The 57,671-nt window shown below is 45.9% G+C and carries 39 protein-coding genes and 1 pseudogene; 25 read left to right on the plus strand and 15 right to left on the minus strand.

The window, feature by feature from the left end:
* The first annotated feature begins 265 nt into the window (after nt 1-265).
* A complete protein-coding gene (locus NDI35_RS17000; RefSeq protein WP_445313854.1) occupies nt 266-1,573 on the plus strand; it encodes a SpoIIE family protein phosphatase in 1,308 nt (435 codons plus the stop codon).
* Nucleotides 1,574-1,660: 87 nt separating this feature from the next.
* Here NDI35_RS17000 and NDI35_RS17005 read toward each other — a convergent pair whose 3' ends face one another.
* Nucleotides 1,661-11,212: a CHAT domain-containing protein gene (locus tag NDI35_RS17005; RefSeq protein WP_445313768.1), complete on the minus strand. Its 9,552-nt coding sequence runs from the start codon at nt 11,210-11,212 to the stop codon at nt 1,661-1,663.
* A gap of 908 nt (nt 11,213-12,120) precedes the next feature.
* On the opposite strand from NDI35_RS17005, the gene NDI35_RS17010 reads away from it, so the two are divergent.
* The 3 genes from NDI35_RS17010 to atpC all read left to right on the plus strand — a co-directional run bounded on the left by NDI35_RS17010 (nt 12,121) and on the right by atpC (nt 15,192).
* Nucleotides 12,121-13,005, plus strand: a complete 885-nt coding sequence (locus tag NDI35_RS17010) for a PEP-CTERM sorting domain-containing protein (RefSeq protein WP_445313769.1) — start codon at nt 12,121-12,123, stop codon at nt 13,003-13,005.
* 138 nt (nt 13,006-13,143) lie between these two features.
* Nucleotides 13,144-14,601 (plus strand): F0F1 ATP synthase subunit beta, encoded by a 1,458-nt coding sequence (gene atpD / locus NDI35_RS17015; protein WP_006635884.1) that lies wholly within the window; start codon nt 13,144-13,146, stop codon nt 14,599-14,601.
* Nucleotides 14,602-14,784: 183 nt separating this feature from the next.
* Nucleotides 14,785-15,192 (plus strand): ATP synthase F1 subunit epsilon, encoded by a 408-nt coding sequence (gene atpC / locus NDI35_RS17020; RefSeq protein ID WP_190663502.1) that lies wholly within the window; start codon nt 14,785-14,787, stop codon nt 15,190-15,192.
* A 91-nt stretch (nt 15,193-15,283) separates the two neighbouring features.
* On the opposite strand, the gene NDI35_RS17025 is transcribed toward atpC, so the two are convergent.
* On the minus strand, nt 15,284-15,583 hold the full coding sequence (locus NDI35_RS17025; RefSeq protein ID WP_190743481.1) for a DUF7734 family protein: 300 nt from the start codon (nt 15,581-15,583) through the stop codon (nt 15,284-15,286).
* A 579-nt stretch (nt 15,584-16,162) separates the two neighbouring features.
* On the opposite strand from NDI35_RS17025, the pseudogene NDI35_RS17030 reads away from it, so the two are divergent.
* The 5 genes and pseudogenes from NDI35_RS17030 to NDI35_RS17050 all read left to right on the plus strand — a co-directional run bounded on the left by NDI35_RS17030 (nt 16,163) and on the right by NDI35_RS17050 (nt 20,615).
* Nucleotides 16,163-17,247 (plus strand): annotated as a pseudogene (locus NDI35_RS17030) (ISAs1 family transposase).
* A 286-nt stretch (nt 17,248-17,533) separates the two neighbouring features.
* The gene (locus NDI35_RS17035) at nt 17,534-17,680 is read left to right on the plus strand and encodes an HNH endonuclease (protein WP_445313770.1); all 147 of its coding nucleotides are present in this window, start codon (nt 17,534-17,536) and stop codon (nt 17,678-17,680) included.
* A gap of 7 nt (nt 17,681-17,687) precedes the next feature.
* The gene (locus tag NDI35_RS17040; RefSeq protein ID WP_445313771.1) at nt 17,688-18,167 is read left to right on the plus strand and encodes a hypothetical protein; all 480 of its coding nucleotides are present in this window, start codon (nt 17,688-17,690) and stop codon (nt 18,165-18,167) included.
* A 53-nt stretch (nt 18,168-18,220) separates the two neighbouring features.
* Nucleotides 18,221-18,367, plus strand: coding sequence for a hypothetical protein (locus tag NDI35_RS17045; protein ID WP_445313772.1), 147 nt, complete (start codon nt 18,221-18,223; stop codon nt 18,365-18,367).
* Nucleotides 18,368-18,494: 127 nt separating this feature from the next.
* Nucleotides 18,495-20,615 (plus strand): hypothetical protein, encoded by a 2,121-nt coding sequence (locus tag NDI35_RS17050; RefSeq protein WP_445313773.1) that lies wholly within the window; start codon nt 18,495-18,497, stop codon nt 20,613-20,615.
* A 58-nt stretch (nt 20,616-20,673) separates the two neighbouring features.
* Here the strand turns inward: NDI35_RS17050 and NDI35_RS17055 are convergent, their stop codons facing one another.
* A complete protein-coding gene (locus NDI35_RS17055) occupies nt 20,674-21,618 on the minus strand; it encodes a hypothetical protein (RefSeq protein ID WP_445313774.1) in 945 nt (314 codons plus the stop codon).
* 1,009 nt (nt 21,619-22,627) lie between these two features.
* Here NDI35_RS17055 and NDI35_RS17060 point away from each other — a divergent pair.
* A complete protein-coding gene (locus NDI35_RS17060) occupies nt 22,628-24,700 on the plus strand; it encodes an iron uptake porin (protein ID WP_445313775.1) in 2,073 nt (690 codons plus the stop codon).
* Between the two features lie 159 nt (nt 24,701-24,859).
* Here the strand turns inward: NDI35_RS17060 and NDI35_RS17065 are convergent, their stop codons facing one another.
* The gene (locus NDI35_RS17065) at nt 24,860-26,113 is read right to left on the minus strand and encodes an FIST signal transduction protein (protein ID WP_445313776.1); all 1,254 of its coding nucleotides are present in this window, start codon (nt 26,111-26,113) and stop codon (nt 24,860-24,862) included.
* A 744-nt stretch (nt 26,114-26,857) separates the two neighbouring features.
* Between NDI35_RS17065 and NDI35_RS17070 the strand changes: the two genes are divergently transcribed.
* The 5 genes from NDI35_RS17070 to NDI35_RS17090 all read left to right on the plus strand — a co-directional run bounded on the left by NDI35_RS17070 (nt 26,858) and on the right by NDI35_RS17090 (nt 31,008).
* Nucleotides 26,858-27,094 (plus strand): Calvin cycle protein CP12, encoded by a 237-nt coding sequence (locus NDI35_RS17070; RefSeq protein ID WP_445313777.1) that lies wholly within the window; start codon nt 26,858-26,860, stop codon nt 27,092-27,094.
* Between the two features lie 401 nt (nt 27,095-27,495).
* Nucleotides 27,496-28,116, plus strand: coding sequence for a DUF3177 family protein (locus NDI35_RS17075; RefSeq protein WP_445313778.1), 621 nt, complete (start codon nt 27,496-27,498; stop codon nt 28,114-28,116).
* A gap of 269 nt (nt 28,117-28,385) precedes the next feature.
* The gene (locus tag NDI35_RS17080; RefSeq protein WP_445313779.1) at nt 28,386-29,840 is read left to right on the plus strand and encodes a hypothetical protein; all 1,455 of its coding nucleotides are present in this window, start codon (nt 28,386-28,388) and stop codon (nt 29,838-29,840) included.
* Between the two features lie 393 nt (nt 29,841-30,233).
* Nucleotides 30,234-30,515, plus strand: coding sequence for a peptidoglycan-binding domain-containing protein (locus NDI35_RS17085; RefSeq protein WP_445313780.1), 282 nt, complete (start codon nt 30,234-30,236; stop codon nt 30,513-30,515).
* A gap of 220 nt (nt 30,516-30,735) precedes the next feature.
* Nucleotides 30,736-31,008, plus strand: coding sequence for a peptidoglycan-binding domain-containing protein (locus tag NDI35_RS17090; RefSeq protein WP_445313781.1), 273 nt, complete (start codon nt 30,736-30,738; stop codon nt 31,006-31,008).
* Nucleotides 31,009-31,056: 48 nt separating this feature from the next.
* Here NDI35_RS17090 and NDI35_RS17095 read toward each other — a convergent pair whose 3' ends face one another.
* The 3 genes from NDI35_RS17095 to NDI35_RS17105 form a co-directional block, all read right to left on the minus strand.
* A complete protein-coding gene (locus NDI35_RS17095; protein WP_445313782.1) occupies nt 31,057-34,452 on the minus strand; it encodes an ATP-binding protein in 3,396 nt (1,131 codons plus the stop codon).
* Between the two features lie 714 nt (nt 34,453-35,166).
* Complete coding sequence (locus tag NDI35_RS17100) at nt 35,167-35,322, minus strand: RRXRR domain-containing protein (protein WP_445313783.1); 156 nt, start codon at nt 35,320-35,322, stop codon at nt 35,167-35,169.
* Between the two features lie 244 nt (nt 35,323-35,566).
* On the minus strand, nt 35,567-37,138 hold the full coding sequence (locus NDI35_RS17105; RefSeq protein ID WP_445313784.1) for a CHAT domain-containing protein: 1,572 nt from the start codon (nt 37,136-37,138) through the stop codon (nt 35,567-35,569).
* 824 nt (nt 37,139-37,962) lie between these two features.
* On the opposite strand from NDI35_RS17105, the gene NDI35_RS17110 reads away from it, so the two are divergent.
* The 3 genes from NDI35_RS17110 to NDI35_RS17120 all read left to right on the plus strand — a co-directional run bounded on the left by NDI35_RS17110 (nt 37,963) and on the right by NDI35_RS17120 (nt 41,979).
* Nucleotides 37,963-39,915, plus strand: a complete 1,953-nt coding sequence (locus tag NDI35_RS17110; protein WP_445313785.1) for an FAD-dependent oxidoreductase — start codon at nt 37,963-37,965, stop codon at nt 39,913-39,915.
* A 307-nt stretch (nt 39,916-40,222) separates the two neighbouring features.
* Nucleotides 40,223-40,909, plus strand: coding sequence for a class I SAM-dependent methyltransferase (locus tag NDI35_RS17115; protein ID WP_445313786.1), 687 nt, complete (start codon nt 40,223-40,225; stop codon nt 40,907-40,909).
* Nucleotides 40,909-41,979: an aromatic ring-hydroxylating dioxygenase subunit alpha gene (locus tag NDI35_RS17120; protein ID WP_445313787.1), complete on the plus strand. Its 1,071-nt coding sequence runs from the start codon at nt 40,909-40,911 to the stop codon at nt 41,977-41,979. The genes NDI35_RS17115 and NDI35_RS17120 overlap by 1 nt, the downstream gene beginning before the upstream one ends.
* Before the next feature lie 240 nt (nt 41,980-42,219).
* Here the strand turns inward: NDI35_RS17120 and NDI35_RS17125 are convergent, their stop codons facing one another.
* The gene (locus tag NDI35_RS17125) at nt 42,220-42,693 is read right to left on the minus strand and encodes a hypothetical protein (protein WP_445313788.1); all 474 of its coding nucleotides are present in this window, start codon (nt 42,691-42,693) and stop codon (nt 42,220-42,222) included.
* 150 nt (nt 42,694-42,843) lie between these two features.
* Here NDI35_RS17125 and NDI35_RS17130 point away from each other — a divergent pair, with 150 nt between their 5' ends.
* Together NDI35_RS17130 and NDI35_RS17135 are read left to right on the plus strand one after the other, a co-directional pair.
* Nucleotides 42,844-43,188 (plus strand): type II toxin-antitoxin system RelE/ParE family toxin, encoded by a 345-nt coding sequence (locus NDI35_RS17130; RefSeq protein ID WP_445313789.1) that lies wholly within the window; start codon nt 42,844-42,846, stop codon nt 43,186-43,188.
* Complete coding sequence (locus tag NDI35_RS17135) at nt 43,160-43,555, plus strand: helix-turn-helix domain-containing transcriptional regulator (protein ID WP_445313790.1); 396 nt, start codon at nt 43,160-43,162, stop codon at nt 43,553-43,555. The genes NDI35_RS17130 and NDI35_RS17135 overlap by 29 nt, the downstream gene beginning before the upstream one ends.
* Before the next feature lie 16 nt (nt 43,556-43,571).
* Here the strand turns inward: NDI35_RS17135 and coaBC are convergent, their stop codons facing one another.
* The 5 genes from coaBC to NDI35_RS17160 all read right to left on the minus strand — a co-directional run bounded on the left by coaBC (nt 43,572) and on the right by NDI35_RS17160 (nt 50,722).
* A complete protein-coding gene (gene coaBC, locus NDI35_RS17140; RefSeq protein ID WP_445313791.1) occupies nt 43,572-44,771 on the minus strand; it encodes a bifunctional phosphopantothenoylcysteine decarboxylase/phosphopantothenate--cysteine ligase CoaBC in 1,200 nt (399 codons plus the stop codon).
* Nucleotides 44,772-45,069: 298 nt separating this feature from the next.
* Nucleotides 45,070-45,282: a protein IsiD gene (gene isiD, locus NDI35_RS17145; RefSeq protein ID WP_006632739.1), complete on the minus strand. Its 213-nt coding sequence runs from the start codon at nt 45,280-45,282 to the stop codon at nt 45,070-45,072.
* A gap of 45 nt (nt 45,283-45,327) precedes the next feature.
* The gene (locus tag NDI35_RS17150) at nt 45,328-45,951 is read right to left on the minus strand and encodes an alpha/beta hydrolase (RefSeq protein ID WP_445313792.1); all 624 of its coding nucleotides are present in this window, start codon (nt 45,949-45,951) and stop codon (nt 45,328-45,330) included.
* A gap of 396 nt (nt 45,952-46,347) precedes the next feature.
* Nucleotides 46,348-48,435, minus strand: coding sequence for a CHASE domain-containing protein (locus tag NDI35_RS17155; RefSeq protein ID WP_445313793.1), 2,088 nt, complete (start codon nt 48,433-48,435; stop codon nt 46,348-46,350).
* 376 nt (nt 48,436-48,811) lie between these two features.
* Nucleotides 48,812-50,722, minus strand: a complete 1,911-nt coding sequence (locus tag NDI35_RS17160) for an ATP-binding protein (RefSeq protein ID WP_445313794.1) — start codon at nt 50,720-50,722, stop codon at nt 48,812-48,814.
* A gap of 379 nt (nt 50,723-51,101) precedes the next feature.
* On the opposite strand from NDI35_RS17160, the gene NDI35_RS17165 reads away from it, so the two are divergent.
* Together NDI35_RS17165 and NDI35_RS17170 are read left to right on the plus strand one after the other, a co-directional pair.
* Complete coding sequence (locus tag NDI35_RS17165; protein WP_006632734.1) at nt 51,102-51,299, plus strand: hypothetical protein; 198 nt, start codon at nt 51,102-51,104, stop codon at nt 51,297-51,299.
* Nucleotides 51,300-51,839: 540 nt separating this feature from the next.
* The gene (locus tag NDI35_RS17170; RefSeq protein ID WP_445313795.1) at nt 51,840-52,685 is read left to right on the plus strand and encodes a cyanophycinase; all 846 of its coding nucleotides are present in this window, start codon (nt 51,840-51,842) and stop codon (nt 52,683-52,685) included.
* Between the two features lie 161 nt (nt 52,686-52,846).
* On the opposite strand, the gene NDI35_RS17175 is transcribed toward NDI35_RS17170, so the two are convergent.
* On the minus strand, nt 52,847-53,095 hold the full coding sequence (locus NDI35_RS17175; protein ID WP_333064000.1) for a hypothetical protein: 249 nt from the start codon (nt 53,093-53,095) through the stop codon (nt 52,847-52,849).
* An 841-nt stretch (nt 53,096-53,936) separates the two neighbouring features.
* Here NDI35_RS17175 and NDI35_RS17180 point away from each other — a divergent pair.
* The 3 genes from NDI35_RS17180 (at nt 53,937) to NDI35_RS17190 (ending at nt 56,753) form a co-directional block, all read left to right on the plus strand.
* The gene (locus tag NDI35_RS17180; RefSeq protein WP_445313796.1) at nt 53,937-55,592 is read left to right on the plus strand and encodes an alpha-amylase family glycosyl hydrolase; all 1,656 of its coding nucleotides are present in this window, start codon (nt 53,937-53,939) and stop codon (nt 55,590-55,592) included.
* 265 nt (nt 55,593-55,857) lie between these two features.
* Nucleotides 55,858-56,235 (plus strand): BON domain-containing protein, encoded by a 378-nt coding sequence (locus NDI35_RS17185; protein WP_445313797.1) that lies wholly within the window; start codon nt 55,858-55,860, stop codon nt 56,233-56,235.
* An 83-nt stretch (nt 56,236-56,318) separates the two neighbouring features.
* The gene (locus NDI35_RS17190) at nt 56,319-56,753 is read left to right on the plus strand and encodes a Na-translocating system protein MpsC family protein (RefSeq protein ID WP_445313798.1); all 435 of its coding nucleotides are present in this window, start codon (nt 56,319-56,321) and stop codon (nt 56,751-56,753) included.
* On the opposite strand, the gene NDI35_RS17195 is transcribed toward NDI35_RS17190, so the two are convergent.
* On the minus strand, nt 56,722-57,180 hold the full coding sequence (locus NDI35_RS17195; RefSeq protein ID WP_445313799.1) for a response regulator: 459 nt from the start codon (nt 57,178-57,180) through the stop codon (nt 56,722-56,724). The genes NDI35_RS17190 and NDI35_RS17195 overlap by 32 nt on opposite strands.
* Between the last annotated feature and the right edge of the window lie 491 nt (nt 57,181-57,671).

Here is a 57,671-nt window from a genome sequence, read left to right on the forward strand (position 1 = left end):
GATGTTCCCACCCCATATCCTGCTAACTATTAAATGTAGCTAAAGATTCCATCCTGTTTTGAATAATGTTTTTGGCTCTTGATCGCTACATCATACATCAATTCAGCAACGCCAAGATTTAGAAGCAAAATACCCGAAATTAATATCTAAAGTTGCAGCCGCTACTCGAATTATTGACACTAACACGACAACAACAAGCATTAATACTGGCACGACTTCGGGAGAAGTTTTAGATTTAGCAACAGTAATCAAAGCTTCTCAAGCTATTTCTGGGGTAACTTTCCTAGAGCAATTATTACCGAATTTGATTAAAATTCTGCTCGAAAATGCCGGGGCGCAAGTTGGATTCCTAATTTTAGAATCTCAAGGGCAATTGCTGATTGAAGCTGAAGGGGCTGTAGATTCAGAACAAGTCAAAGTTTTGCAGTCAATCAAGATTGAAAATAGCGAAAACCTGCCAGTCGGTGTAATTCAATATGTGGCGAGGACTCAGGAAGATGTGGTTTTATTGGATGCTACTAACGACGGAGTTTTTACTAGCGAGCCCTATATTGTCAAAAACCGGCCTAAGTCAATTTTATGCGCTCCTATTATTAATCAAGGCAAACTTATCGGCATTCTGTATCTGGAAAATAATCTGACTACCGGGGCGTTTACCCCAGATAGATTGGAAGTCTTAAAAATCTTATCCTCCCAAGCAGCTATTTCGATTGAAAATGCCCGACTCTATCAAAACTTAGAAGATAAAGTCGCAGAACGCACTGCTCAACTAGCTGAAGCGAATCAAGAAATTAGCACCCTGAATCAAAAACTAAAAGCGGAAAATGTCCGCATGAGTGCAGAACTAGATATTGTCAAGCAACTCCAACAAATGGTATTGCCAAAACAGTCAGAATTAGAGGCAATTGAAGGCTTAGAAATAGCTGGTTTTATGGAACCAGCAGATGAAGTTGGTGGCGATTACTACGACATATTACAACAGGATGGTCAAGTAAAAATTAGCATTGGCGATGTCACGGGACATGGTTTAGAAAGTGGCGTGTTGATGATGATGGCACAAACAGCCGTGAGGACGCTTCAGAAAATGAACGAAACAGATCCAGTGAAGTTTTTGGATGTCCTCAACCAGACTCTTTATGACAATCTCCAGCGCATGGACTCCTCTAGAAATATGTCTCTAGCTATCTTAGACTATGCCGGAGGCGTCCTGAAATTAAGCGGACAACATGAGGAAATGATTGTGGTGCGCGCGGATGGGAAACGGGAGTGCATAGACACGATGGATTTAGGCTTTCCCATTGGCTTAGTTGAAGAGATTGGCGACTTTATTTCTCAAGCAGAAGTGCAGTTAAATCCTGGGGATGTGGTAGTGCTTTATACTGATGGAATTCCTGAAGCTAAAGATATTAATAAAGCGCAGTACGGATTAGAAAGGTTGTGGCAAGTGGTGGTTAAAAATCGTCAGCGCTGTGTCCAAGAAATTCGGGAAGCTGTAATTGATGATGTGCGGCAGTATATTGGCGCTCAGAAGGTTTTTGATGATATTACTTTGGTGGTGATGAAACAGAAATAGAACTTCTCCCTCGCGAGTTCGGCGGTTGAAACCGCTACTACACAACAAAAGTCCGCCTTCGCGGACTCAAGAAATCAAGATGGCAGCTTACCAAGGGCTTCCGATCATGGTGAAACTACTCCAATAGTAAGGATGAGAAAAGTTTTGGTTGGTTTGTGGTAAATTAGCAGGTAAATTTAACTGGCCGCCTGTTGTTACTAGCTGTCCGTTTTCCAGTCGCACTTTACCGGACATTATTGCTTGTTGAGCCAGTTGCAAAGCTTCTGCCTTAGTTGTTGTTCCTCGCAACTGGTGGTATAATTCGCTCATTAGCCCCAAAGTGCCTCCGTCGTCAACATACCACAAACTCCCTAAAGCAGATTTGGCGCCGGATTTTACTGCTAATCCTCCAAAACCTAACTCTGCTTCCCGATCGCCCATAGCAGTTCTACAAGCACTTAATACTAACAAGTCTACTTGCGGATTGCGCCAATTCAAACTCTCCATGCGATCGAGCTGCAATTTGGAATTCCACAGTTGAATGTATGAATTGCTGGGTTTTCCCGGTTTGAATTCAGCGTGAGTTGCTAGGTGAACGATCCGAAATCCTCCCTTGACGTGTTCCGACTTGAGATTATCTAAAGTGAAAGCAGAATTGAGGAAAGATGGGCTTTGCCACTGAGCCGAAATCGCCTGCAATTCGATCGGCACATTGGGCAAGGGCTGTTGGTCAACAAATTCTGACCTTCCCATTGCTAGCACGGTGGCGTCTCTAACAGCTTTATAATCGGTATTAGTCGAACTAAAACTTGGAATTAGGCTGAAACTGTATTTTTCCATTAAGAACCCTTTACCGTCATGCAAAGCGGCAAAGGGCAGGCTTCGCAATCCCGCATCGACTGACAGTAACAAAGTCTGAATTCCTAAGTTTTGTAAGTCTTTTTCTAGGGGCGCGATCGCCCATTTATATAATTGCTGGGCGGCGGCTAGATAAGTCGTAGTATCGCGTTTTGCGGGATTCGTGATTTCAGCGCGAAACTCCTGGACGGTGGGGAAAAGAGCTGCTCTGTTGGCTTCGGGGACGCTGTAGTGAATCGGTCGCCCCACGGGAGGAACTAAAATTAGTTCTAATTGTTCGTCTCGCGAGACTATGTAGATAATACCAGACCGCTTGCCGGTTTGCTGTTCGATATTTTTTAAAGTTTCTTGGAATGTCGAAATCAAGACATTTTCCTCTGGGAGGTTAGCTTTTACCCCCAAGTATTCTCCAAATTCTTGATTCCTCATTTCTTCAATTCCCCACACTATATTCTGTATGTCGTTGACTTCAAAAAGTCGATCGGGAGACGGAACATCTCCCAGAACTACATTAGAAGTAGGGTTGACTGTAGGTGGTTGTTTTGATTCTTGTGGGGATGGTACGATGTCGGCGGATAATTGACTGGTGATACTTTGATCGATGGTTAAAATTCGATCGGCTGCTACACCGGGATTGTCTAGCGGTGGAATTTGGCGGCGTTGAAAGTCTTCTGAATCAGGGGTTGAAGATTCTCCTTGCGGTGCGGGTGTATCGGCGGCTGTGGGCGATTTTGGTGCTGTCACAGGTGCGGGCACTTGTATTTCCGTAGGATCTATGGGAGTGGGAGTGACACTCGGAGTGGGAGTGACACTCGGAGTGGGAGTGACACTCGGAGTGGGAGTGACACTCGGAGTGGGAGTTGGAGTTACTAGCGGAGTGGGAGTTTCACTCGGAGTGGGAGTTGGAGTTACTAGCGGAGTGGGAGTGACACTCGGAGTGGGAGTTGGAGTTACTAGCGGAGTGGGAGTGACACTCGGAGTGGGAGTTGGAGTTACTAGCGGAGTGGGAGTTTCACTCGGAGTGGGAGTTGGAGTTACTAGCGGAGTGGGAGTGACACTCGGAGTGGGAGTTGGAGTTACTAGCGGAGTGGGAGTTTCACTCGGAGTGGGAGTTAGAGTTACTAGCGGAGTGGGAGTTTCACTCGGAGTGGGAGTTGGAGGGACAACTGGAGTGGGAGTTGGAGTTACTACCGGAGTCGGAGTGACAACTGGAGTGGGAGTTGGAGTTACTACCGGAGTCGGAGTTGGAGTTACTACCGGAGTCGGAGTGACAACTGGAGTGGGAGTGGGAGTGACAACTGGAGTGGGAGTTGGAGTTACTACCGGAGTCGGAGTGACAACTGGAGTGGGAGTTGGAGTTACTACCGGAGTCGGAGTGACAACTGGAGTGGGAGTTGGAGTTACTACCGGAGTTGGAGTGACAACTGGAGTGGGAGTTGGAGTTACTACCGGAGTTGGAGTTGGTGTTGGCGTCGGGTCGATCGCGTCATCAGTCACAAACGCAATATTACCAACACTACTAGAACGCGGAAACGACTGATCTGTAATGCTAGATTGTCCCGTTGTAATTGCACCCGCCGTACCGTTGCTAGCAGCATCCCCCACAACAAACGGTTGAATCGGCGTCCCTCCATCTCCCCCAGCGTGCACAATTGTAATTTTGCCACCACCGGCGCCGCCAGCAGTAGAAATGCTAGCAAATCCCGTCGGCGATAGTGGGGTGGAAAAAGCACCCGTAGCGCGGAAAAAATTGCCTGTTATTGCTGTCACCTCGCCACCGGTGCCGCCTGTACCGCCTTGGGCATTGATCCACTCTACTTGAATATCGCCGATCGGATCTAAGAACACATTGCCCGCATTTCCGACTATAGCGCTAGAGTTAATTTGTCGGGTGGTAATTGAAGTTATCGCCTTAACAGTTATGTTGCCGCCACTGTTTGCCGATGTATTCAAATTACCTGCTGTGAAATTATTACCGCTTGTAAAAATAATTTCTCCGCCATTAGTAGTAATATTTTTAACACTTATATCGCCCTTGGCAGTAATATCGACTTTGGCGGCGGTGACATCTCCCGATAAGTTGACTTTTTCCGTGTTTAGTGCTGTCAATTGTTGCGCGTTAATTGTTGAGTTTCCTGTCACATTGCCAGCATTTTCGATCGCAACATTTCCTAACTTGCTGGTAGCCCCCACCGAACCGTTGAAAGTGATGCTGCCGCTACCGGAGGCTAGAGTTAAGTTGCGGGCCGCATCAATACTGTCGATCGCACCTCCAAAGGCAATATTCCCCCCAGCGGTACTCAATCTCACATCTTTCGTCAGCCCGAGAACACCGTTAATATTTATATTGCCATTATTAGTAGTAACATTGCCGCCCAACTTAGTGCTGGCAGCAGCAATATTAAAACCAGAATTGCTCGCAATATTACCGTTAATAAATTCCGCCTGCGTTGCCGTAACATTCAAAACAGAAAGTGGTGCTGTTCCTCCGATATTTCCTTGTACCAGCACATTGCCTGTAGCCGCATCTAAGTTCAACAAATGATTACCGTCTATCGCACCAGTTATCTTAATATCTCCGCCGCTGGTACTGAGATTAATATCGTTGCCGAGTGTGACTGTGCCGTTGAGAGCGATCGGATTTTTATTGGTATTGATGCCATAATTCAAATTAATTTTGGCAGCGTTGAGAGCAATGCTGCTGTTGTCATTGCCCGTAAGAGTGCCATCAAGTGCGATCGTACCAGTTCCCGTTTGAATATTTACTGGGTCTAAAAATGTGAGATTATAGGGAATACTAATATTAGCGCTGCTATCCGATCGCCCGATCGCGATCGAGCTAAATCCATTTTGAATTAAACTAATTTCCGATGCAGTCAAATCTAAAGCGCTAGTATTGTTATCAGTTCCCCCAACAACAATATTTTGTCCCGCTGTTGCGGGTTGCAGTGTTAACGCGCCCGTACCAGAAACGTTCCCAGAAAAATCAATTTCACCGGCTGTTAAAGTCAGCGGGTTACTACCTGCTGATAAACTAGAACCGAAAGCAATAGTTGCATCTCCGAGTGTAAAATTTACAGGCGCTTTTAATGTCACAGGGCCGCTAAAACTAATGTTATCATTAGTTGTGGCGATATTTCCGTTAACCGCAACAGTTCCCCCGCCATTTTGAATAAATGCACCGTCTAAATTCAGGTTATTCTCAATATTGAGATTTACCTTATTAGTAATTGTGAGCGCCCCGTCATTGGTTGTTGTTACAGTTCCTTTGAGATTGACATTATCAGCCACAATACCCAGATTACCAGCTACGTCAACTGTCTTGTTGAAAGTAATGTCGCTGCCTGAAAACACCGATTTTGGGGCAACCGTGACAGCATCTGCATAAGTTTGACTGCCAGTTGTAGTGACATTGCCCCCTAAAGATATCTTGCTGTTGGCAGTTAAATTAGTGAGAGGAGTTGTTTCGCCGATCGCACTTTTGAAGGTAAGATTACCGCTAGCCGCCTTCACAGTCAAATCGCTGGTACCATCAACAGTATTATTGAAAGTAATGCTGTCGCCTGAAAGAATTGGATTATTGGCAATTGTAACTGCATCTCCGTAGGTTTGAGCGCCAGTTGTAGTGACATTTCCCTTGACTTGAGTTGTGCCGCCAGCATCTGTAGTCAAACTCGCGGCATTGACTGTTTGATTAAATGCGGTTGTTCCTGTAGAGTTAGCTGTTAAATTGCCGATCGCATTTGTTGGATTCCCAACTGCACCATTGAAGGTAACATTACCGCTAACCGCCTTCGCCGTCAAATCGCTGGTACCCTCTACAGTATTACTGAAAGTAATGTCGCTGCCTGCGAGAATCGGATTATTGGCAATTGTGACAGCATCTGCATAAGTTTGACTGCCAGTTGTAGTGACATTTCCCTTGACTTGAGTTGTACCGCCAGCATCTGTAGTCAAACTCGCGGCATTGACTGTTTGATTAAATGCGGTTGTTCCTGTAGAGTTAGCTGTTAAATTGCCGATCGCATTTGTTGGATTCCCAACTGCACCATTGAAGGTAACATTACCGCTAACCGCCTTCGCCGTCAAATCGCTGGTACCGTCTACAGTATTATTGAAAGTAATGTCGCTGCCTGTGAGAATCGGATTGTTGGCAATTGTGACAGCATCTCCATAAGTTTGAGTGCCAGTTGTAGTGACATCGCCATTAAGTTCGGTTGTGCCGCCAGCATTGGTGGTGAAACTGGTAGCCTTGACAGCACTAAAGGTAGTTGTACCACCACTGTTAACGGTGAGATTTCCTAATACTGTCGCGTCGCCGATCAAACCTTTAACCTCAATTTTTCCAGTACCTGTTTCTAAAGTGAGATTGCCAGTGCCATCAATGTTATTGTTAAACAGAATATTGCCACCTGCTGCAGTGCCATTGCTGACTAACACGCTATCTCCAACTAGGGTATTGCCGTTAATTGTGATATCTTGAGATTGGGTGGTAATATTGCCATTCAGGTTATTAGTTGTAGCATTCAGAGTAATTGAAGCATTATCAGTTCCCGAAATCGATTGATTGGGATTTACAGAAATAGTGCCTTGAGTATTGAAAGTCACAGGATCGGGAAAAGATATCGGCAAATTCTCTACAGTGATATTGCCTGTAGTAGTTTTCCCTCCGAAAACAATGGCACTAAAGCCATTACGCAATGAGGATAAAAACGGTGCTCCTATATCGATCGCCTGCGGATCGACAGGAAGTCCAGCCTGGAAGCGAATTCCTACATTTGGCGAAAAAGGCTGAATTGAAAAAGTGCCTTTACCCTGCGCCGAACCTGCTCCCGAAAAGCCAATCTCATTGCCGATAATGCTAATATTTCCAGTACCGGGCAATCCATTAGCATCAATGCTATTTATCCCAACTTCATTGGGAGTGGCGATCGCGATCTCTCCACCGGCACCAGAAGTAGAGCTAGAATTAACCACTCCTGAGTATGCAAAAATGTTGCCTGTTTGACCTGTGAGGGTGATTTTTCCGCCATTGCCAGCAGTGGAACTGGAGTTAAGATTACTAGCGTTAATATTGTTGGCAGTGAGTGTAATCGGGCCACCATTTCCGGTAGTGGAGGTGGTATCAATTGCCCCTGCAGTCGTATCAATATCACCATTAGTGCTGGTAAGGGCGATCGCCAGTCCGGGATTTCTCATACTACCAACGGTAATATTGCCTGTAGTTTTAATCGAAAAATCGATCGGGCTCTTAACATCGAAAGAATTGATTGTTGTCAGGGAACGTAAAGCTTTTGGTTCCCCCATTAGCCCGTTGACATTAATAACGCCTGTTCCCGTAGTTAAAACTAGGTTGCCATCTCCGTCAACCGTTCCCCCAAAACTAATATCGCCTGCATTCGTTAACCCAGTATCGAGAGTGACATTAGAACCCGTACCAAGAGAAACTTTGCCACCAAAGGTAATATTCTGTTCGTTGGTAAGAATATTTGCATTTAAGTTAGTCGTTGGAGCCTTAAAAGTAATTGAAGCCTTGTCTTCACCTGTAATGTTTCCATCGACTGCAATTGTGCCAGCTTGCATTGTGACGGGCAAATTAAAAGTAACACCAGCGGGGTCAATTGCCATCTTCCCCGTCCCATCCGTGCGCCCGATAATCATTTGGGAAAACGCATCATTTAAAAACGGAGGTGCGAGTTCAGCACTGCTGAGATTCAAACGAGCATCCGCAGTATCACCCCCCACAGTAATATCTAAAGTGGGAGTAAGCGGCTGCAACTGGATAGTTCCAGTACCTTTAACTTGAATTGTTCCTGACAATTGAATTTCATCGCCCGTCAAAGTGACAGTGCCGCCTTTAGTCGCGTGAATCACACCTTCGGTGAGGTTAATTGGAATGGAATTGTTGTTAGCCTTTCCCGTGAGACTAATATTACCCGTTTCCATAGCTTGCACGCTGCTACTACCCTCGAACGTGAGGAAGTGAATGCCGTAGTTGCTAAATGCTGCACCTACACCCGTACCGCTTAAAACAATATCTCCATTCTCCGATCGTACACTGCCTGAGTTGAGTCTGATCCCGGAATTACTGTCCGTGCCTGCACTGCCCGTCCCCGTCAACGTCACCTTCCCCAAGCCTGCGGTTTGGATAAAACCGTAATATATCTCTATACCCTCGTTGCTAAACCCAGTGCCACCACCTGTACCAGTCAGACTTACATTTCCAGAGAGCGCTTTCACTGTGCCGGCGATTAATATCCCTTCATTCTCATTAGTCCCATTGCCCCCAACACCGCTCAGAGTCACATTCCCGGTGCCTGTGGACTCCACCACCCCATCCACCAAAATACCCCTGTTGTTGTCCGCGCTCCCCTGGCCTGTTCCTGTTAGGGCGATATCTCCATTCTGGGATTTTACCGTACTGCCCAAATCCCTTATCCCTTGATTGTCACTCGTCCCATTTCCCCCAGTCCCGGTGATAGTGACAGTCCCGTTCCCCGCCGTTGACTCGACTGTAGCGTTGTTTAGATTAACGCCTCTATTTTGGATTCCTGTCCCCGCACCTGTTCCACTCAGGCTGACATTTCCCCCAGCCGATTGCACTGTGCTTTTGTTAATAGATATCCCTTGATTACCATCTGTCCCGTTCCCGCCAGTACCGTTGAAAGTAATACTTCCTGTTCCGATCGATCCTACTGTACTGCTGTCAATAGATATCCCTAGATTATTAAATGTCTCGTTCCCGCCAGTACCGTTGAAAGTAATACTTCCTGTTCCTGCCGATTGCACTATGCTGTTGGTATTAATATTAATCCCGTTGTTGTCGCTTCCAGTTCCGTTACTATTGCCAATCCCAGTCAGGCTGATATTTCCATTCGCTGAAGTCACCTTAGACTCGCCTGTAACAACAATACCTTCATTGGGCGTGAATGCGCTGGTTCCGCCAGTACCGTTGAGAGTAATATTCCCGCTGCCAATAGTTTGTAGTGTGGCACCCGAAATCAAAATACCATTATTGTTTGCGGTCGCCTTTCCTCCAATACCATTCAGGTCAATGTTTCCACCCCCGGCATTAATTGTGCTGTTATTGACATTGATTCCCGGCCCCAACCCAAGATTCCCCTGACCATTACCCAGGAAATTACCACCATTAGTATCGATCGTCGAACCTACGATACTGACAGCACCACCGTTTAGATTATTATCACTATCAGCATTCAGAGTAATAGTGCCTCCCTGAGTGGTGATAGTGGTATTATTAATATTAATATTATTATTCGCATTCAGAGTCAGCGAATTATTATTAGTCCAAGCGAGCGGAGCGCTGACGGTAATATTACCTTGATTCGCAAAATCCGACGCAGTGGAAATAGTCACATTTCCCAAACCTAGCTGTGTTTGCAGCGTCCCATTATTAATTGTAGAAGTACCAGCAGAGGGCGTAAATGCTCCCTCTGCTAAAGTGCCGCCTGTATCCGCACCTGTACTAATAGTAATATCAGTAGGATCTAATAATAAGGTGCCAGCAATTCCAAAGGTCGATCGCAAATCAACTAATCCTTGAAAATCCAGCGATTGCTTTCCCGACACTTCCACAAAGCCGCCATTCCCAGAAAACAAGCCACCTCTGGCCGTAATATTGCCGTTAAAGCGAGTAGTTTCATCAGCCCAAACTATGACTCGCCCGCCATTCCCGTTACTAATAGCATCAACATTAATCGTCGAGTCGCTGCTAACAAAAGTCCGCAAAGCATTGGGCACAGTCCCCAAACCCTGATAATCTCCGCCAATCAGTACATTACCGCCGCCGTTAATCCCAGAAGCATCGATGTTGCCTGCAACAACTCCTACTTTGTCGCCTAAAATATTTACAGTACCGCCAGTGTTGCCAGAGACATTGAGAGTGCCGGATGCGATCGCCGTTCCCGCATTTACCGGCACAGCAACATTCCCCGTCAACACAACTTCCCCATTGGGATTTACCGTCAAACCCGTCGCCTGTGCCACACCTTGTCCAGTCAGCAACTCCGGCAAAGATAACACCGGCTGCGTCCAATTGTTGGGCAGCGAACTTTGATTTGCTGTCGGCTGAATATCCAAGCTCAATAAATTTCCAGCTTGACTAATTCGCACCAAATTGTTACCCGGTACGGCGCTGATGAGAATATTGCCGCTGGGCGCAGTTACCTGACCCGTATTGACAACCGTACCGCCGATCAAACTTAAACTTTGACCTGGTGTCACCGTCAAATTGCCTGCATTAATTATGCTTCCCCCTTGCAAATTGGTAAACGCAAAACTGTTCGGTGCCCCGATTAAAGTTGCCCAATTGTTATGCCCGATCGCACTAAACCACTGATTGTTCCCAAAACCAATCCCTGTCGCCGTAGTAGCATTAAAAGATCCAGGCACGTTGAGAGTGGCATTCGGTCCGAAAATTATGCCAGCAGGATTCATCAAAAATAAATTGGAATTCCCGCCCGTAACTTGAATTAAGCCATTTATTAAAGAAGGATTACCCCCAGTAATCCTTCCCAAAATATTTTGAATATTGGGATTGGTCAGAAAGTTAGCCGTTTGAGCCTCGCTGAGACCAAACTGAGTAAAACTGTGAAAAAGATTAGCCCCATCTCCGCTGAAAGACCCCCCGGAAATGTCGTAGCGGTTGCCGTTGGGAGTGACAAGTGTGTTAGTGCCGTCTGGTGCGGGGGCGATGGGTTGCGCGTTTGCCGAACCCGCCGCTGCACTCAGCCAGCCAACAATGAATAACCATCCGAGCAAATGTAGTTTGTTAGGTGTCATTGTGTTTAAAGATGGTGCTTAAAGTGCGATCGTATTTATTTCTACTATTGTTACTCCTAAAAATTTCTCATGTCAATAGGCTCAGCCTATTTTTGGTTGCCGAATAATTACGAGAGGACAAGGAAATGTATGTTTTCAATTACTATGATTTACTTAGAAACAGTTTTTTTACTATAAATCAGGCGCGGAAAATAAAACTTGGTTTATTGTTTCGACTTTCACTGCTTCCCTGACCCAATTACCTTAAAAAACCGGGTTAATGCGTCCGGGACTGTGGGGAAAAATAGGGCGCGAAATGCGAGGGTTAGGGGTTTAAAAAACTCTGAACTTTAGTCAAAACTACGTAAGTACCGCTCGCCTGTTATACAGCTTGCTTAGAGTGACAAAAAACTCGATAAAATCCCTACTCGCGGTCGCCGCTGCTTCTTTCTGCATCCGGCGACCAGCTTGCAGCACGCTTTCAGGAACAACGAAGCGAACAGCCGAGTTTCTCTCAAAAACTTTATATTTTTTGGATTAACTTTACCAAAACTTTATAAAGCTCGATTAAAATTTTTATGTATTTTTGATGAAAGCCAATATTTGCAAGTCTTGCACTCCACTTTAGACAGTTACTAAAACGAAGTAAATATAGTAGGTTGGAAGTCTAGGCAGGATGAAAATCTTGCTCTGACAGATTAAACTGTGCCAATGTGGTGTCAGTGAAAACTCTTAGAAGAAGCACTCATTTACTCCAAAACACCCTTAAGTGAGATCTGTATGTAGATTCACTGGTGTGGAGCCTCTTCTTTAGGTTTGACGATCGTCCTAAATATCGCAGGCTCCCGATCGTCGATTCGCGTCACGGCAACATGGCATTTAGGGCATTTTCCGCCTTACTACCTAACAATACTGGAGGAATCAGGGTTATGACTACCTTAACGCTAGTCAAAAAAACATCTTTTACAGTCGCCAGCTTGGCAACCACAATGTTGCTCAGCATCTGCACGCCCGTCCGAGCTTTCACGTTCGGCACTGTAGGCATCCAGTTCGAGCAAGATACCAATATAAACTTTACCTTCGACCAATCTCACAGCCCTTACCAGTCAAGCTTGTGGGTGGCCCAAGCTGAGTCAGGAAACAATGGCTACACCAACCTCGCCAGACTGTTTTACGAGACTAAACCCTCAGATAACGGCTCTGCCAACAACTGGAAAGGAACCTTCGGCAACGCAGTCACCTCGGAAAACGGCTCCATCACCCAAACCTTCAGATTTTTGAAGGATCAAATTTATGCCCTGCTGCTGTGGAGCGACACGGGTACCGGCAGACCTTTCGAGCAATACGTCTCGTCGAGTACCTTCATGAACAGCCCCCAATGGTGGGCCGCCGGCACCCAGTTCCGAAGAGATGAATGTCTGGTGGCGGGATGTCAGCTTGCTGTGTTTGGTGACTTTATGCTCAACCCCAACTCCAGCGACTCATTTACAAACATCAACGGCGGTAAAGGCCCAGAGCAATTTTCATCCCTCACAATGGCCGAACTGGCTAATGGCACACAAATCTCCTTCGACGATGCCCAACCAGGAACCGAGCTTGACTTCGAAGACTTCACCGTGTCGGCTCAGTTAGTCTCCGAACCAGTCCCCGGACCAGTCCCCGGACCAGTCCCCGGACCAGTCCCCGAACCAGTCCCCGGACCAGTCCCCGAACCAGTCCCCGAACCAGTCCCCGAACCAGTCACAGTGTTCGGGACTATGCTGGGGCTCGGAGCTTTGGCTGCAGCTCGCAGGAAAAAAAAGCGAGGGCAGTAACCATAAAAATGAGTATTAACCAGCCCCATACAAATCTAAATAGTGCGTCTGTTCAGTGGTACTCTGAGAAATAGCATTTCTAAATGTTAAGACTTTTTCCATAACGGGAAAAATAGCATCCTAACAAAGGCACTATTCATGGTATCCACCGCAGAAAAAACGAACGTAGGCTACATCACCCAAATCATCGGGCCAGTTGTAGACGTAAAATTCCCAGGCGGCAAACTGCCCCAAATCTATAACGCTCTCACAATTTCCGGCAAAAACGAAGCAGGTCAAGACGTTGCCGTTACCTGCGAAGTTCAACAACTGCTCGGAGACAGCCAAGTGCGCGCCGTTTCTATGAGTACCACCGACGGCTTGGTGCGTGGAATGGAAGTAGTAGATACCGGGGAAGCGATCCAAGTTCCCGTCGGAATCCCAACTCTCGGCCGGATTTTTAACGTCATCGGTCAACCCGTAGACAACCTCGGCCCGGTCAATACTTCCGAAAGTATGCCCATCCACCGCAACCCGCCGGCTTTCACCGAACTGGAAACCAAGCCTTCGGTGTTTGAAACTGGTATCAAGGTGATTGACCTGCTCGCGCCCTACCGTCGCGGTGGCAAAATCGGTTTGTTCGGCGGCGCAGGCGTCGGCAAAACCGTGATTATGATGGAACTCGTGAACAACATCGCCAAGGCTCACGGTGGCGTGTCCGTGTTCGGGGGTGTGGGCGAGCGTACCCGCGAAGGCAATGACCTCTACAAAGAAATGATCGAGTCGGGGGTTATTGACGAAGAAGACCGCAGCAAGTCAAAAATTGCTCTGGTTTACGGTCAAATGAACGAGCCGCCTGGTGCTCGGATGCGCGTGGGCCTGTCGGCTCTGGCGATGGCCGAATACTTCCGTGATGTCAGCAAGCAAGACGTGCTGCTGTTCATTGACAATATCTTCCGGTTTGTGCAAGCGGGTTCTGAGGTATCGGCTCTGTTGGGTCGGATGCCTTCGGCTGTAGGATATCAGCCGACTCTCGGTACAGACATGGGCGACTTGCAAGAACGGATTACTTCGACTACCGAAGGTTCCATTACTTCGGTTCAAGCTGTGTACGTACCTGCGGATGACTTGACTGACCCCGCACCGGCTACTACTTTTGCTCACTTGGACGCTACAACTGTGTTGTCTCGCGGTTTGGCTGCGAAGGGGATTTATCCTGCGGTTGACCCGCTGGATTCTACGTCTACGATGTTGCAAGTTAGCGTTGTCGGCGAAGAGCACTATGGTGTTGCTCGTCAGGTGCAGTCTACTCTGCAACGCTATAAGGAATTGCAAGACATTATTGCAATTTTGGGCTTAGATGAGCTGTCAGAAGATGACCGCTTGACAGTTTCGCGCGCTCGCAAAATTGAACGGTTCTTGTCTCAACCGTTCTTCGTAGCAGAAGTGTTCACCGGTTCCCCCGGTAAGTACGTCAAGCTGGCAGACACCATTAAGGGCTTCCAGATGATTTTGGCTGGCGAACTTGATGAATTACCGGAACAAGCTTTCTATTTGGTCGGCGATATCAACGAGGCGATCGCCAAAGCTGAAAAAATGAAAGCTGACGCCAAGTAATTTTAGTCATGAGTCAGTAGTCAGTCGTCATGAGTCATGAGTCAGTAGTTATTAGTTATTTGTTATTAGTTATTGGTTATTGGTAACAACTGACAACTGACAACTGACAACTGACAACTGATAACTGACAACTGACAACTGACAACTGACAACTGACAACTGACAACCGACAACTGACAATTTATGACATTAACTGTGCGCGTAGTGGCCCCAGACAAAACTGTTTGGGATTCTAATGCTGAAGAAGTAATTCTGCCGAGCACCACAGGCCAACTGGGTATCTTGAGCGGTCACGCTCCAATGTTGACAGCTTTGGATACCGGAGTGATGCGCGTCCGTCCCGGCAAGGAATGGGTGTCTATTGCTCTGATGGGTGGCTTTGCAGAAATCCAAGAAAACAAAGTTACTATTCTTGTCAACGGCGCTGAAAAAGGCGAAACCATTGATAAAGAAGCTGCTCGTACTGCTTACACCGAAGCAGTAGCTCGTTTGGAAAAGTCCGCTAGTGGCACTGACCAAGAGCAAATTAAAGCTAAGCAAGCAATCAAACGCGCGAGAGCTCGTTTCCAAGCTGCCGGCGGCACGCTCTAGCTCTCAGGGTAAGGACATAGTGCTTTTGTAGTAGGGACACAACATTGTTGTGTCCCTACTCTTTTGCTCGCGTTGTGTCCCTAATGTTTTGCTAAACTCCCGCTTCGGACAATAGAGATTGCATTGTTTCCCAAGATAACCCCTGCTGAAGATAGCGGGGGTTATTTGGATTGTAGGGACTCTCCACGCGATCGACACTGACAATTTTTGCTTCCTCCGGCAAAACAGGAACCTCTGGATCGAAAGCGGTCGATCGCGTCAGGGAGCTAGAAAAGCCTTTAAAAATAGCAATTTCATCGAACTCGCCGTCTATTTCGGCCTTGACGATTAAAACTTCGTGCGATCGTTTTACCGTGTATTGTTCCAAGCGACGAGCAATAGAGTCAGCCATAGCAAATCTCACTTTCCTGAAATCTGCTATAATATAGCTTAATTTTGTGGCTACTTTCAGGGACAGACAGCTAATTTTTTATTTTTAATTCAACCGTTTTTAATAGCAGGAAGTAAGCGCACATAATATAATTTATCTAAATAAAACAAACCATTTGAATCAGGAAAAGCCTAGTTGTCCGATATTTTGTGAGCCACATAAAGACTAGGTTTTAATTATCGTTGTCCCGTAAAAATTTGATGAAACAGCGTTTTGCTTGGGATATACGCTGCTATTTATGCTAGTTTTTTGCTGGAGAGCAGCTCTGGTAAGTTGTAACTCAAAGCTCATAAATAACTGTTTAAGCTGTTCTGTATTTAAATTGTATGTCAAAAAAAATCAAAGTCTTGTGGGGTGGGCGTCCCACCCGCCCTGAATATACAATTTAAATGCGCGACAGCTTAGGGGGCGGGCATTTTAGTTAGTGACTCAATTCTAGAGGGTTTGGGCGATCGAGAAAAATATATGTGCCGATTTGTCGATCGAGTCACAGTAAAAGGCAAAAAATCTGCCCATTTTTTTGACTGAGAAGAGCCAAGAATTGAGCGACCGAAACATCATCAATTAATTGATATTATCACCAACAATCTCAATTTGTGCCGTGATTTGCGGTGCTGATACATGGGTGGATATCGAAAGTGATGGGCGCAGCTCAATACGAATGGTTAAATAAAATTTTAGAATTGCCGAAGGGCATCCCGACCCATGACACAATTGCGCGAGTATTTTCTCGCCTAAAACCGGAGCAATTCCAGAAATATTTTTTGACTTGGATTCAATCTATTAGCTGCTTCAATCCAGGATAATTAATTGCAATTGATGGCAAAACTATTCGCCATTATTACGAGCGGGGAGGAGATAACAAAGCAATTCATACGGTCAGTGTTTGGGCGACAGTCAAAAATTAGTTTTAGGCTCAAGTTAAAATTGATAAAAAATCCAATAAAATCACAGCTATTGCGGCTTTAGTCAAAGTATTAGAATTAAATGTAAGCATTTTAACCATTGATGCGATGGGCTGTCCGAGGTCAATTGGGAAGTCAATTGTCGTACAAGAAGGAGATTATGTAATCACCTTAAAAAAGAACCAGCCATCTCTGTATGCCAGAGTAAAAGAGTTGTTTAAGCAAGCAATTAGAGGAGGATTTTCGGAATTGATACATAGGGCTTATTCGACCAAGAAAGAGAACAACCACGGTCGCTCAGAAATCCGAGATAACTTAATCTTAAGTAGAATCAAAGAGCTGATTAACCCCGACAATCAATGGGAGAAAGTTCACAGTATAGGTCTGATACAATCAGTGAGAATAGTGAAAGTAAAAACAACTATTGAAACTCGTTATTACATTAGTAGCTTACCAAATGATGCTCTCTCATTTTGGTGAATCAGTCCGCAGCTATTGGGAAGTGACTTTTATTTACATTGGCTATTAACTGTGGGTTTTCGTGAAGATAATTGTCGGATTATAAAAGATAATGCTCCGCCAAACTTTGCTATGATTAGACACAAATTTTCAATTTTTTGACAACAAAAAACATCAAAATCCGGCGCAATAAATAAGCGAATTCAAGCGGGGTGGGATGATGAATATGTGACTAAGATTCTCGATGTGGCAGTTAACTAAATTCTCACAAACAAATCATTACTAACTCTTCTACAACTTGTCAACAGTGGTTGTAATATTTTTATTTTTTCACAATTAGTTTTAAGTAAAACCCCTCCTTAATTAGTTCGCCATTTAAAAAGCCCTTACAAAGCGTGTCTGTAGCTTCTAATAATGGTGAATTCATCTCAAAATACACTCATCACTGATGAACAGTTTCCAATAAGATGCGTTCGCCCCGGTTGAGTACCAAAGGGGCGAATTGTTCGGCTTCGAGGTTAAAGAGTACCTACTTCAAAAATGGGGTATGAAATGTGCTTACTGTAGCGTTGAAAATGTCCCCTTCGAGATCGAACACATTCTTGCAAAAAGCAAGGGAGGTTCTAATCGAGTCACTAACCTCTGTCTCTGTCTTAGTTGTCACTCTTGCAACCAAGGGAAACAAACCTGTTGAGGAGTTTTTGAAAAAGAAGCCAGAAGTTCTCAAGCGAGTAATGGCTCAAGCGAAAGCATCTCTCAAAGATGCCGCTGCTGTTAACGCTACTCGTTGGGAGTTGTACAGAAGGCTTCAATCTACTGGCTTGTCTGTAGAAATAGGTTCTGGTGGTCGAACAAAGTTTAATCGCCAGACTAGAGGGATTGAGAAGCGACATTGGACAGATGCAGCAAGTGTTGGTGCATCTACTCCAGAACGACTTCTTGTCAATGGGATTAAACCCTTGATTGTCAAAGCTAAAGGACATGGCAGAAGACAGCGTTGCGGCACTGACAAGTTTGGCTTTCCAATTCCTCATGCTCCAGCTCAAAAGTTGTTTATGGGATTCCAAACTGGGGATTTAGTGAAGGCCCATGTTCTTACAGGGAAGTATGCAGGAAACTACACGGGTCGAATTGCCATTCGATTCAAACCAAGTTTCAAGTTAACAAACAACAGGAGGTAAAAGCTTTGACGTACATCCCAAGTATTTGAAAACCATTCATAAGGCTGACGGATATGAATATGCCTCCTGACTCAAAGGATTCGCTGTCGCTCAATTTATTAGTGGGCGACAATTCCCCAGACGCGCTCACCATTGGCGGAACTCGCGGAACTCGATATATCCGCCTCGGTTATAGCGTCTGGGGAATTGCCGCATTCTAGGTGGGCCTCTTGACCGACAGTGGTGATAGGCTATAAAACATAAGTAATTTAATATCTGTAGCTGTCGCTCAACAAACCACCACCAACCTGTGACGAATCAAGCGGGAGCCTTCAAGGGGAAAGAAAGATGAAAAAATTAGAATTTTTGCTACAGAAAGAAGGCGATCGCGCCTGGTTGCCCCTAGAAACCTCCGACGTGGAAATTCTAGAAGGTAAATACCGTGTTGTTGCTCGCATTCAGCACCCCAACACCGACATCGAAATTCGCGTTACCCATACCTCCTTCGACCCAGGGGCGCAGCGGAAAGTCCAAAGCCGATCGGCCCGCACCAACCCCGAAGGATTAGTCGTGATCATTCCCTACACTAGGCTCAAACCCGGACTGTGGGAACTCTCCTGCTTGCCAGATCCCAAAGCAACACCACTAAAACCTTGGCAGTACGGCGTTCAGTTGGAAGTATTGCCCGCAGAATCGGAAACCTCCGAACCCCTACCGCCGATCGACCAAACCGAACCGGCAACTTCCCCTCCAGCCCCACAAATTGCAGCGCCAGTCGATCGCCCCGCCCCACAAATTGCAGCACCGGTCGATCGCCCAGCCCCACAAATCGCAGCACCGGTCGATCGCCCCGCACCACAAATCGCAGCAGCGGATTCAGCACCGCAGCAGCAGACCAAAATTTACCAATTCCCAATTCCCCAAACCCCCGAACCCAAACCGGGCGTCAAACTCGAACTCGTCCTAGATCAAGAAACCTTCGTCACCAAACTCGGTCGCCCCTTAATTATTTCCGGCAAAATCGACATTCCCCAACCCCCCCAACAAAGCAGAAAAACAGCAAGTCTCATTCCCGAATCCGAAGCGATAGAACTCAAACAACTGATCGGTTCAGCACAACTGCAAATTTACCTGCGCGACCCCCAAACCTCAAAAATTCTCGCAGAAATCCAGCAGCCGATGCCAGAACAAGTTCCCCCCTGCATCTTTGCCTGCGTCACCTACATCCCAACCGAGTGCAAAAGCCGCCTCATTTTAGGAGAAGCAATTCTCAGCAGCGGCGGCGTCACCCTAGCCACCAAACTATTCACAATTACAGCTCGTTTAGAGCACCTTCTACAGGAAATTAAAGACAATTTCATCGAAGAAAAGCATCAAGCTGAACCCTCCCCAACAGCCTCAAAACAGCCGGGAAGCGCCAAAAATATATCCTTCCTCAAGCTAGTAGAAAAATCCTTAGACCCTCCCTCCCCAGCCGAACCCCCAAGCAAGGAAGCCCTACCCCCTTTACTGGCTTCGCGTCACACCCCAAGTGCAGGCGGTCTAGAATTGCCCGCATTCGGTAACAAACTGCCCGACAGCAGCCGATCGCAATTGCTGTCGGAAATTTCCAATTCGCCTCGAACTGCCCCAGAGTCGATCGACCCACAAACCAAACCCTCAGACATCCCAAACCCCGCTCAAACAGGGGAAATCGGAGCGATCGACCAAAAACCCGACAACAGCCCCGAATTAGAAAAAACAGCCCCAGAAACCCAGCCAGCACCCACAAAACAGGCATTTCAAACCTTAAACGTCGAAAGTCGATTTTGGTCGCGACTGAGTTCCTTAGCCAGCAACGGCGAATCCCCCGACTGGCTCAAAGCAACCACCCTGTCACCAACTCCAACAGCCGCCGCAAATAGCAGCGACGAAATTGCCGTTGTGGAAGAAAGCAGCTTAACCCAACAGCAACCCGAAACCAGCGAAACAATTTCCGACCCCAAATCTACTAGCCCCGAAGCCAGAGAATTTGTGGTTTTTGACGAACCCCCGCAACCGAAAAAAGTTGGTCAAAAAACCACAACTGTCGCCGCAGAAGTAACTCCCCCGACTCCTTACGTCTTGCCAGAAGACGAGTTAGTACCGATGCCAATTTTGGAATTACCGCGTGCCGAAATCATCGCGGGCCACGCTGTAAAAGTACAAGTGCAACTGCCGGAATTAATGCCCCGGATTTATGTGAAAGTTTGGGTGTACGATCGACAAACCTACCTGATTCTCGACGGGCCGCGCTGGATTACCGAATTTAAATCTAACGGGTTGGGAAATGTTCGAGCAAGTGTCGAGTTAGAGATTCCCTACGGCTGCATGGAAGTCGAATTTGAGGCGATCGCCGTCGAAATGCAAACTCAGCGGGAAAGCCACAAAATAAGCGTTCACCGCCAAGTTTTACCCCCAGCCGGGCCAACTTTACCCCTCGAAGGGTAAGCCCAAATCCGCGTGCATCCGCCTTCATCCGCTGACATCTGCGGTTAAAAAATCCTACTTACTTACCCGCCAACTGCCGAAACTTCTTCTTAAACTTATTCTTATACACGTAGATCAATCGCTGTAAATCTTCAGCTTGCAACGACCTCTCTGCAGCCAAACCCGTGCGGTTCCAAACATCCTCCTGACACTTGCGACGGCAGAAATTCATCGGTTCCGAGTAAACTTTCCCACTAGATAAAGTTGGCTTCGGGCCGCACCAGTGAATCACAGTCGCCTGAGTACGATCGCCCGCAGGTCCGCTTTCTTCCACCGGAAACTGCTTTCTCAGCAAATCCTGGTCAAAATCCGGCACCAACAACTGCATATCCACATTCTGCACCCGCAGTCGATTTTCTTGTGCCGCCCGGAAAATCATAAAGTTCAAAAACCCCATTTCTCCGTACTTAAATATCCCCGGATTTGCCGCCGTAAAATCTAAAATTTCCACGTATTCTTCCAAGCTAAAAACGCCGCGTTTAGCAAAGAAAGTACCCGTGCAGAAATAGTTCGATCGCGATTCCGACCAACGAAAATTCGGGAAATGCTTCTCAACGCCCGGAATGTCAAAGAAAAATTCCGAAACATCCGCATCCGGGTAATCGTAACAAGGCTTGTCTACAATAAAATCAAACTCTTGAAAATTAGCCAATTTGAGAACATCGCCCCAGACGATCGTATCGGCATCCAAAACCATAAAATTTGACCAAGGACTTTCCCAGAAAGCAATCATTTTAGTTTTGCCCCAACCAAAACTTCTTTTTCTGAGAACTTCTTCAGAAACAGTTGTGCGGTTGATAACTCGCACCCCATAGGCTTTTTCCAAAGCACTCACAGAAAACGTACCGTCAATCAACAGACAAATCGGCACATCTCCCAGGAAATAGCGGATGCTAGCACAGCAACCCTTAGCAAACAGATAATCTTGGTCGCAGCAGGCAATAATAATACCAAAATCTTCCATAAACCCTCACTCTTTTACTAATACGAGTTACCCAAAATAATGCGACTGTAGGCAAGCTCCAAACCTTGATGTCATAAGTTATTGCCAATTATTTAATCTAAAATGGTATAACTTGCTTACCCCCAGCGTTTGGGTTTTTTGTTCTGACAGCAGCTCTATTTTCGAGTTCTGCTTTTTCGCCAGCTTAACACTAAACTCCTCCGATCGTCCGTAGGCAAAAACATCGTTAAAACCGCTAGGAATCTTGGGCCTAGTTGGTCTGTCAAGCAAGTGAGCTTTCCTTGGGCCAACAGCGGGTCAATCACCACCAGTTGCAGTCGCACTCAAACAACAAAAAAGTTGTGTTAAAATAGCGGGAAATTAAACGCGCCGGCGGTTAGTCTCAAAAAAGGCGATCGTCCTGGCAAGTCCCGACGGCAGGGGGCATCAAAAAACCCAAATTGGTCAAGCCTGAACTTTGGTTTGGATAGGGTCAATCTACCAGCCTTTAAATCTCAGTTCCCCACTCAGGGCGGGAAAATAGCCCCTGCCGGGTCGCGAGGTTTAAAGTTAGGTTAAAAAGGTTGACATTATAGGATATAAAGCTGTATAAGGGATGCGACAAGCAGCCACAATCCTACCTATAACTGTGTGTTAAGTCTGGCGTAACCGAGGACTCTGGGCAGTTGTCAGTTAGAGGCAGATTGTGGTCGAACCCATAGAACCAGTTGTCGATCGCCCGCAGAGCAACTCAAGCAAGTCGGGCGATCGAGAGATGAAATTAGCACGTAATGGTATAATCAACTGTAATGTAATGTGGGCTTGACCTGAATTGATGCCTGGGCGGTATAAGGGCTCAGCTCCCTACGTTCAAGCAGAAGTAGACACGCCTACTGTGAATCAACTGTGAATCAACAGTTATGGATAGGTTCTATTTTGGCAGTTATTGTCAACAGGCAAGCAACCACAAAAATTAGCAGTTGGGAATTGCTGCTCGTCGAGTTGAATAGAGTGTGAAGGTGTGAGGAAAATGAACAGAACTTTTTGGAATTTACTGCTAGTATCCCCGGCAATTCTGGGGCTATCATCAGTCATGAGTGCCAGTGCGATCGCCGCAGAAGCGACCGCAACCGCTGAAGCCAACCAGCTAGCTACAGCTCAGTCATCTGAGTCAAAAATTGCAGAAATAGTTGGAGAAATAGTTGCAGAACCAGTTGCAGCAGCCCCTGCTGCCCCAGAAAACCTGGCTTTAAACAGCAGCGTCGAAGCGGCCCCAACCCCGGTCGTTAACGAAGCAGATGCTGAAAAACTCGCCTCAATCGAACCAGAAACCAGCGCAGCAGCAGTCCAAACAACACTGCAAACAACACTGCAAACAACAGGGAGCGACATCGACTTAGCAGCCCCAATCGCTTCTGCCAGCGCAGCAGCAGCGGCTGAACCCTTAGCAGCAGGAGGCACAGCCGAATCCTCGCCTCAAGCATCAGACTTGGCAGTGCAAAGCAGCCAGACAGACGCCCCTGGGAAAATTGAAGTGCCAGCAGTCGCCAGCACCCCAGTTACTACCCCAGCTACTAAAGTAGAAATTGCTCAGACACCAGCCGCCGGAATGGGCGGCCCCATCGTCCCTGTCGCTCCCCAAGCGCTGCCGGCCCAACCGACCGGAACCATGTCCCAGGTGACATCAGTCACTCAGCTCTCCGACGTGCGCCCGACAGATTGGGCATTCCAAGCCCTGCAATCCCTAGTCGAACGCTACAGTTGTATCGTAGGTTATCCCGACGGCACCTACCGCGGCAACCGCGCCCTGACTCGCTACGAATTTGCAGCCGGCGTCAACGCTTGCTTAGACAACATAACCAAATTAATTGGGTCAACAGGTAACTTAGTTACCCGAGACGACTTAGCCATCCTGCAACGCCTGCAAGAAGAATTTGCAGCCGAACTTGCTACCCTGCGCGGACGAGTAGACGGCCTAGAAGCCCGCACCGCAGAACTCGAAGCCAACCAGTTCTCCACCACCACCAAATTGGCTGGAGAAGCCATTTTTGCCGTCAGCGACACCTTCGGAGATGGTGTCGGCCTTCACGACGACAAAACGTCTACCAACTTCGGCTACCGGGTGCGGTTGAACTTCAATACCAGCTTCACCGGTCGAGACTTGCTCAGAACCCGCTTGCAAGCAGTCAACACCGCCCGCTACGACAGAGCCACGGCTACCGGTACCAACATGGCTCGCTTGGCCTTTGACGGCGATGACGGCAGCCAATTCACACTAGACGAACTGTACTATCGTTTCCCGATGGGTAAAGCTACAGTCTTTGTCGGTCCTAAAGGACTTGACCTAGATGAAATTGCAGACCAGGCTTCTACCTTTGGTAACTCTACGAGTAGCGGTTCACTTTCCAGATTTGGAGTTCGCAACCCGGCCGTATTCCGCGGCCCGCAGGGAGCAGGCGCAAGTGTGAGTTTCAACTTGGGCAGCCTCCGAGCTACCGCGGGCTATCTCGCCGGCGACAGCGATGCTCCCAACCCCGCAGAGGGCAGGGGCGTTTTCAACGGTTCTTTCAGCGCTCTGGGTCAGATCGGCTTTTTTAGCAGACCGTTTGACTTGGGCTTGACTTACACCCGGAAATACAATCGGGCAGGCGATGTTAGCCTCATGGGTGGCGTCGGCAGTGCCTTGGCTAATCGGCCCTTCGATCAATCACCCACCGCATCAGATAACTATGGGGTCCAAGTTAACTTCAAACCCAGCAGTCGCTTTCAGATTGGCGGTTGGTACGGTTATACGAAGGCTGAACAACTGCGGGGCGGCAACAATGACGCTACCATCCAAAATGGTGCTATCACTGTGGCCCTGGGAGATTTTGCCCGACAAGGCAACGTCCTCGGCTTCGTCTTTGGTGTACCGCCAAAAGTTACCGAGAGCGATGTCGCCAGAAACCGCAACACCTCTTATCACTTAGAGGGTTTCTATCGCTTCCAAGTCAATGACTTTATTTCGGTGACACCGGGCGTTTACGTGATTCTGAATCCCGAACACAACAACCACAACGAGGATATCTGGGTCGGACTCCTCCGTACTACCTTTAGTTTCTAGGGTTTCCAGACATCTAGTTACAGCTAAAAGCGGCAGGCAACTGCCGCTTTTATTTATTGGTCATCAGGCGATTTTAGATTTTAGATTTTAGATTTTAGATTTTCCACAGTTAACACTCAACAGTCAACAGTCATCAGTCATCAGTCAACAGTTCACAAATTATGAATTTTGGCGACAAATCCCGAATACGGAGGTGTAGCCGTGCAGAAATGTGCTGCCACCGACGGGGCCGATTTCGCCGTTGCAGAAAAAGCCGCTCAGGGGAATGTTTTTGAGGTATCGGCCGAACAGTCGGGAGTCAAAGTTCGATTCGCCGTAAAGCCCTTCACCGCGCCCCAGACAAGAGAACATCAAGGCGCCGGCGCTGGATGTACCGCTGTACTCGGCGGCCCGCTGATAGCGATCGAGCAGCATTTCTAGGTCTTCTGCCGAGGTGCGCGCGTCCCGCAGGTGAAATTGGATGCGCTGTCCGGGACGGACTCGATCGCCGATCGCAATTGCTCCTACTTTCGGATCTACTCCCAACAGATTGCGGATTAAAAAATCTCCCGGCTCTAATGTCAGCTTGAATTCATCGCTGACTAAGCCTACAAATAACGAGTGCTGGGCTAATTCTCGGTCTTCTTCGCTCAAAGTTTGAACTAACTCTCGCAAAGCCTCTAAGGGCGATCGCTCGATGCCCCCGCTGCCGGTATCGTCGGTTTGTTCTTCGAGTTTCAGCAAAATATTGCGATCTCCTTCCGTCACCCGATAAGGATGCCCGATCGGCCTGCAGCCTTGAGCTACGATCGTTTCCAAAACAATATTGCCGCTCAAAGCTACCCCAACCGTCCCTTCTCGGTAAAGCTGATAGTCGCAAAACAGCGCCGCGCCCCTGCCCGCACCGTCCCCCCCGGCGAGTCCCCCTACCTTGGCCGCGCCCGGATAGGCATAATCTAGCCCTTGGAGCAAATCGTTAATTTTTGCGGAAAAGGGGTCGGCCAAGATGATGAACTGCGGTTCTTCCTGGGCCGGCACGCCCAAGAGATCCACCCAAGTATCCGGGGGACTATCTAAGTCCGGCAGTTCTTCTGCACCGACGTGAAAAGTTCTGACATTCACTCCCGGCAAGCGTGCCAGACTCAGGCTGACTGCCGGAGATCCCTCGACTTCTTCGGTGAGGCCGCCCCGGTTCGTGCCGATGACTCCTCCCCCGCCACAGCCGAGGATCGCAGGCACTGGCAGCAGTTCTCGGAGTAAAGGCATCAGCCGAGAATACTCGCTGGCAAAGGCAGATGAGATAAATATCAGCGCTAAATCGGCCGGGCCTTCTAGGTTGCGATCGGCTTGTTCTATAACTTCTTTGAGCGCTGATTCCAAAGAGGGACGGGTTGATAAAGCGCTGACCCATTGCATTTGGTTTTGGGTGTACATAAGGCAAACTTCTCTATAAAACTATCTCTATACATTACGCTAACCGGAACTGGCCACTGGGGGGACGCTATTCTTCGGCGATCGATTCCCCCTCGATTGCCGTTCTTGTGTTAACATAAGTTAACATGAGAGTCCCCTTAATTTGTTAAGTGTGAAATGCCGTGTTCAGCTAAATCTTAAAAGATAAAGCTCAATACAGTTTGACACACCAACCTCGTGTAATGTTTTCATCAAAAGTAAGGTTGGCTCGACCTACATTGATGCCTGTGGACTAGAACCCGCCTACGGGCTAGTAAAGCAGGGAGTAGAGACGGCTACTGCATCATACTTATGGATGGTTTCTATCTGGGCTGCTGCAACAGCAGCGCATCTCAAGCTATTATTAGCTGGGGTCGCCATACCGAAACAGCAAATCCAACCCAAACAAACATCCAAAAAGAAAACCTTTCTTACTTAATAAGGTGACAGTCAACGACTCAACACTCAAGTGACTGGGCTTCTGGCCTAAAACTTCAGTTTTACTTGACCAGCCTAAGACTCTAGAGGTCTAAGTTTTTTGAGTGATGACACCAAGCGGCTGCTTAGCTAGCCCCTTGCTCTGTCGTTAACGGTTAAACATCTTTATTTGGGTTAAGGATGTGCCGTTAGCCGAACAAGCTCACTAAACCCAAGGGCGTGCTAACATTACCTAGAAATAGGTCGGGGACCACCATATTCTCCTACACATTCATACCAACAAGCTTTATGACAACAACACCCGCAGGCAACATCCAAGAAAAAATTGAAGAAGAACTAGAAAGCGCTCGTGCCGTCTGTGACGTCAAGGGCGCCACTTCCGGGGAATGCGCGGCGGCGTGGGACGCAGTTGAAGAACTGCAAGCAGAAGCTTCCCACCAAAAGCAAGTCAAACCTAAGAATTCTTTTGAAAAATTTTGCGACGACAATCCTGACGCTGCTGAGTGCCGCATCTACGAGGAATAAACGAGCCATTTAGCTCTATCCCTTCCCTCCCGCGCCGAAATCTAACTTTTGGCGCGGGAGAATTTTATTTTAGGGGTTGAGCCTTGAAATAGTAGCGAGAATTGCCCTCTATCCCAATACGGTTAAAATCAGGCCGCTTCTCCTCACTCCCCGAACCAAGGGGGATAATAATTCGCTCTGGCGCGCCTTGGTTCGGGGGATGGGAAGGCGAGATTTGAGGAATAAACAGTTTTAATCCAAGCATATTGCCGTCTATCGCGTCTCAAGTACCCTTCAAAGCGCGCCAAGTACCTTAGAAAAAATAGCAGTAACTAAAACATTAAGACCATTTTTAGGTTGCTGATTTTTTAGCATTTTTGTAGTAAAATTTGTCACAAATAAGTGAGTATATTTTCCCAAAGATGTTGAGTCTTTTATTGGCAGCCACCGGGCCTTGGTTTCAACCGCTAGTCTGGATGGATTACCGGTTGTCTGTGTTATTAACAATTTCGATCCCGCTGGTAGTGCTGATTTGGGCTGTTGTGGCAAAAGCTGAGGCGATCGTCCGTTTGTCGATTATTTATTGGCGGGTGGCGAGTTTGCTGGCAATTACACTTTACCTGATGATGGCTGCGCTGCCTGTGAGCTTTGTATCGTCGGTGATTGCGAGGGCCTTAATTCCTGCTAGTCTGTGGTTTTGGGAGGATTTAAACGAAGAAATTGCCGATCGACCGCAGTCGCCCCTCAAACTGGCTTTTACAGCTTGGCGGTGGGCGATTACTGTTTACAGCGGTTTGGGCGCCCTAGCTCAACTTCCGTTCTTAAGCTGTGCCTTTAAATCTCAAATTCAGATAATTGACGAACCTTTTTGCCGCGTTTGGTTAGACCCACCTTGGCTCTACAAACAAATGTTTCACCCTACGGCAACCCCTCAATTTTTGGGATTTTTGGGTCTGATAGGTTTAGGAATCTATGTAATTTACTTGTCATACTTTGTGCTAATTAGACTAGGAAAAAATGGGAGGTCAGCTACCGGAAATTAAGGGGACTTTAAGTAAGTATTTGCCTTTTAAATAGCAGCTAAAGTCTTGGACAAAAAGCTCAACAATCCTAACTCCAAAAAGGGGAACCGCTCTAGGAAAAAATTAAACTAACAGCAGGGTGCGTGACGTGAACTCGCTCAAAAACCGATACAAGCCCCCGACTCCAGTCGTGGAGATATAAAAATTTTAGACTAAGGTTGAATATTGCAGATTCATCTGTGGATAAAATCTAAAATCTAAAATCTAAAATCTAAAATCGACTGACAGCAATGTTACTGGGAAAGACTGTGATGGATAGCAAACAAGCCTACTTACAGTGCTTAGAAAGGCTGATTTGGGCGCTCGATCGCCTGGAAGCAAAAGTCGAACCAAGTGAAGTCGCTCGGATTGCCGAACTGATTGTTCAGCCGATGATGGGGCCCTGGCGGTTTTTTCACACTCCCGAACATATTTTTGAGGTGGGGGGAGATGAAGATGCGATCGAGGTTTTAGCAGCTTTATTTCACGATACCGTCTACGTGCAAGTCGATCGCAGCATTAACTTTAACGTCAGCTACTACATCACTCCTGTTGCAAAAGAGGTTAACAAACAGCTACAAATTAGGGATCAATCTGAACTGCCGGCGGATGCTATCTTCGAGATGGTAATGCTGGTATTCAATTTTGTACCGGGCGAAGTCCTCAATCCTTTCGCCGGACAAAACGAATTTCTCAGCGCTGTCGTAGCAGCAAAAGCTCTAGAACCATTTCTCAAACGCGAGCAATTGCTTCAAATTGCAGGCTGCATTGAAGCAACCATTCCGTTTCGCGCTGCCGAGTCGGGAGTAACGGTAAGCCAGCGCCTTTATGGTCGCTTGCAAGCAATAAATAGCCGATTTAACCTCAGTTTGACTGATGAGGAAATGCGGGAAACGGTGAAAAAAGCTGTGCGAATCTCTAACCGGGATGTGATGAGTTTTGCTCACCATAGTTCAGCCCATTTTTTGGCAAATACCTGGAATTTACTGCCGGAAACCAATCACAATCTCATCTGCTGCGGTTTTTACACTGTTCGCGACTACCGAGTTGCTTTGCTCAAAATGGAAGGTTTTCTGAATTATCTCAAACCAGAGATAATTTTCCGGCAGTTTGAGGGATATCCAGACGATCGCACCTATCAGCGCTGGGAAACTACTGCTAAGTACAATCTCGAAATTGCGAAGCTTTATTTGGGGTGCAAACTGTCTGCCCTAGGCCTGCTAGAAGCTCTTTCTTCGGATTTGGGGATTGAGGTTTCTCTGGCGATGATGATGGGAGGAATTCCGGCTCAATCTCCTAACTGCGTGCGCCTGGAAAGCTTTTTTCCAGAAATAGAGAAACCTTACCAACCTAAAATTGGTTTAGAAGCGGAAGTATTGAATTTATTAGAAAATGGGCGGGCTAAAAGCACTTCTAATACCGATTTGGAGAGTTCGCCCCTGACAACGTTTGTGGTAAAAATTGTTGGCTTTGAGGAAATGCGCTATCAGTGCGATCGGGCTAAGGAATTTTTTCTACAAAATCTGGACGCCGACGACTTTATTTCCGACTTTAACCCGATAGTTACAGAAATTGTCATTGATTCAATTCTCAAGTTGTTTGACAGCCGGAAATCTACTATCTACCGATACTATGATATCACTTCTAAGTTAAAGTCCCAACCCCAGAGCCATTTTCTCGATCGCCCTTTTCGCTCACATGGTTAACTAGCTTTAAATACAGTATTTTTGCCTCCTCTATAGAAAAGACCATTACTCAGCTTATATAAGAGTAGAGTGATGAAACCGTGACAGGATTGATTGCCTCGCTTTCCCTACGTCAATCTGCCTATCCATCCCGGCGGCAGCAACAGCCCTACAGGTATGGTGTGGGGGCTGGTGGCAAAGATGCTAAAAGTTGATAAAAAATGGAAATTCGCTGCTGTTTGCCTTTGACAATTATTTTATACACAACGGATTTCATAGCGGGCTGTCACTCATCTGAGCTACCCCAGATAAGCGTCACTATAAAAAGCGACTGTTAAAGCACTTCCCCCCACAGCTACAACTGGGGAATAGCAAGTTCAAACGACTTGCAAACCACTAATCCCCAATCAAACCATGCAAACCACAAATTCAGTTTACGCTCAATTGCCTCTTTGCTCTTCACTGCCCACACTGCAACGAAATAATAGCACCGCTGCCAATAAAGACGTGCGCTATCTCCAACAATCCTTAGTTAAAAACGGATATCCCGTAGCAACTGATGGATTCTTCGGCCCAAAAACCGAACAAGCAGTCATCAAATTTCAAAAGGAAAATAAGATTGCTGTTGATGGCATTGTCGGCCCTCAAACTTGGAGTCTATTAGGCGCTTGTTATACAGGTGAACCCGGATGTTAAATCTAAGTTAACTAATCCTAGGCGCACGGGTAGTAAGAAACAGGTTTTTTTCACAGCAATACTTCCTTTACTCCCCCAGAAACGCTAAAAAATCTGGTGGTTGAGCGAAGCCTAAACCTCGTTTATGCCCGTCAAAAGTGCATCCAGGACTATTAATTAACATCTTTTCCCGCTGCCCGGCTTTTAAACAACTTGCCAACAATTAATGGAGACTCAAACTATGCAAACCACAAACGCAATTCACATGGAATTACCTTCCTGCCGTTATTTTCCCCTACTCAAACGCAACGATGGCGTCACGCAAAATGAGGACGTTCGCTACCTCCAGCGACTCTTGAACGCCAACGGATTTTCCGTAACTACTGATGGAGGATTCGGCCCGAAAACTCAACAAGCAGTCATCAATTTTCAAAAGCAACAACAAATCGTTGCTGATGGCATTGTAGGCCCTAAAACTTGGAATAAATTGGGTGTTTGTACAAGTATATTTTAAAGTTTGTGCAACCATCTGTTAAAGAGAGTAGGGCGTGCAGTGTGCGCCCTATTTCTCCGTCGAAGTTTCCACCCCGCACCACCCCTCCGGGGCTCCGTACATTCTATACTTGCGAGCTCGTTTGAAATACAGCATTGCTACCCGATCGTCCGGATTGATTTGTAAAATATTCTGAAATACTTTTTGGGCGGCAACAAATTTTTGATCGTAGTAAAAATTGAGAGCTTCTTGAAAAACCTCGGCAGTTTGCTGCTTAAGTACAATGCTCTGCTCTGTTTCTGTCTCGTAAATTTCAAACACCGACACAGCATTTGTCTTTCCTTTCACCATTACTCGATCGACAAATCTGTATTTATATTTTTCGGGCTCGTCTAGGCGATCGATAATTGCACCGCTAACTAGAATGCCCGCGCCGTAAACCTTAGTCAATCCTTCCAACCGAGACGCGAGATTCACCGCATCAGCAATCACCGTACTTTCCATCCGTTCTCGCTCGCCAATCGTACCCAACATCAAATTGCCCGCGTGTAAACCGACGCCGATCGCGATCGGAAACAAGCCATTTTTTTCTCGCTGCTGGTTGTAGATATTCACTTCTTTTTGCATATCAATTGCTGCTCGCACACCATCCTCGGGAGATGTAGGAAACAGTGCCATGACTGCATCACCAATGTATTTATCAATAAACCCGTTATTTTTCCTGATGGCAGGGCTAACCCTTCCCAAATAAGTATTAATAAATGCAAAATTTTCAGGTGGTGTCATCTGTTCGGAAAGCGCCGTAAACGAGCGAATATCAGCAAACAGCACGGTCATATCTCTTTCCTGATTTTCTCCTAATTTTACTTCAATAATACTCGGCTTTTCCAGCAAGTTTAGAAAATCGTGTGGCACAAACCTGCCGTAGGCTGCGTTCAGTTTAGCAAGGCGAATTTGCGTGTTAATTCTCGCCAACAATTCCTTTTTTATAAAAGGTTTAGTTACATAATCATTTGCTTCTAAGTTAAAAGCTTCTACCAAGTCAGTAGTTTGATTTTTAGCCGTCAGCATCAGAATCGGCATTTCTAAAGGCGAGTATTTTTTGCGAACTTCTCGACACACTTCATAACCCGTCATCTGCGGCATCATTACGTCGAGTAAAATTAAGTCGGGCTTAAATCCTGATTCAATCAGATTTAAAGCTTCTAAGCCGTTGCTCGCTTGAGTTATCTCATAGTTGGCTAGAGAAAGACTGTTGATAATGACCTGAATATTAATGGGTTCATCATCGACTACCAAAACTTTGAGTTTTTCACTTTCTAGCAAGTCGCTATTGTCTGATAGCTGAGAATTTATTATAGAGGATTTCCCCGCGAATTCAGGAGTGATTAAAATGGGAGAACCATCGGTTAAACGCGGCTGTATGCTACTAAAATCTGGCTGACTCTCAGATACGGGCAAAGTAAAGATGAATTGGGAACCGACGCCTACAGTTGAAGATACCCCAATTTTCCCTCCGTGCAATTCAACTAATTGCTTGGCAACCGTTAACCCTAAACCAGTGCCGCCATATTCTCTAGCAGTAGAACCGTCAGCTTGTTCAAAGGATTCAAAAATTCGGTCTAATTTATCTTCGGGGATGCCAATGCCCGTATCAGATACAGTAATGGCTAATTGGGAATTAGACGGTGATTGTGCGCTGCCCGTTACCAATTCTGCGGAAATTTCTATTCGGCCACTTTCGGTAAATTTAATCGCATTGCCGATTAAGTTGTAAAGTATTTGCTGCAAGCGATTCTCGTCGGCTGCTATTGGCGGCAATTCAGGAGCAACTGAGTTAATCAATTGCAAGTTTTTTTTGCCTACTAATGGCTGAGACAAAGTGACAATTACAGAGACTATTTCTCGAAGACCGACGGACTTAATTTGCAGTTCAATAGTTTTGTGTTTGAGCTGAGAAAAATCTAAAAGATCGTTAATTAAAGAAGATAATCTTTTCCCCGATGATGTAATCAAAGCTAAGTTAAAATTTGTAGATTCTGGCAGTTGTCCGGTAGCACCGTCTATTAAAGATTCTGCAATCCCAATAATGCCGTTGAGGGGAGTGCGGAGTTCGTGGGAAGTATTGGCTAAGAATTCGTCTTTCAGTTTATCGAGTCGCTGCAATTCGGTATTTTTAGTTTCTAAGGCAGTAAAAGATGCTTGCAATTGTGCTGCCATGCTGTTAAAAGCAGCGGCAAGTACGCCCAACTCGTCGGAACGATCGAGCTTTACAGTTTGGTCAAATTGTCCTTCAGACAAAGCTATTGCTGCATTTTTTAATGTTAAAAGAGGTTTGATAATCCAGCGAGAAGTGAGAAGTCCTAACACACTTGCCATGCCCAAAGCTGCCAGACAGAGCAACACTGTAGTTCGGTTGCCGGCGTGAATTTGTTCCATAAAGTCTGCTTCGGGAACGACAACGACAATCAGCAAATCTAAACCCTTGTCGTCTTGGAATGGCAGGACTTTTAAAAATTTCTGCTGACCGTTTATCTCAACATTTATTTGCTGCGATTTTGTAATTTGGTGCAAGTTGTGAAAGTAATTTTCTAAATATTTAGCTGTAGTTTGTGTTACTGGGTCGCTGCTTTCTGTAACTTTAAATAGTTCTTTTTTACCGTTTTTGGTGCGGAAAGGTTTTTCGGGTGTGGAAGTTGCCAGCAGCGTGCCGTTTCTTTCGATAATAAAAGTTTGACCAGATTTGCCTATTTTGAGGCTGTTTAAAAATTGACCGATACTGTCGAGACGCAACGCAGCAATTAATACTCCTTCTAGCTGTTTCTGGCTGTTGTAAACTGGTTGCAGGGCGCTAAGGATTAATGTGGGTTCTAGGAAGGATATATAAACTGAACTCCAAGTTGGTTTGATTGCTAAAGCTGCATAGCTGTAGGAAGGGTGTTGCCGGATGTCGAAGTTTTTAACGGAGGCGGCTACTGTAGTGCGATCGCCCGTATCATTAGTATTGTAAGAATAAAAATCAAAATTTGTAGAGGGGCCCGCTGCGTTAATCAATAAAGTGCCGTTAGACATCTTTTCGCCAGTGCGATATTCTCCCTCTTGATTAGCGATCGACGTAAAATTGATATAAGGATATAATTGCACTTGTCGCCACAGATACTTTTCCCAAGCTGACAAGTCTCTCATGTTCACAAAACCCAGTTTCACCGCATCCAGCTTGCTTTGATTGATTTGGTGCGGAGTTTGCAGATAAGTTCTCAAATTTTGCTCGATGCGATTGCTCACCTCGCCCATCAATTGATCGGCAAGGTCATTCACTGCTCTTTGAGAGTTCTTAAATGATAAGTATCCTACAATACCCACCGCTGCAAATACTTGCAAGACAAACGGAACTATGAGTACGGTTTGCAGCGTTACTTTTCTTGAAAGTTTTGCCACTAAGTGCTTGAGAGAAAGAGTGGACATAACATTAGTTTAGGTTGAAAAACCCAGTTAATACTTGGAGCGAAGACTTACCGTTGGTAAGTATCATAAACCATTTTGTACTTAAACACAACTTACGCAAGGAAGACCTGATATCGTTTATACAATTCTCAATGTTATACAAAATTATGAAAAGTCAAAGCGAACCGTAGAGACATGAGAATGCCCATTAGTGGCAACTTAACGTACCACCAATAGTCCGGCTCTTGTTGAAACCCCTGCCTCAGAGCTGCGAGTCCTCTTGCATAGGACTAATGAGTTCTTCAGTCCTCTTTGAGAGAATTTTAGCTATAAGTCCCGTGGAATTCATGCCCTGGCGGACTGGTGGTTGAGTGGGAGGAGTGGCGGACTAAAAGCTTAAGTTGACAACACCAATGGGGAATGCCGTGTCTTACTCCCCGCGCCCAGGGCGAACGCATCTTATTGAACACTGTTCATCAGTCGTGAGTATATTTTGATATAAATTCACCATTCTTAGAAGCTACAGACACGCTTTGTAATGACTTTTTAGATAAAACAGGAACTGATTAATGGTGGTTTTTACTTAATACTAATTTTGATAAAAAAACTATTACAACCACTGTTGACAACTTGTATAATAGTTAGTAATGAGTTGTTCGTGAGAATTTAGTTAACTGCCACAGCGAGGATCTTAGGTTTGAGTCTCATGCAGGGTAAACTCTAATTAAAAGTTTTTTAGGTACTCAATAATTCTTCTCCAATATACCAGATTCTGTTAACATAAAGTTTAAATGCGTTCGCCGTGCTCCCTTTGTCCAGTAGTTCTATTGCCCGTGCCCGATGGCAGGGGTCAAGAGGTTTCAAATTCTTGTCTAGTACGAAAACGCGCATTACGGCTGCCTCTCATTGCTGGTAAAGTTTCCCTCGCTAATGTTATAAGAGCTTTTTAAGCCTGAAGCACTGGTTTTTCCTATAGCCTGTTTAACTTCAGACGACAGAGCCTAAAACTGGCAGGCATTAAGCAGGTGTCATAACTCAAATAACGGAGTTCCTATTAGGAGCTAAAGCTGGTCAATAAGGCTTACAGTTTCCTGTAAGCCTACACGCTCACCGAAGGTCAGTGTAGGTAGTTGACTTACCAAGGACTGCCAATTATGCTGAAAGCTGCCCAATAATACGGATGGGATAAATCTTTGCTGTCGAGTTTGGGGATGGACGGGGGCAAGGCAATGTCGCCTCGGGAACTTCGCAGTTGACCGCCTTCGATCGTCACTTTGCCTTCGATCGCGGCAATTTGTGCTTGCCTGAGAGCTTCAGCTTTAATGATTGGAGGGTCGTTTGGCCTGCGGATTTTTAATTGCTGGTAAAACTCTGTCATCAGGGCGAGAGTCCCCGCATCGCTGACGTACCACAAGCTGGCGAGGGCTGATTTTGCTCCTGATTGCAGTGCTAAACCTGCAAATCCCAGTTCTGCTTCTTTGTCTCCCAAGGCGGTTCTACAGGCGCTTAATACTAATAGTTCGAGGGGCGGATTGTTCCATTTTAAATCTCTCATTTGATCGAGACCCAGTTGGGTGTCCCAAAATTGAATGTAGGAGTTATTTGGGGTTCCGGGGCGGAATTCTGCGTGGGTTGCAAGGTGGATTATTCCGTATTTTTGTTGCAGTCGCTGGGATTGCAAGTTTACTATGGTGAAGTCTTGATTGAGAAAGGATTGACCGGGCCACTGTCGGGCGATCGCGCCTAGTTCTAATGGCACTGCTGGCAGCGGTTCTTTGTTTGCCGTTTCTGCGAAATCTGATGCTCCCATTGCTAGGACTTGTACGTTTCTGAGGTCCGCGTAATTGATGTCTGTGAGTTTAAATGCGGGGATGCGGGCGAGGCTGTATTTTTCGATCAAAAATTGCTTTCCGTCGTGCATTGCTGCTAAGGGTACGGTTCGTAAACCTGCGCCGGCGCAAAACAGCAATGTTTCAATTTTTGCTGTTTGCAAATCTGTTTCTAGGGGTGCAACTATCCATTTGTAGAGTTGTTGGGCTGGTTCTAGATAGCTGGTGGTGTTGAGTTTTACGGGATTGGTGATTTCGCTGCCGAATTCTTGGACTACTGAGAGCAGTTTCTCTTGTTTGGCTTCCGGGACGCTGCGGAGAATGGGCGGACGATCGGGTAATATTAAGATTAATTCTAGTTGGTCGGTGCGCGGGATAGCGTAAATTAAAGCGGGTTTTTTCTTGGTTTGAACTGCTAGGCGGGAGAGAGTTTTTGATATTGCTTCGGCGGTTTTCGCACGGGTCTCAAAGTCTTGTTCAAAGTATGTTTGATAGTCTTCTTCCCAGCTTTCTTCTATTCTGGTTACGGCTTCGGTGAGGTTTCCCCGATCGAGCAAATTTCTCATTTCTTGCCCGTTAAGCCCGCCCTGGCCTGTGTTTTGGGCAATTGTAGCGAGGTTCGCGGTACTCCAACAGAAAAATATTGCTGTCAAACAGTAAAAAATAGCTTTTTTAATTTTTTTCTGAGTTGTGTGTTTTTGGCGTTGCTGCTGGGATTGGTAGTGCATGATTTTGGGGCGGTTAAGGGCGCCGTTGGCGGCAGCAGTTGGCAAAAGTTTGGATGTAGGTGGGAATTTTGACTGTGCTGGCGATCGGGGCACAAGTCTAGCATTCAAGACCAACCCCAAATATCTACCGTAGGGTGTGGATACCAGCACGAACCGACTCCCCGCACCAAGAAAATCACCATTTATGTAAATTTTTGTACATTATGCAGAAGTTTTGCATAAACAGGACTTACGGAAAAACCCGATTTTTTCACGTAGTAAGTCCTGTTTTTTATCTAGCAGCCAGGTACATTTAACTGAGATATTGCACCATTCTCAATAATCATTTTATGAACAGGCAAGATGCCTGTTCTTAAGAAGGGTGTAAGATGTGAGTTTAACCGGCATTACCTCTACGGGCGTCTTTGACTTTTTGCGGCACATCCGCACTTCTCAAGTGGAATCGGGTTGGGTCTTGTTGTTGAATGAAGAATATCATGAATCGAGCGACCATATATTGAGTAATATTAGCAAATATCTTCTCTGTATTTACTTGTTTTTAAAATAGTTAGGTTTTTTCGCACCAACTTACTTAAACCTCGACTGGTTAATTGTTTTGCATCGGATATCTACGCGGTTATTTCGTACAATTTGTCGATACTGCCTTTGGCCTAAGATTTTGCCTGAAAATCTCCTAGTTTTTTAGAATCGCGGCGGTTGCCAAGAGTTGAGCAACATAAATAAAAACACTTAATTATTTAGAGAATTTTACGCTATGCGGTCGATGGCTTTTTCCTTGTTGATTCTTGCTTCTGTCCTAGATAACTGAAGCCTTCTTGCTTGCACTATACATTGTGTGCGATCGCACTTGACACGGTGCGATCGCGATCGGACTGGGGAATATGTCTTAGTATTTCTTCACATATCCTGCTTTCGGTCTATGATATATGCCTTATGGCGTATTTGTGTTTAAAGCCCGTTACCGCGTACCGCTGATGAGTCAATCAACCAATTCACCGCTATCCCAAACTGTTTCGCGAAGAACCGCCCTCAAATTCCTCGGAGTCGGTGCCGCAGGCGGGCTGCTGGGCTACTCTCGATTTTCCAAGCCAGAGCCCACCATTTTTGTGCAAGATTCTCTTGACTTGCCGCGAATGCTGAATAACCGCAAAACCGTTGCAGTTGTGGGGGCAGGCTTGGCAGGGCTCGCCTGTGCTTACGAGCTCTCCCAGCGAGGTTTCGCCGTAACATTGCTCGACAAATCGCCCCAACTCGGTGGCAAAATTGCTAGTTGGCCGATTGAAGTCGGGAACGAAACTTTTATGATGGAACACGGTTTCCACGGTTTTTTTCCGCAATACTACAACCTCAAAAGTGTGGTTGAAGAACTAGAAATTACTGATAACTTTGTATCTTTAGAATCCTACGCCGTTCTGTTTCGAGACGGCAAATACAAACCCGAAGTTTTCCGTCCCAACCATTCAGCTTTTCCCTGGAATATAGTTGATTTGGGGATATCTTCTCCAAATCGGCTCAAGTGGGGAATCAATCTCACAAAACCCGCTCACTGGCAAGTGTTTAGGGAAATAGGCGGTTTTCAAACTCAAAAAACTTTCGATCGCCTCGACAATATATCCGTTGCCGACTGGGTAAAAGGTGAATTCCCGCGCGGACTTTATGACTTGTATTTTCTGCCTTTTGCCAAATCCAGCCTCAACGCTCCAGACGAATTGAGCGCGGGAGAATTGATGCAATTTTTCCACTTTTACTTTTTCGGAAATCCAGAGGGTTTGGCATTCAACGGCACGCGACAAGATATGGGCACGAGTTTGGTGCAGCCTATTGCCAGAGCGATTGAAAGCAAAGGTGGCAAAGTATTGACAGATGTCGCAGTCAGTGAGATACGCTGGGAAAACGGCAAGATTGATTCTCTGAGTTATCAGTCGGGAGATGTGCAGAGTAAAATACCTTTTTGGGTGAAGCGAAACGCGCTGTTAACTGACAGTAACTCTACCGAATATTTCGGCGCTGGTGACAGCGTATTTGCCGCCGCACCGTCGGGAAAAGAGGCAATTTCTCTGAGTTGCACTCACCAAGGCTGCACAGTTCAGAAACAGAACGACGGTAAATTTCACTGTCCTTGTCACGGGGCCGTTTTTGATGCCGAAGGGCGTGTTGTGAGTGGGCCTGCTCAGCGAGATTTGCCTCGATTTAAGGTAGTCGATGAAAAAGCAGATGAGGTACAGTTGGCCGCAGCCGTTAACCAATCGCAGCCGCAGAATGGGGGAGAAACATTGAAGGCTGATTACTATGTTTTGGCGGCAGATGTTCCGGGGATGCAGCATTTGTTTAGTTTGGCCAGCGGTGAAGTGAATCCCCAGGTGCAGAAGCGGATCGAGAGTTTGAAAATAGCCGATCCGTTTGCGGTGGGCCGTTTTTGGTTCGATCGCGAATTTCCCTGGGAACACAGCAATTTCAGTTCGCTTTCCGGCTACAAACTGACTGACAGCATCACGCTTTACCACCGAATTCAGGATCAGTTCATCGAGTGGAATCAGAAAACTGGCGGTAGTGTTGTGGAACTGCACGCTTATTGTTACAAGGAGAAGGAATTTCCGAACCAGGAAGTTTTGCTGGCGACTTTTGAGCAAGAATTGTACGAAATTGTACCGGAATTAAAAGAGGCAAATATGCTGCACCGGGAATTAGTAAATCAAAAGAATTTCTCTGGATATCCGCCCGGTAGTTATGCAGAACGCCCGGAGACTTGCTGCGCTGTACCTAATCTTTTGTTTGCCGGAGATTGGGTGAAAATGCCGTTTCCTTGTGGTTTAATGGAAAGGGCAGTGAGCAGCGGTTTGTTGGCCGCTAATGCTATTTTATATCAGGAGGGTTTGCAGAGGCGATCGCTCTTGACAGTGAATCCCGAAGGCGTGTTAAAAATCTAAGCTTGGCAGCGGGGGCGGGTTTTATAAATCGTCAATTATCGGCTGCTATCCTCGGTGAAACCCGCCCCCAGCCCTACCAGTTTAGATTTTAGATTTTAGATTTTAGATGTGAAGAAATGGGGATGAGTGATTCAAGTAGGGTTTGGACGTTTCCTACAGTTGCATTCTTTTTTTAAGATGAGTTACGGTTTGTGGGTGTGGTTTCCCTGATGGGAAAAGGCAGAGCTTGCGAACCCAAAAAATATCTGCGTTAAGCGGGGTGGATATGCGGTTAAAATATTATTGAATGAGTATAAAGCAATAATAGATGCTGAATAGTAACTGCAAAATTCGCAATAAATCTGTAACGTTTGATGCTTTTGCAACAGAATACGATTTTGCTGCCACCTTGCAAAACCAGAACGATTTCTTTACTAACAACCTATCGGCCAGCAAAGGTGCAGCATTAGATATTGGCTGCGGTTCGGGAATTCTTGCTTTTGAATTAGCCCAGTATTACGATCATGTAGTCGCCGTTGATTTGTCAGCAAAAATGCTAGATATAGCCCGTCAAAAACGCTCAGCCCCCAATATCGAATACATCCAAATGGATGCCAGTCAATTAGCGCTCGATCGCCAATTTGATTTAATAGTTAGTGCTGCTACTTTTCACCACCTGCCCAACCTCCCCGCCGCCCTCCATGCAATTAAAAAATTGTTAAATCCGCACGGAAAAATCGTCTTTTTAGATAATATTTCGGAGGTCGAAACACCTGCTACAATAGGCTACATATTAGGTGCAGCGAGAGATTTTAGACCCGACTGTTCCACCTACGGATTTCGCAATGCTTTAAGATTATTAAAATTTCGATTGTCCCCAGGGTGGTTGAAGCATTTAGCTAGCGATAGGTATTTGTCAGAACGGAAATTTAGAAAAATTTACGGTCGTTGCTTTCCGGGCTGTTATTTTGTAAAATTGGGTTGTTTTATGGGCGTAATTTGGGAACATTTGTAATGCAAAACAACGCGATAAAATCGGTAGCTGCAAGGGGACAAAAAACTCACATCCGGCAGTTGGGCATTAATCTCGATCGCTGGTATGCGATCGCCCGCAGCACCGAGGTGCAAACTCAGCCCGTCGCTGCGAAAATCTGGAATCGGGCGATCGTACTTTTCCGCGACAGTGCAGGCAAAATCAACGCTTTAGAAGATAGATGTCCGCACCGACAAGTTAAACTCAGCCACGGTCAAGTTAAAGGCGATTTAATCGAATGTGCTTACCACGGATGGCGGTTAAATGCAAGGGGAGAATGCGCCGAAGTCGATTATTTAGCCGAAAATCAAAAGCTACCTAACTGCAAAATTCGCTCCTATCCCGTCAAGGAAAAAAACGGTTTTATCTGGCTGTTTCCCGGCGACGAAACGCAAGCAGAAAAAACTCATTTACTGGATTTGCCAGAGTGGGAACATCTCAATTATATTGCTACTGTTTCAGTCATCGACTGTCAGGCGCACTATTCATTCTTAATTGAAAACTTGATGGATATGTACCACGGGCACTTGCACGATGATTGGCAAGCTTGGGCAAATCCGGTGTTAGATACTTTAGAAGAAAACGAGCATCAAGTAACTGCTCGCTATCAGGCGCAAAGTTATTACAAAATAGATAAAATTTGGTCAATTTCTCAGTTATTTTTTAAATCTCTGCGCCGACTGCACCCGGAACCGCTGGAGGTGAGTTATGTTTACCCGCACTGGGTTTCAACTTTGGGAAGCGACTTTAAGATTTACTGCTTGGTTTGTCCGGTCAGCGAGACAGCAACTCGTGCTTATTTAATTCACTTTACCTCATTAAATGCGTTTTGGCGGCTGCACAAACTGCCTGTTTGGTTTCGCAGGTTTATCAAAGATAGTTGTTTCGGCGCGGCTCAAAAGTTATTAGATGGTTTGGTGCGACAGGATGTGTTAATGATTGAAGAAGAACAGCAGGCTTTTTTGCAGAATTCAGAAAGAAAAAATTATGAATTAAATCGGGCTTTAGCTAGCGTGCAAAAGTTGATGAGAAGCCAGGCAGAAAATGGGTAATTCAGTCGCAGAGTCAAACCTGCACAGGCTAATATGTATATTTCACAAAAATCAGGGAAGTATAACCGAGGGAAATTCGGCTAGTCCTGAACGCAGAAATTGTATTTGGATGCGCTAGGATTTAGACTAAAAGTTACTTTAAAAGAAGATGAATTGGCGGGGAATGAAACCCCGCGCAATTCATCTGCGTTAATCCGCGTGCATCAGCGGTAAAAAAATCTAAATCCCGCAGCAAAAACCTTACTTTTTAGCCCGCTGCTGCTGGTAAACGTTGACCACTTTATCGGCATAAGTAGCAGTTGCACCACTTTTGCAAGCTGCCGATTCCCCAGTCATCCACCAGCAAGCGGCGCGGCGTACAGCGGCTGTTTCATTGTTGCTGCTAGCTTTGTATTCGTCGCGCAGCAAATCGCCCACGATACAGGTAACAATTGATTTGGCTTTTGTCGCGTCGGCCTCAAATTGTTGCGGTGTTAAATCTTGTTTGGTACAGAATTTTGCCCAGCGGGAAATATTGTTCGGTAAAACTTGCCACTGACTGTACATTCCGTCATTTGCGGTTTGTGGCGGGGCGGCTTGTCGCAGCGCTTCTACGAGGGCGGAAACTTGCGCGTCGGTGACTGCTTGCGCTGCTGCTGGAAGTGCTTGCAATCCGAGGCTAATTATCAGGCTGCCGAATAGTAGATTGGTTTTTGCGATCGATTTAAAATTCATTCACAATCCCCTGTTTGATTTAAACTTTGTTCCCTCAAACAAGGTTTACTATTTGGTCGCTCGAATGCCTCTGTCTTAAGTATGATTTGCTTGTTGAATGGACTGTCGATCGCCCTATTATACAAATTGTTAATCAAGTACGATAAAATCATGGAAGTACAACCCAGGGAAATTCGCAACTATCTGAGAGCAGATGGGACAAGTCCTTTTGAAGATTGGTATAACTCGCTCCGGGATACCACAGGAAAAAATAGGATTCGGTTAAGGCTTAAGCGAGTCATGACTGGTAATCTAGGAGATTGTAAGTCCGTCGGAGAAGGAGTTTTTGAACTCAAAATTGACTTTGGCCCTGGATATCGGCTTTACTTTGGACAAGTCGGGCTGACAATTGTACTTCTGCTAATAGGTGGAGATAAGAGCACTCAAGAGCGAGATATTGGCAAAGCTATTCAATATTGGAGAGACTATGAAAGACGTGAAAGCACCAACGAGTAGGAGTTACCAAGAATTTCTGATCGAATCTCTGAGAAATGCCCAAGAAGCAGCAGGTTATATCGAGGTGACATTGACAGAAGCCAGCGATGAACCTAAATTGCTCCAAATGGTACTCAAAGATGTTGTAGATTCTCGGCTAAAGTTCAACAATTTATCAGAGTCAGCTCAAATTCAATGGGAAAAGCTTGACAAGATGTTGACCGAAAGTGGCGGTTCGGAAATTTACAGCTTTGTAGAATTGCTCGAAGCGTTAGGATTTAAACTAGAAATTACTGTCGCAGATATTGAGTTACCCCCTGACTCGGAATCAACGGATTTTGGGGAATCAGAATTATCGCCCGAACCAGTAGTAATTAATCCCAGTTAATGAGTAAATCGCGCCCTCACCCTTCCCTCACAAAATCTAACAATCGGTGAGCCATTTCTAGCTTGCTGCAAGGTGCTATTTCTACTTGCTTGCCGGCGGCATTAATTAATATTGCTTGATTGGTATTGCTGCCGAAACCGGCACCTATTTGATCGATCGGGTTTGCGGCAATTACATCCAGTTTCTTCGCCCGCAATTTCTCCAAAGCAGGCTTGACAATATCCCCAGTTTGTGCTGCAAACCCGATTAATTTTTGATGCGACTGTTTCAATTTTCCCAACTCTGCCACAATATCCGCTACCGGTGCCAAAGGCAAACAATCCGGGAGCGATCGCTTCGCCAATTTTTCACGACTGTACTCGGCCGGCTTCACATCCGCTACCGCCGCAGCCATCACCGTCAAATCCGCATCGTGAAAGCATTGCAGCATCGCCTGCCGCATTTCTTCTGCACTCGCTACTGCGATCGCCCGCACACCTGAGAGCGGCAACTCGCCAGTTATACTGTGTACCAGCGTCACTGTAGCGCCGCGGTGCTGTGCAGCTTGCGCCAAAGCTATACCCATTTTGCCACTGGAAGGATTGCCGATAAACCGCACCGGATCGAGGTGTTCCCGCGTTCCTCCTGCACTGATCAACACCCGAAGGCCCGCCAAATCTCGATCGCCCTTCGCATACAACAGCGATTCAATATGAGGCAAAATCTCATAAGGTTCTGCCATGCGGCCGACACCCGCGCGATCGCACGCCAGCATTCCCGCCCCCGGATTCGCAGCATGATAGCGCCGATAAGTCAACACTTCCCGCCAATTCCGCTGCACCGCGGGCTGTTCCCACATATCCGTATTCATCGCCGGTGCCAGCAAAATTGGGCAATTAGAAGCTAAGACTGTATTAGTCAACAAATTATCAGCAAAACCCCCCGCCAACTTAGCCAAAGTATTAGCTGTCAGGGGAGCAATAACAAAAACTTCCGCCCATTCTCCCAGTTGAATATGCAGGGGGCGCCCGTGACTTGCTTGCCAAAAATCTTTGTCAGTAAAAGCAGGATGGCGGCAGAGAGTAGCAAAAGTCAAAGGCGTGACAAACTCCCCGGCCGCATCAGTAAGAATAGCTTTAACTTCCGCTCCAGCTTTCGCTAAAGTTGAAACTACTTCGCAAACTTTATAAGCCGCAATCCCACCGCTAACCCCGATTAAAATTCGTCTGCCCTTCATGATTTTTGGTAATACAGCAACCTTCGAGGTTATGAGAACTTGATGAATTCCTGAAACCAGTGCGGAGAATTGCCCGATCGCATCTCCTCATTCTTTCTTCCTTCTTCCTTCTTCCTCATTCTTTCTTCCTTCTTCCTTCTTCCTTCTTCCTTCTTCCTTCAGCCATAAAAAAGAATCAAGAAAGAAATTAAGATAAAAACAGGCTAAAATTCCTAATTCATCTGTTTAATCCGCAACAAAATATGCTGCTAACTTCTTCCTCAATTCCGTCGAAAATTTTTGAGCTAGATTTTTCAGTCTATGCTTCGTCGTAGGCTTCCATATCCAGAAGGTGGAGATAAGGTTCAACTAGCTCAGGCCGCTGAAAGGCAAGCGATCGCAACAAATGCCAATCATTCAATCCCTCAAAAGGATCTGTATAATCGTCAACTTCCAAACGGACAGCCAATTCTGCCACGTCCTGAGAAGTAAGTACAGCTATATCGCGCGATGCTTTGGTTAAAGTTTTCATTTTTTTCCCCTGCCCGAGACTTCCGCCATACTATATACTAAACCTTTAATCAGATTTCGACACAGTTTGTACAACAAAACTTCGCATTACCTCTATAACTTCCGGCAGAATCTCGTGTCCCATGTTAAATTCTCGATACTGCACCGCAGCTCCCCAAGCCGTCAAACTCTCGCGCGATCGCACAGCAGCACTAACAGGCACAATAGTATCTTGAGTACCGTGTACGATTAAAACAGGTGGCAAAACACTCCCCGCAACTGGTGAAATCTGGTGTAAATAACCGCTCAGACAAATTAAACCAGCTAGGGGCAAAGTCAATCCCACATCTAGAGTCATCGCTCCGCCTTGAGAAAAGCCACCTAAAATCGTGCGAGACAAAGGCACGCCCGTGCTGCTTTCCAAAGACAGCAAAAATTCCCTCAGCAATTGCCGGCTTTCTACCAATCCCTGAGCGTCTTTGCTTTGAAGGTTATACCACGCTTTGCCACTCGTTACCTGGGGATGGGGAAAGGGGGCATCGGGAAATACAAACTGATAATCCGGCAAATTGAAAAAGGGTGCTAAGGAAGTTAAATCCCGAGCATTAGCACCCCATCCATGCAAAGCGACAATCAAAGCGACAGGTTTGCGATCCGTTGTGGGCGGAATGCTAATAGATTGTAAAGACATCGTAGTTAATAATTGGTAATCTGGTCTTGCTACAATTATAAATTGTTACGACGGGTAAAACCCCAGATATTTGCTTTCGGCAATATTCCACTGGAAATTAGTACGCGCTTGTTAATAACTATAACCGTTGACAGTTGACAGTTAACAGTTAACAGTAGACTGTTGAAAGTAGAGTGCGAAATCCGAAACTTTCCCAAGTAAAGTGCAGATAGTTCACCTTTTATAAATAGGAATTAGGGAGCATCTCATATTTGTAAAAACACTTCTTCTGGCTCCTTTCGTCTGACTCTTTCCTCCTGCCTCACAGCAAGAGAGCCTCCAAACTCCAATTTCTAGCTTGGCTGCTTTCATTGAGATGCTCCCATCAAGACTCAGCTAAAAGCGAGATTTGTTCCGCTAATTCCAACTGGCGCCTATCGCAGGTGAAACCTTAGAAACAGATTGCTTAGACTGTTGCCGCACCGGCACCTCAATCCAGAATTCAGTTCCCTCTCCCGGAGCCGATACGCACCTGAGCGAACCTTGATGTTTGTCCACTATTTGATAGCAGATCGACAATCCCAATCCAGTACCTTTGCCTACAGGCTTGGTAGTAAAAAACGGATCAAACAAACGCTTTTTGACATTTTCCGTCATGCCCGTTCCATTGTCAGCGATTCGCACGCATACACAATTAGAACTTAAAAGTTCAGTGCGAATCCGAATAGTAGGTAAAAATGCAGAATTCGAGGCGTTGTTGTCGAGCTTGTTTTGATTGGTTGCATCATATAAAACATCAATTGCATTGCTCAAAATATTCATAAAAACCTGATTTAATTGCCCCGGCCAGCACTCTACTAATGGCAAATTTCCGTATTCTTTGATGAGTTTAATGCCCAAAAAATCAGCTTTTGGTTTCAGCCGACTATCCAAAATCATCAAGGTGCTGTCAATGCCTTGGTGAATGTCAACTGACTTCATTTCAGCTTCATCCAAGCGCGAAAAATTCCGCAGAGAAAGCACGATCTGGCTGATCCGTTGAGCTCCCATATTCATAGATTGTAGGATTTTAGGCAAGTCTTCAGTGATAAACTCCAAATCAATATCTTTTAGTTTTGCTTGCACTTCGGGCGTTGGGTTCGGATATTGCTGCTGGTATATTTCCACAAGTTCCAGCAAGTCTCGAGTATATGCGCCTGTATGGATCAGGTTGCCAGAGATGAAGTTCACAGGATTGTTAATTTCGTGGGCAACTCCAGCCACCAACTGCCCCAAGCTGGACATTTTTTCAGTTTGGATTAGTTTAAATTGAGCTTCCTGCAAATTTTTTAGTGCAGTTTCTAGTTCAGCGGTGCGCTGTTTTAGTTGAATTGTGCGATCGTACACTTGCTGTTCTACTTTTGCAGTACGTTCTAGAGACATCAACAGGTAAATCGTCAAGCTGCCAGTCATCAATAGCCCGATCGCACAAATTGCCAGCGAACCCTGATGCGTCCTCATACTGTTGTACCCCTTCCCAGGCAAAACTAGCAGCCTCCACTGGCGGTCTGCTACGTTAAATAAGCGAGTGCAAGCACTAGGATTTTGACAGATTTTTCCCCGCACATTAGCTAACTCTGGCTTTTCGTGTTTTGGGTTATCTATCAACTGCTTAGCTTGTGAGTCGTAGCGTACCAGAAAGCCTTCTTTCTCTATAGCAGAGTTGTCATAGAGGTAAAAATTAATCTTGTCTAAATTTAGCGATTCTAAAGAGGAATCGACCATACTCGTGATCTGAAACAGACCCGCAATAACTCCCATGAGGTTTTGGCGGCCGTTAACCGAGTTATCACCAGAAGTTGTGCGGCGGGGTACTGGCAGAAATACTTGCAATCCCGGTTGATTGTTGCTGACTAATCTAATCCGCGCGGAAGCCGCTATTTTCCCGGTATTCACCGATTTCTCTAAAGCTGCTTTGCGATCGGGGCTGGAGGCAACATCAAAACCGATCACTTTGTTATCTTCTTCTAATGCTTCTCTGTAAATAATGGGAAAGTATTCCGATCGCACTTTTGCTTTGACCTGCTTTTTGTCAGGAGTTCGCTCGTAAATTTGAAATGCCGGAAAGCCTTCGCCTCGAACTCTCCGTTCGTAAGCTGCTTTTTGGGCAGCAGGTACGCGCCGAATCCAGTTAACAGAATGTATAGCAGCATTTCGGGCAAGTGCAGGTTGAGCGAAGTGCTTAAAATCTTCTCTGGTAACTTCAGTAGATGCCCTGTAGAATGCTTCAAGTGAGTACAGAAATTCTAAATTTTTGTTGATGCTTTGCTGCAATGCCACATTCAGGCGATCGGCTTGCTGATGAAATTCAGCTTGCATTCGGTGGTTTTCCGAATGCCACACTACGGCTGCGGCTGCCAATGACAAACTCGTACCGGTGCAAAGAGTCAGCGCTGCAGGAATGTAACGACGGTGCGACAGTAAACTTTCGGTCAGCGAATTAAACCAATTGCTCGCAACATTCATATTTCCAGACCTTCTGCCACCGGAGTGCTATTTTTTAAAGACTTGTAAAATTCCTTGATAGCACGAAGGACAGCCCAGAAACTAAATTGTTTAAAAACTTACGATCGCAGAAATAGAACTTACCGTAAGAAACCCAATTTCTACGAAAATCTTGGTGTGGTAACGAGAAATCTGGGGAGAAACCGGGTTTCTTAGCAATAGTGCATCCACGACTGAGAGATTGCCACCAATTGTAACTAAGTGTAACGAAGCCAGTACCCATCTGGGCGCTCCCAAGTTCCTGCCCCGGAAGAACCTGGGAACGAGAAAAAGCCTTGATCTGGTGGGGCGGGTACTGAATACCCGCCCTACACAGCTAACTTAAATGTGGAACAGCTTACAAAACCGTCCCTATTTCCTTCAAATAAACCCGTGTAAACGGTTCATCATCCCCCAGAGTATACTGTTCGATCAACCCTTGCCGACGAATAGAAATACTATTTCCTTCCCTCATCACAACAGTATCGTCATCAGTGCTTTCTCTGACCAACATCATCTCAGTTTCCCCCGGATTGTCCAGCACCACCATATTGCTTCCCTGATAAAACATTCCCTCAGCTTCCAAAACATTTCCGGGATATTCAGCAATTAACAAATCGAGCTTGGGATTCCGCAGCAAACTTTGCACGTTAAGATTGTAATTCTTATTCAAGACTTTCTCAGAACGGTTGACAAAAAGTCCACCGCGACAAACAGCACCGATTGTCCAATCGGGATGCTGCAACAGAATGTGGTCGATTGTTTCTTGCAGATCGTGCACCGAAATTCGGTTGAAAGTAATAATCGGAATTCTGGCGGATTTGCCCGAGTCAAAGAAAGTTTCGATAATATGCGAAGGCACATCAACACCTTCGCCGACAGCCGGGTTGAGGTGCATAAAAATTCCCGGCGCGGCATTGATTTCGAGAATCCCAAAATTGCCTGTTTTCCAAGATTTGGCGAGAGTTTCTGTTACCACATCAACTCCCAAACAAGCTAACCGAAAATGTAGGGCGATATCTTGAGCCAAAACAATGTTATCCGGGTGAATATTGCGGGTAGCGTCGATGCTGACTCCGCCTGCGGAAAGATTTGCGACTTTGCGGAGATACACAATGCGATCGCGCTCTAGGACACTATCCAATGACAGCCCTTGTTCTGCCAGATACATTTCCATCGCTTCGTCGGACTGAATTTTGCTCAGGGCCGAAGTTGGCGTATCCAGACGTTGGGATTTGCGGTTTTCACGACGGATCAATTCGCGAATTGTTGAGTCGCCATCACCTGTTACCCAAGCGGGTCGGCGTTCAGTTGCCGAAACAAATTTGCCGTCAACGCACAACATCCTAAAATCCGATCCTTTGATGCTGTTTTCCACAATTATTCGCACTGGTTCTGTTTCGGGAATTGCCTTAACAGCTCTTTTAAAAGCCGCCTGCAATTCCTCACCATCTCGGACATCTGCTGTTACGCCAATTCCTTTATGACCGACTACTGGTTTGATAGCAACTGGGTAGCCAATGTCTTTAGCAACTGCCAGAGCTCCGCTTTCTGTGGAGACGATATCGCCTTTGGGAACAGGAAATCCTAATGTAGCGAGAAAAGCTTTACAATCGTCTTTGCGCGTGGTAAAATCTGAGTCTAAATGGCTGTCAGAATCAAAAGTAGTTGCAGAGCCGCGCACGAGTTTTTTGCCGTAACCGTATTGCATCAATCCTTCATCCCACAAATAAAATACGGGAATGCCTTTTTGGGATGCCGCTCGCATTAACGAATAAACTGTCGGACCTCCGTAAACTGACTGCCGGAACATATTTTGCAGCACATCTATTTGTGCATCAAAGGGAAAATCTTGATTTTGATTGATAGCTTCAAACCAATCCCAAACAGCGTAAACTACGGCTCGCGCGCTGCGGGCGTGAACTGCTTCTATGCTAATTCTGTTAAACTGAGAAAACGGCTTGATGTTCCAGTGTTGGAAGTGCAAACCCATGTCGAGTTTGGCTACTTCTGAGGCGGTACGGCCGAACAGTTGGGCGTGGTTCGAGAAAGTTTCGTGCAGGATTTGCGGGTAGCGATCGCCAATAATTTCCTGGTAATGTGCGATCGGCAAAGGTTCGCTCGCGCCCGTCAGTGCCAAATCGAAAACTAAAGCCGCTGTCCCTAAGTAAGGGTTAGGCCCCATATAGTGTTTGAAGTTGAAAACATCAAAAACATCGGTTTTTCGAGCATTGACGCGGGCTGTTTCGGTGCTTTTTTCTTGCAGCATTTTTTAACCTCCTTTTAGCTAATTTTTTACGGTAACTTTATAGTCGGTGCATGGGATACTACCTGCGGGCATAGATATTCCAGCAGTGAGATAAATACTCCGACCAATTCTGGCTTCGGTATGGCCCGAAAGGGGAGCGGGAGAGTAGGGGAGATGGGTAGAGGGGGAGAGGGTGAGAGTGGGAAAATATTCCTTCTTCCTTCAACATCTGACTAAGTATTGATGACTAAGCATTGATAACTAAGCATTGATAACTAAGCACTTATGACTAATGACTACTTCTTTCCCCCCTCCCAAAAAAAGCTATAACTTTTGAGAGGTACACTCTGTACTTATAATTGTTTATGACAGTGAAAGAAAATTTAAGAGGCAGCAAATTATGAAAATCGCACAAACTGCTCTCAGGGACAAAGTTCACCACTTAGCTGAGGAAGCCTTTCACCGGAAGCTAATTTCTGGCTACGGCGATGGTCAAAACAGCAACGAATATCAGATTGTCTGGAATGGCAAACCCAGACACCTGCCTTTAGAACGGGCGAGTACCATATTGAGCAATTTGATCGAGCGATCGCACTAACGGGCGATCGGACTAATTGAGGACTGACGCTCATCAACCCGATTTCTACGAGCAATCAGAGGAGGATTAGCGAAGAATCTGGTCAGAAACCGGATTGATCGCCCCGCGCGCGTCAGCCCTGTAATTTAAGCTCATTTCTTGACCCCTCCTATCTCCTGTTAGGGGGGGTAAGTTTTTTGTGTCGATCATCGAGGATGAGTTAAGTAGATAGTCCTAGACGCAGAAACCGGTTTTTTTTACCAGTCGCGGACGCAAAAGCTCTCTCAAAAACCGGGGTTTCTGAGTTAAATTTTTCCCTTCAAACGTAGAATTTTCGTTCCTGTTCCCGGCTTCTTTAGTCTAGTCCCTCCAGGACTGTTTACAAAACCATCGTTACAGCCCGGAGCAAGAGTAAAAAACAACCCGAACGCTTGAGCTGTGTGCATCCTACAGGCGTAGGAGTATGAATTTTTTTTGGTATCTATATATACCTTTGGGCCGTTTTCCGAAAAAAGAAGTTTGTGTTTTAGTGAAATTAAATAAATTAACAGTGGAGATATTATGGCGAGCAACGAAGTTCAGGGGAAGTTGCTAATTATTGGTGGCGCGGAAGACAAAGAGGGGGACTGCAAAATTCTGCGGGAATTCTTGCGCTGCGCCGGAGGCACTAAAGCCCGCATTGTAGTAATGACGGCTGCAACAAGCCTACCGGGAGAAGTAGGAGATAATTACATCCGAGTGTTTGAGCGACTTGGCGCTGAAGATGTGCGAGTTGTTGACACCCAGAGACCCGAAGATGCCAGCGATCCAGATTATTTAGAAGCGATCGAACAAGCGACCGGCATATTCTTTACCGGCGGAGATCAAGCGCGGATTATTAGCTGCTTGAAAGACACAAAACTTGACGCAGCTATGCACAAACGCTTCTCTGAAGGGATTATCATTGGGGGCACCAGTGCCGGCGCGGCCATGATGCCAGACATGATGATTATTGAAGGAGACTCGGAGACAAATCCCCGCGTTGATGTGGTAGCAATGGGCCCCGGAATGGGTTTCCTTCCAGGAGTTGTCATCGACCAGCATTTCGCCCAGCGAGGTCGTCTGGGACGCTTAGTTTCCGCACTCTTGCTGCAACCGGCCGTGTTGGGATTTGGTATTGACGAAAATACAGCTATTTTAGTCCACGGTGACGAGTTGGAAGTCATTGGCGAAAGCGCTGTAACTGTCATCGACGAGTCGGAAAAACTCCACGACAATGTAGATGGACTGTTGAAGGATGAGGCTTTGGCGATTTGCGGCGCCAAGTTGCACATACTCCCCCACGGATACCGGTTTAACTTGAAAACTCGCCAGCCGGTACTCCATAACGTAGCAACTACAGCAGAGAGAGAAACGGCGATCGCCTAATTTACTTGAAACTGGCAAACATCTTAAAATTATGTAAGGTGAGCACTGCACACCTTACCCATTCTACCAACTAGGATGGTTGAAAACCCAGTTTCTGTCTTCCCAACTAATAAAAAGAAGAGGATTTTACCTCTTCTTTTATTGGTGCGGTTTAAGATTTTTTAAGCACTTTTCTGTTCGCCAAAAATCGACTGCTGCCCTTCTTCAGTCGATATTAAATTCCACCCTTGAACTCTCAGCTTCTGATAAGTTGCCCATCCCTTAGAACCGCCCGGTTCCCGGTAGTCGGATACAGCAAACTGCGGAAAAGCTGTATAAGGCCGCCACGCCTGACGGGCATCGGTACGCAAGTGCAATATCTTTTCTCCATTGCCTCCGAGTCTGGGCAACCAACACATTTGTTTTAGCATTTTTAACACTCCAGAGTTTTACAGTAACGGTAATTCGCCAACATCCCACATTAAACTTTTAGAGCCTTAGAGCCACTGCTCGGAATATCTAACGGGTAACAGGGACGCATGAGATTTTCACCAATTACCAATTACTGAGGTAGCAGCAGTCGTTAAAGCTGATGAAAGGTTCTACAAAGTTTACCAGTCAAAAACTATAAAACAAGTGCTACCAAGACATAAGCAAAAATAATCATTGCTATTCTCGGCTCAAACTTGGCTTAAAGTCCCAGGAAAACCCAGTTGAATAAATGATTCATGTTTCTGGTTTCCCTTGCCTTATAATTACACGCTCATCCTCGCTCTTTCCGCATAATATGACATCTTTCTACGGTATTATTCCTGTCTGCTAAAAAATGTTTCTTTAGTTACAAATCTTAAATGTTCACCACGATTTATTTAGTTATCAAAAGTTAAATTATTTTTCATACAATACTTGGGACAGTTTTTGATAGCCAACCGTAGAATAAGGGTTCAAGGCTCTAAGGCAAGTTCGCTACCAACGGAAAATCTAGGGTTTCCGACTACGAACTCAAAACAGCCCGGACTATTTTTCATAAATAGCACTTAATAATTTTTAGTTACTTTAACTACATTTTTGATTAAAATCTGGTTTCCGGGTGCCTAGGGGCGCACCTTACTCAATCGCTAGGGTTCGCACTACTAAATCTTCCGGTTGCGCCCCCAAGTACCTTACAACATAAGAGTTACAGGTTTAACTCTTAAGAACGATGGCGACAGATTTACCAAATTGTAAAAATCAATACTAATCACACTCATAAGTTCTGAAAACAAAGTATTCATGGCCGCTGCAATTGAATTCAAACTCTTCGCTCCCAACAACAAAGCAGCTACAGTGATCGGCTCCTTTTCCCAATGGGCAGAAATTCCCTTAGAAAAAGATGACAAAGGTTATTTCCGCACTAAGATTAAGTTAGAAGACGGTATTTATCAATACAAATTCCGAGTTCAGTCGCAAAGTCCATGTTTTGAACCGGACGAATGGGTAGAAGTCAATGACCCCTACGCGACTGAAATTGACCGCACTACTAATACAAGTACAGTTCGCATCAAAGCAGGCCCGCGAGTTATTGATACCTATGTTTGGCAGCACGACGACCAAGAACTCCCCAATAATGAAGAATTAGTTGTTTACGAACTGCACGTTGCTGATTTTTCCGGGCCGGATGGTTCCGACAGTTGCAGTAAATTCCAGCAGGTGAGGGAGAAATTAGATTATCTGTGCGATTTGGGGATAAATGCGATCGAACTAATGCCAGTTAATGAATATCCGGGCGATTATAGCTGGGGCTACAAAGTCCGCGATTTCTTTGCCGTAGAGTCCAGTTACGGCGCAACCGCAGATTTAAAGCAATTGATTGACGAGTGCCACGGACGCGGCATTCGGGTGATTCTGGACGGCATTTACAACCACTGCGATGAAGAATGTCCCTTATTGCTAATCGATCGCAATTATTGGTACTACCGCGACAAACACTATCCCGAAGATCCTGCTAACTACTGGGGCCCGGAGTTTAACTACGAAAACTTCGACCCAAAACTCGACATTCGTCCCGCTTGGAAATTCATCGGCGATGTCGTTAATTTCTGGATTCAAGAATATCATATCGACGGCATTCGCTACGATGCAGTGCGGCAGTTGGACAATCGAGATTTCCTACACTGGATAACTCGCGAAGCGAAAAAAACCGCCGGTAACAAGCCATTTTACAACATAGCAGAACACATTCCCGAACTTCCCGAACTCGTCGCTGCAGACGGGCCGATGGACGGGTGCTGGCACGAAAGTTTTCGCATTTTTGCCATAGAAAATCTGGCGGGGAAGACTTTCGATATCGAAAAGCTCAAGGAAGTTCTAGAACCCAAACAACAAGGCTATCAAAACACAACTAATGTGATCAATTATTTAGCCAGTCACGACCGTGACCACTTGCTCGCAGAAGGCCGTTTTCGGGATATGGATCGAGAAGCTGCTTTTAAACGCGCTAAATTGGGAGCGGTTTTGTTAGTGACAGCCGTAGGAATACCGATGCTGTGGATGGGCGAAGAGTTTGGACAATCCACTGGGCAAACTCCCAACCAGCCGAATAAGCTGCAATGGTCTTTGTTGAAAAATCAGCCCAATCATGAGTTATTGGAATACTACAAACACATGATTCGGCTGCGGCAACATTTGCCGGCACTTTATACCGAAAATATTGAATTCATCCACGAAAATGCAGAAGCCCAAGTGCTGGCTTATTACCGCTGGAGCGATGAGGGAACGCGAGTAGTAGTTGTCGCTAATTTTTCGGATACTTATCTATCGGGTTACTGCATTCCTAAGTTTCCGGCGGCGGGAACTTGGCACGAGTGGATGTCTAACAAAATAGTAGAAGTTGAGGAAGAAGGATTTAAGTTTGATTTGCCGGAATGGTCAGCGCAAGTATTTGTTTGAGAGCCGGAGAATTATGTCTCCAGGCAGATGAGCGGCGGAGTTGTACAACAGTAAATTGTATTTAGGACGGGCGCACCAAACTCAACAAACCGGGTTTTTCTACCTAGGTGGATGGCTGTAACGATACTTTTTTGTAAAAAAACTCGGTTTCTGCATCCAAGAGTGCGATCGTAATTCCTGGTATTGAGAATAACAATTACAGGGCGACTTGCCAACCGTGAATTAACACGTCAATTAACACAAACTTTGTCGGAGGACAAACTCTATGGGCTGGTTAAAAAGATTGTTTGGTTTAGAAAAACTAGAAAATCAAGAAACTGTTGACGCTCCTGCTTACCAAGCACCTGTAGCTCAAGCTCAATCTCAAGCTCAACCTGCTGCGAGCGCTCAGACAATCCCGCCGGAACGCATGGGCTTGAATGGAGAATACGATCAAAGTGGCTTAGCTAAACGGGTGGCTCAGGCTTTCGATGCAAATCCAGATGTTGCGGATATTGAGACTGTTTATGTGGCTCAACTTGGGACTACGGTGGTTCTCAAAGGTACAGTTCCCAGTCAGGAAATTGTCAACAAGTTGGTGACAATTGCTAAAGGTGTTAAGGGCGCAACTGGGGTGGAAACTAATGAAGTTACTGTCGGCTAACGCGACGGTTATTTCTAATAGTTAGCTGTTAGCAGTTAACAGTTAACTTAACTACTAACTGTTAACTGTCTTTTTTATCTATCATGGTTTCAATAAAAAATATGACAGGGGAAACCTTAGAACCTACTCGGGGGAAATTAGAACGGACTCTTTCGCAGGGAATTCAAGCTTTGTACCGCTCTCAACTCGGACACCCAACGAGTCAGGCGCTCTGCAATCTTTTGGATAACAAATTGATAATAGTTGTCGAAAATGGGCTTACTCAACCCGAAAAACTGCTGGCTGATAACGGTCAGGAAGAGTTGGCTTTGCAGGTGCGAACACAATTAGAATCTGTTCTGGAATTGCCACTGAAAGAATTAATCCAAAAGGTTTTGGGCGTGGGGGTCACTGATTTGCTCCGCGATGCGACCTTGGAGACAGGTCGCACTGGAACGATCGCAATTTTGGACTCTGCACCTCAAGTTCGTGATTCTAATTATAAATCTAAAACTCAACCAAAACCATTTGAGAGTTGAGATGCTGGCGGATAACTGTTTCTAAATCTTTGATGTTAAAAGGTTTGGAAAGGTATTCCACGCAGCCTGCTTCGAGAATTCGAGCGCGGTCTTCTGGTTTTGCTAGTGCTGTGACAGCAACAATCGGAATATGTCTGATATCGGGGTTTTGTTGGGCGCGCTTTACTACTTCCATACCGTCTATATCCGGCAGGCAAATGTCGAGGACTATTAGGTCGGGCTGTCGAGCGACTGCTGCTGCCAGAGCTGCGTACCCGTCAACTGCTCCCACGCACTCGCAGCCGAATAAATCGAGTATTTGTGTCAGCAGCTCTAAGTTGTCCGGATTGTCGTCTACAGCCAACACTAAAGGACGATTCTCAACCGGGGGTTGAGCGCTAGTGAAAGACGAGGATTCCAATTTATTGTTCCAATGAGGGTAGTTCATAAATGCCGAGCGAAACGATCAAAAAAGTTGTCTCCGAGGCATTCTTCAAGTGGCGCTGCGGCACTTGAAACAGATTGGCTCGTATTGGTAGCTATCCGATGACCAGTTTTTGGTCTAATCCGATACAATATCGCTACAAGCTGCAGGCAAAACGACCGCAGTTGATTAACCGCATAGCATCTGCTTAATTCTACCTCTCCCAGCGCCAATTACCAACTGACGCCCTCTTGGTGCGTCAGCCTTGGTAAAAATACCCACGCAATAAATACGAAAAATCTTACCAATAAAGCATCCTCACTTAATAGCATGCAATAGTGGCGACAGCTTCTTAGGATATTAACCACATTAAACATGGGTTCCCCTACAGAGATCTACCTAAAGGAAGATTCTAACCGATACTTAATTTTCCTAACTTCCACCTGCTGAGAGATACTTGATTACTCTACTTTATACTTCAATGTTTTTAAGTAGTAATCATCACAATTTAAGCC

Source organism: Microcoleus vaginatus FACHB-2002, from assembly GCF_040004035.1.
In the GTDB taxonomy this organism is placed as follows: domain Bacteria; phylum Cyanobacteriota; class Cyanobacteriia; order Cyanobacteriales; family Microcoleaceae; genus Microcoleus; species Microcoleus vaginatus_C.

What these genes read in the sequence shown, in the direction of transcription:
- NDI35_RS17185 (WP_445313797.1), top strand. Translation starts at nt 55,858, where the DNA reads ATGGGCTGGTTAAAAAGATTGTTTGGTTTAGAAAAACTAGAAAATCAA.
- NDI35_RS17135 (WP_445313790.1), top strand. Translation starts at nt 43,160, where the DNA reads ATGAAAGACGTGAAAGCACCAACGAGTAGGAGTTACCAAGAATTTCTG.
- NDI35_RS17090 (WP_445313781.1), top strand. Translation starts at nt 30,736, where the DNA reads ATGCAAACCACAAACGCAATTCACATGGAATTACCTTCCTGCCGTTAT.
- NDI35_RS17085 (WP_445313780.1), top strand. Translation starts at nt 30,234, where the DNA reads ATGCAAACCACAAATTCAGTTTACGCTCAATTGCCTCTTTGCTCTTCA.
- NDI35_RS17130 (WP_445313789.1), top strand. Translation starts at nt 42,844, where the DNA reads ATGGAAGTACAACCCAGGGAAATTCGCAACTATCTGAGAGCAGATGGG.
- NDI35_RS17165 (WP_006632734.1), top strand. Translation starts at nt 51,102, where the DNA reads ATGAAAATCGCACAAACTGCTCTCAGGGACAAAGTTCACCACTTAGCT.
- NDI35_RS17180 (WP_445313796.1), top strand. Translation starts at nt 53,937, where the DNA reads ATGGCCGCTGCAATTGAATTCAAACTCTTCGCTCCCAACAACAAAGCA.
- NDI35_RS17115 (WP_445313786.1), top strand. Translation starts at nt 40,223, where the DNA reads ATGCTGAATAGTAACTGCAAAATTCGCAATAAATCTGTAACGTTTGAT.
- NDI35_RS17050 (WP_445313773.1), top strand. Translation starts at nt 18,495, where the DNA reads ATGAAAAAATTAGAATTTTTGCTACAGAAAGAAGGCGATCGCGCCTGG.
- NDI35_RS17065 (WP_445313776.1), bottom strand. Translation starts at nt 26,113, where the DNA reads ATGTACACCCAAAACCAAATGCAATGGGTCAGCGCTTTATCAACCCGT.
- NDI35_RS17150 (WP_445313792.1), bottom strand. Translation starts at nt 45,951, where the DNA reads ATGTCTTTACAATCTATTAGCATTCCGCCCACAACGGATCGCAAACCT.
- NDI35_RS17170 (WP_445313795.1), top strand. Translation starts at nt 51,840, where the DNA reads ATGGCGAGCAACGAAGTTCAGGGGAAGTTGCTAATTATTGGTGGCGCG.
- NDI35_RS17160 (WP_445313794.1), bottom strand. Translation starts at nt 50,722, where the DNA reads ATGCTGCAAGAAAAAAGCACCGAAACAGCCCGCGTCAATGCTCGAAAA.
- NDI35_RS17070 (WP_445313777.1), top strand. Translation starts at nt 26,858, where the DNA reads ATGACAACAACACCCGCAGGCAACATCCAAGAAAAAATTGAAGAAGAA.
- atpD (WP_006635884.1), top strand. Translation starts at nt 13,144, where the DNA reads ATGGTATCCACCGCAGAAAAAACGAACGTAGGCTACATCACCCAAATC.
- NDI35_RS17155 (WP_445313793.1), bottom strand. Translation starts at nt 48,435, where the DNA reads ATGAATGTTGCGAGCAATTGGTTTAATTCGCTGACCGAAAGTTTACTG.
- atpC (WP_190663502.1), top strand. Translation starts at nt 14,785, where the DNA reads ATGACATTAACTGTGCGCGTAGTGGCCCCAGACAAAACTGTTTGGGAT.
- NDI35_RS17175 (WP_333064000.1), bottom strand. Translation starts at nt 53,095, where the DNA reads ATGCTAAAACAAATGTGTTGGTTGCCCAGACTCGGAGGCAATGGAGAA.
- NDI35_RS17005 (WP_445313768.1), bottom strand. Translation starts at nt 11,212, where the DNA reads ATGACACCTAACAAACTACATTTGCTCGGATGGTTATTCATTGTTGGC.
- NDI35_RS17045 (WP_445313772.1), top strand. Translation starts at nt 18,221, where the DNA reads ATGAATATGCCTCCTGACTCAAAGGATTCGCTGTCGCTCAATTTATTA.
- NDI35_RS17080 (WP_445313779.1), top strand. Translation starts at nt 28,386, where the DNA reads ATGTTACTGGGAAAGACTGTGATGGATAGCAAACAAGCCTACTTACAG.
- NDI35_RS17025 (WP_190743481.1), bottom strand. Translation starts at nt 15,583, where the DNA reads ATGGCTGACTCTATTGCTCGTCGCTTGGAACAATACACGGTAAAACGA.
- NDI35_RS17035 (WP_445313770.1), top strand. Translation starts at nt 17,534, where the DNA reads ATGAAATGTGCTTACTGTAGCGTTGAAAATGTCCCCTTCGAGATCGAA.
- NDI35_RS17195 (WP_445313799.1), bottom strand. Translation starts at nt 57,180, where the DNA reads ATGAACTACCCTCATTGGAACAATAAATTGGAATCCTCGTCTTTCACT.
- NDI35_RS17110 (WP_445313785.1), top strand. Translation starts at nt 37,963, where the DNA reads ATGAGTCAATCAACCAATTCACCGCTATCCCAAACTGTTTCGCGAAGA.
- NDI35_RS17055 (WP_445313774.1), bottom strand. Translation starts at nt 21,618, where the DNA reads ATGGAAGATTTTGGTATTATTATTGCCTGCTGCGACCAAGATTATCTG.
- NDI35_RS17010 (WP_445313769.1), top strand. Translation starts at nt 12,121, where the DNA reads ATGACTACCTTAACGCTAGTCAAAAAAACATCTTTTACAGTCGCCAGC.
- isiD (WP_006632739.1), bottom strand. Translation starts at nt 45,282, where the DNA reads ATGAAAACTTTAACCAAAGCATCGCGCGATATAGCTGTACTTACTTCT.
- NDI35_RS17095 (WP_445313782.1), bottom strand. Translation starts at nt 34,452, where the DNA reads ATGTCCACTCTTTCTCTCAAGCACTTAGTGGCAAAACTTTCAAGAAAA.
- NDI35_RS17125 (WP_445313788.1), bottom strand. Translation starts at nt 42,693, where the DNA reads ATGAATTTTAAATCGATCGCAAAAACCAATCTACTATTCGGCAGCCTG.
- coaBC (WP_445313791.1), bottom strand. Translation starts at nt 44,771, where the DNA reads ATGAAGGGCAGACGAATTTTAATCGGGGTTAGCGGTGGGATTGCGGCT.
- NDI35_RS17060 (WP_445313775.1), top strand. Translation starts at nt 22,628, where the DNA reads ATGAACAGAACTTTTTGGAATTTACTGCTAGTATCCCCGGCAATTCTG.
- NDI35_RS17075 (WP_445313778.1), top strand. Translation starts at nt 27,496, where the DNA reads ATGTTGAGTCTTTTATTGGCAGCCACCGGGCCTTGGTTTCAACCGCTA.
- NDI35_RS17100 (WP_445313783.1), bottom strand. Translation starts at nt 35,322, where the DNA reads ATGCGCGTTTTCGTACTAGACAAGAATTTGAAACCTCTTGACCCCTGC.
- NDI35_RS17190 (WP_445313798.1), top strand. Translation starts at nt 56,319, where the DNA reads ATGGTTTCAATAAAAAATATGACAGGGGAAACCTTAGAACCTACTCGG.
- NDI35_RS17120 (WP_445313787.1), top strand. Translation starts at nt 40,909, where the DNA reads ATGCAAAACAACGCGATAAAATCGGTAGCTGCAAGGGGACAAAAAACT.